Below are 56366 nucleotides of genomic sequence, written 5' to 3'. Positions count from 1 at the left end.
ACGCCATCATGGCCACCGCCGTGATCGCCTCCATCCCGGCCACCATCCTGCTCGTCGTCGCCCAGCGCTACGTCGCGGCAGGCGTCACCGCCGGTGCCGTAAAAGACTGAAGGGACCCTCACTTCATGACCGTCGCCGCTTCGGGCCCGGTGTTCTCCCTGCGGGAAATCCCGTTCAGCTACCGCGGATCCTGGTTCGGGTTCTCGCCCGTGGTGGCGGAGCAGACCTATGCCGAGGACGTGCATCTGGTCTCGCACCAGACCGGCATGCACGCGGTTCTGCGGCTGATCCCCGCCGTCGAGACCACCATCACCGCTACCCCGCACCAGCTCACCTGGAGCCGCGACGACGGCCGGATCGACCTGGTCTACGACAACGCCGACACCGTACGCGTCAAAGGCCGCGGCCTCGGGCTCCGCCTGCTGGCCGCCGACCCCGTACTGACGCCGTTCAGCGGCCCGTACTTCTACCAGGACCCCCGCGACGACTCCTACGTCTTCACCGTCTACCAGACCGGCCGCCGCTACCGGATCACCCTCGTCAGCGGGCGCGCCGACCACCTCGGCGCCCAGGCGCTCGGCACCGCCGAGCGCGGCGTCGTCCTGCCGGCCGACGAGACGTGGGAGATCGCCATCGAGGAGTACGAGACCGCGCGCGCCCCCTACGCGAGCACGGATGCCTTCGAACAGGTGGCCAAGGCGGCGCGGGCCGAGTTCGAGGCGTTCGTCGCGGCGGTCGCGCCCTGGCGCGGCGACCGCACTCCCGCCGCCGAACTGGCCGCCTACGTGCTGTGGTCGGCCACCGTGCGCCCCGCCGGGTTCGTCACCCGGCCGGCCGTGCTCATGTCCAAGCACTGGATGGACAAGGTGTGGAGCTGGGACCACTGCTTCAACGCCCTCGCCCTCGCCGACGGCCTGCCCGAGCTGGCCTGGGACCAGTTCCGGCTGCCCTTCGACCACCAGGACGCCGCGGGCGCGCTGCCCGACTCCATCACCCACTCCGAGATCCTCTACAACTTCGTCAAGCCGCCCATCCACGGCTGGGCCCTGCGCCACCTCCCGCCCGCGCCCGATCCGGCCGAGACCTATCGGCTGCTCGAACGCTGGACCACGTTCTGGCTCGACGCCCGCCGCGCCCCCGGGCGGGAGCTGCCGCACTACCAGCACGGCAACGACAGCGGCTGGGACAACGCCACCACCTTCGACCACGAGCGGGTCGTCGAGACCGCCGACCTGGCCTGTTTTCTCGTGCTGCAACTGCGCCAGCTGGCCCGCCTGGCCACCGACCCGGACACGTCCGCCCGATGGAGCGAGCAGGCCGACCGGATGCGCGACGCCCTCCTCGCCGAGCTGTGGGACGGCGAACGATTCCGCGCACGGGGCGTGCGCTCCGGACGTACCTGGTCCAGCTCCAGCCTGCTCGACCTCATGCCGATCGCGCTGGGGGAGGAGCTGCCGAGACCCGTCCGTACGGCGCTGGCCGCCCGGATCGAGCAGCACCTGACCGCGTTCGGTCCCGCCACCGAGCTGCCTGCCTCCGAGCACTACCAGGACGACGGCTACTGGCGCGGCCCCATCTGGGCGCCCTCGACCGTACTGATCGAAGACGGCTTGCGTCGCGCCGGATACCCGGACCTGGCCGACGAGATCAGCGCCCGCTTCCGCGCGCTGTGCGAGAAGTCAGGCTTCGCCGAGAACTTCGACGCCCGCACCGGCGAGGGCCTGCGCGACCGCGCCTACACCTGGACGGCCAGCGCCTACCTCATCCTCGCCGCCGCCCACGAAAGGCGAACCAGACCGTGATCCGGCTGTGACAGGTCAGGGTCGAATGCGGGGCTGCGCCTGGGCGAGACGATCTGTGTGCCCGGCCTGGAGAATCGCACGGCCGCGCTCGATGCCCTCCTGGCCGCGGAAACCGCCCTCCTGGCGGGAGGCAACCGCATGCGCGGGTCAGCGCGTCGTGGCCGAACGCAGCATGCCGACTACTCCGCGCTCGCGAGTTCGCTCTCAAAGCGCTTGCGCAGCCCGTCCTTCTCGGGCTCGGGCAGCCAGCACGCCTCCACCCCGGCCAGCGCCATCGCGCGCAACCGCTCATCCGGTACGGCGAGCTGATCGGACAGGATCCGATACTCGTTCGCCAGCGACGTCGGGAACATCCCGGGATCATCGGAAGCGGGGATGACGTTCAGCCCGGCCTCGAGCATCGCCGCGATCGACGCCCGCCGCCACGGCCGCCACGAGCGCCGCGAGGTGGTCGAGATGACGGTGAACGGGATCTGCTCGTCCCTGACCCTGGCGACGACCTCGTCGTCCTCGAGTACGAAGTAGCCGTGGTCGATCCGGTCGCACCCGAGCACGTCGAGACAGGTGACCGTGTTGACGGCGACGGGCGCGTGCTCGGAGGAGTGAGCGGTACGGCGGAGCCCGGCCTCACCGGCCAGCCGGAAGGCGGCCTCGAACCGCTCGGGAGGCCCGGCGGTCTCCAGGTTGTCCAGCCCGATCCCCGCCACGTAGTCGTGCGGGTTGTCCACGACCGTGCGGATCCAGGAGAGCGCTTCTTCACCCGACGTGCTCCGGTCGACGGCCGCGATGAGCCGGCCCGACATGCCGAAGTCGCGTTCCGCCATCTTGATGCCCTCGGCGTACGCCTCGATCACCGTGGCGTAGCCGAGCTTCTCCTGATGCCCGGTCAGCGCGTCGAAGGAGAGCTCGAGATGCCTGGTCGCACTGGTCCGGTGGGCGTTCTCGAACGCCTCGTAGGTGATCCTGGTGAGATCGTCCGCCTCGCGCAGGACCTGCAGAACCCACGAGGACACCTGGAACAGCGAGTAGGAGACCTCGGGCTCGTCCGCGCTCCTGCCCTGCGGCACCGGGATCCGGGTGTTCAGGTAGAGCGCCGGGTCCGGCGGAAGCGAGTTCACATCCGCGTAGATCCGCTCGGGCGTGTCGGAGAGATCGAGCCCCTCCCGCCTGGCCAGCTCGGCGAAGGTGGCGGCGCGTACGGTGCCGATGAGGTGGCAGTGCAGATCGACCTTGGGCATCAGGTCAAGGTTCACTTGCCGGCCACCTCGCGGGTGAAGCGGTCGACCCAGGTGGTGCGGGTGTCGACGAGCTGGGCGGGATCGAGGGTCTTGAACCCGGCGGCCACGGGGTCCTTCGCCGCCTCGCCCGTCACCTTGGCGATGTCGGCCGGGATCTCGGCCTTCAGGTTCGTGGGCAGGTCACCGACGGCCTTCGCCATGGCGCTCTGCGTCTCGGCCGACAGCATGTAGTCGATGAACTTCGCCGCTCCCTGCTGGTTGCGCGCGCCCTTGGGGATCATCGCCCGGTTGGTGGCCATGTAGCGGCCCTTGGCGGGAGCCGTCCAGGCGATCGGCTCGCCCGAGGTGGCGAGCTTGGTGGCGAAGCCGCTCAGCGCGTCGGCGGCGACGATCTCGCCTTGGTTCAGCAGGTTCGTGACCTCGGTCGAGGAGGTGTAGAACTGCAGGACGTTCGGCGCCCAACCGGCCAGGGTCTTCAACGACGTGTCGATGTCGTAGGGGCCCTTGCCGTACGACTCACCCACCCCCGAGATCATGAGTTGCCCGGCGGTCACTGAAATATCGGGAAGCGCGACCTTTCCCTTGTTCGCCGGGTTCGCGAACAACGCCCAGTCGGCGGCCTGCTTCTGACTGAGCTTGCCGGTGTTGTAGATGATCCCGTTGAGCTGGTGGGTGTAGGCGGGCCCCTCGTACGCGCCCTCGGTCGCGAACGGCGCGAGCTCCTTGATGTTGGGCACATCGACCTTCTGGAAGAGGCCGTCCTTCTGCCCGAGCGCGGCGAAGTAGTCGGAGATCAGCACCACGTCCGCCTCCGGCTTGCCCTTGGTGAGCTTCAGCTTCGACAGCCGGTCGGAGTTGGACCCGGTGTCCAGCTCGACCTTGATCCCCGTCTGCTTGGTGAACGGAGTGACGACCGCCTGCTCGAACTCCTTCACCCCGAAGGGGAAGGTGCTGACGACGATGGTGTTCTGATCGGCCTGCTTCTCACCGGACCCGGAGCCGGAGCATCCGGCTGCGGCGAGCACTGTCAGGGCAGCGGCCAGTACGGCACGGCGCGTGGGCATGGGGTTCCTTCTTTCAGCGGAAATCGGCGGAGTTCAGCGGCGTTCAGCGGCGTTCAGCGGGGGAGGGGGACCAGATGGTCGTCCGGCGCGAGCACCGTGACGCTCGATCCGGGTGTCAGGGTCGTGCCGCTGCGTACGTCGGCGAGCAGCCTGACGGTCGCGCCCGACGGGTCGACCACGTCGAGGGAGACCAGCAGGTCGACGCCGCGGAAGGCCACGTCGACCACCGTGGCGTCCAGGCCGTGACCTTCCTCGGCGAGGCGCAGATGCTCGGGCCGGATGGTCAGCGGGGTGCCGTCGGCCGCGGTGAGGAAGTTCTCGTAGCCGAGGAACTCGGCGACGAAGCGGTCAGCCGGACGGGGGAAGACCTGCTGGGGAGAGCCCTGCTGCACGATCCTGCCCTCGTTCATGATGACCATCTCGTCGGACATCTCCAGCGCCTCGTCCTGGTCATGGGTGACGAGGATGACGGTCAGCTTGGTCTCCGCCTGGATGCGCCTGATCTCGGCCCGCATCTGGACGCGCAGGCGGGCGTCGAGGTTGGACAGCGGCTCGTCGAGCAGCAGGAGCTTGGGCCTGATCGCGATCGCCCTGGCCAGTGCCACCCGCTGCTGCTGCCCGCCGGAGAGCTTTTTCGGCTTGCGGTCGGCCAGGTGCGCGAGCCCGACGAGCTCGAGCGTCTCCATGACCCGTGACCGTCTCTCCGCGGCCGGCACCTTGCGCAGCTTGAGCCCGTAGCCGACGTTGTCGGCCACCGTCATGTGCGGGAACAGCGCGTACGACTGGAAGACCATCCCCAGATCCCGCTTCTCCGGCGGCGTGCGCGTGCTGTCGACCCCGTCGATGCGGATCGTCCCCGACGTCGGTGCCGAGTAGCCCGCGATCATCCTGAGCGTGGTGGTCTTACCGCAGCCGCTCGGCCCCAGCAGCGTCGTCAGCTTCCCCGATGGCACGGCGAGGTCGATCTCATCGACGGCGGTGAAGGAGCCGAACCTCTGGGTGACTCCGATCAGCTCGGCGGCGGCGGTCATTGGTTGATCCCTCCGAAGATCTTGGCGAATCCGACCGTGCGCTCGGCGATCACCGCGATGACCACGGTGGCGGCCAGGATGAGGGTGGAAGCGGCGGCGACCATCGGGTCATAGGACTGCTGCACGTAGTCGAGCATCGTCACCGGCAGCGTCCGGAAGTCGCGTCCCTGCAGCAGGAGCGACAGCGGCACGTTGTTGACGGACGTGACCATGCTGAGCAGCCCGGCGGAGAAGATCCCCGGCCGCAGGACCGGCAGCGTCACGTTGAAGAACGCCCGCAGCGGCGAGGCGCCGAGTCCCCGGGCGGCCTCCTCCAGCACGGGGTCGGCCAGCGCGAGCGAGGCGCCGGTCACGCGTACCGCATAAGGCAGCATCAGCGCCGTGTGCCCGACCAGCAGGGTGCTGAAGTTGTCCAGGTCCAGGCCGACCATCAGCTGCTGGAACAGCGCGAGGCCGACGACCAGCTCAGGGACGATGAGCGGCGACAGGAACAACCCCTCGACCAGGCCCTTACCGGGCAGCTTGCCACGGTGGACGGCGAGCGTGACCGGCACGCCGAGCAGCAGCGCGAGCACCGTGGCGAGGACGGCGAGCTCCAAGCTGGAGATCGCGGCCTCGATGAACGGCTCGTAGCCGAGCGCCTCGTCGAACCAGCGCAGCGAGATCCCGTCGGGCGGGAACCTCAGGGTGTTTCCCGCCGTGAAGGCGGTGGCGACCACGAAGATGATCGGCACGATCATGATGACGTAGCCGATGACCGCGAGCGCCGCCGTGATCGGCCGCTTCATGAGGTGGCCCCCTTCCGCCCGATCAGCGAGGACAGCCCGGAGACCAGGAAGACCAGGACCGTCATGATGAGCGCCGTCGCCGAGGCGGAGGCCCAGTCGACCGTGGTGCTGGCGTAGTTGAACAGCTGCGTGGAGAGCATCCGCTGGCTGGAGCCGCCGAGCAGATAGGGCGTGGTGTAAGCGGTGACGGAGCCCGCGAAGACCAGGGTGGCGGCCACCACGATGCCCGGCATGGTCAGCGGGATGACGATGTTCCACATCGTGCGGATCCTGCTCCCGCCGAGCCCGCGCGAGGCGTCGTCCAGGCCGGGATCGACCTGGGCGACGGCCGAGTAGCAGGAGATGATCGCCAGCGGCAGGAACAGCTGGGTGAGACCGAGGACGATCGCCAGCTTGGTGTAGAGCAGCTGCGGCGCCACGTCGACTATGCCGAGCTGGACGAGCAACTGGCCGAGCGCCCCCTTGGAGCCGAGGATCACCAGCCAGCCGAACGTCCGCACCACGTTGCTCAGCATCAGTGGGAAGATCGCCACTGCCAGGAAGACCCCGCTCCAGCGGGACGGCGAGCGGGCGAGCCAGTAGGCGATGGGAAAGCCGAGGACGACGCAGATGATCGTGACAGCCAGGGCCAGCCCGACCGTGCGCCCGATCACCTCAAGATCGTAGGGATCCGTGAGCATCTCGCCCAGGCGTGCGAAGATCTGGCTGGTCGGCACGTCCGGCGGCGCGAAGAGCATCGCGGCGGAGGGGATGAGGAAACCTGCCACGAGAAGGACGAGACCAGGCACCAGTAGAAAGGCCGATGTGCGGGAGATGTCGGCGTCCTTTCTCAGTGGCGTACGCTTGTCTGGAACCGGTTGCGGAACCGGTTCCATGAAGCCTGACCATAGATTATGAGCGGCCCCGCGCACAAACCCCGCCGTGAATTCCGTGTAACGACGACTAAGGAGCATCAGTGCCGACACTCGCGGACGTCGCCGCGCTGGCCGGGGTCTCCAAGGCGACGGCCTCCCGCGCCCTGGGCCGGCCGGACCTGGCCGCCCCGGAAACGGTGGCCCGCGTCCGCGCAGCCGCTGAGCAGCTCGGATTCGTCCCCAACCGGGCGGCCACCCAGCTGGCCCGGGGGAGGACCGGCGTGGTCGCCATCGTCGTGCCCACGCTCGACAACACCTTCTTCACCCCGATCATCGGTGGTGCCCAGGCGCGCGCGGCCGACTCGGGCATGCAGCTGACCATCGCGGTGCACTCTCTGGAGCACGCGGCCCAGCTCGCCTCGGTCGAGCAACTCGCGCACCAGGTCGACGGCTTCCTGCTGACCGCGCCCCGAGGTTCGGACGAGATCGTCCGCGCCGCCGCGTCGTACAAGCCGACCGTGCTCATCGACCGCGAGATCGACGGCATGACCTCGGCGGTCGCCGACACGGCCACCGCCTTCGGCGCGCTCGTCACCTGGTTCGCCGAGAAGGGCCACGAACGCATCATCTACATCGGCGGCCCGGCGGGCTCCTGGCAGGATCGCCAGCGCCAGGCGGTCATCCGCGCCGCGGCCGAGTCGAGCGGCGCGACGCTGACCATGCTCGGCCCCTACCCCTCGACGTTCGCCGCCGGAGTGGAGACGGCGGAGGCCGTGGTGGCCGCCGGCGCCACCGCCGTGGTCCCCTACGCGACCTCGATCGGCCTTGGTGTCATGTTCTCCCTGCTCAACCGCGGGATCCGCGATGTCGTGGTCAGCTCGGAGCGCATGATCGTCGAGAGCCTCGGCCTGGGCGACGTCCCCTCGATCGACGTGGACGGCGAAAAGCTCGGCGAGGTGGCCATGGACCAGCTCATGACCCTGCTCGGCGAGCGCAAGGAGCAACCACCCAGCAGACGCCGCCTCACCGTCCCGATCAGCTAGCCGGGCCAGGTCTCGGTGCCGCACGGACGTGCGCGCGCTCGCCTTGTTTCCCGATGAGGCTCAGGAACTCGACGGGGCCGGCGCTGGTGGCCCCGAACCAGTGCGGGGTGCGCGTGTCGAACTCCGCGGCCTCCCCCGGCTTGAGGATGAGGTCGTGTTCGCCGAGCACGAGGCGGAGCGTTCCGTTGAGGACGTAGGCCCAGTCGTAGCCCTCGTGGGTGCGCAGGTCGGGCTCGGCGTCGTCGCTTCCGGTCGGGAGGACGAACTTGTACGCCTGGATTCCTCCGGGCCTGCGGGTCAGCGGCAGGATGACCGAGCCGTCGCCGCAGGGGATGGGACGCAGGTTGACGCGGGGGTCGCCGGTCGGCGGCGCGTCGACGAGGTCGTCGAGCGTGACCCCGTAGGCGCGAGCGAGCGGAAGCAGCTGCTCGAGCGTGGGACGTCGCAGGCCCGCCTCGAGCCGGGACAGGGTGCTGATGGAGATGCCGGTCTCCGCCGCGAGGCCGGCGAGCGTGACCTCGCGATGCAGCCTCAGTCGTTTCAACCTCGGTCCGACAGCGTCAAGAGTGCGGTCTATGGTTTCGTCCACCCTTCCATTTTGCCATTCGGCAACGACGTTTGCACATCTGCTTCCTCGATCAGCACCATGAAGCACGAACCGCGAACGAAGGGGACGACCTATGACGCACGGATTCGACAAGGACTTCTGGGAGCGGCACTGGCAACAGGGTCCAGGATCCATGGGCGGCAACCCGCCGAACCCGTACCTCGCCCGTGAGACCAGCGGCCTGACACCGGGCACGGCTCTGGACGCGGGGTGCGGCGGCGGCGCCGAGGCGATCTGGCTCGCCTCCCACGGCTGGCACGTCACCGCGGCCGACATCTCCTCCGAGGCCCTCGCTCGCGCTGCCGAGCGCGCGGCGACGAGCGGGGCGCCCGAGCGCTTGCGGTGGGTCGAGGCGGATCTGAGCGCCTGGAGCCCGGGCGAGCGGTTCGACCTGGTCATGACGCACTACGCCCACCCGGTGATGCCCCAACTGGAGTTCTACGACCGCATCGCCGGATGGGTGGCTCCCGGCGGCACGCTGCTCATCGTGGGGCACCTGCACACCCCGGGCTCAACCGGCCACGGACACCACCCGCCTGCCGAGGCGTCGGTCACCTCCGCGGCCATCACCGCGCGCATGGACGGCGCGGAGTGGGAGATCGTCACAGCGGAAGAGCACCTCCGTACGGTCACCGGCCGAGCGGTCCCTCTCCACGATGTCGTCGTGCGCGCCACCCGCCGCCGGTAAAGGAATCTCATGCGTACGAACCCGTCCGCAGACGCGGAAGCCCCCGATCCGACCATCCACGACCCACGACGACGACGTACGATCTTGGTCGCGGTCTGCATCGCGCTCATGGCGGTCATCGCTTCGGTGTCCGGGCTGAACGTCGCCCAGCCGGAGCTCACCGTCGCGTTCGACGCCTCGCAAAGTGAGGTCTTGTGGTTCATCAACATCTACACCATCACTCTGGCCGCGGCGCTCCTGCCGCTCGGCGCGATGAGCGACCGGTGGGGCCGCAGGCCGGTGCTGCTGGCCGGCCTGCTCGTCTTCGGAACAGCGAGTGCGGCGGCCGGCCTTGCCACGTCATCCGAGCTCATGCTCGCCGCGCGTTTCCTGAGCGGCGTCGGCGCAGCGATGATCATGCCGGTCACCCTCGCCGTCATCACCTCGACCTTCCCGGACGAGGAACGCTCCAAGGCGATCGGCGTGTGGACCGGCGTCGCCGGCGGTGGGGGCATCTTGGGGATGTACCTGTCGGCCGTCCTGGTCGACGTGGCGAGCTGGCGGTGGCTCTTCGTCCTGCCGGTCGTGCTCGTCGTCGTCGCCGTCGTCATGGCGCTGCGATCCATCCCGAACTCACGCGAGGAGTCAGGGCACGGGTTCGACGTCGTCGGTTCGCTGTCGTCCGTGGTCGCGGTGGTCGGGCTCGTCCTCTTCCTCCACGAGGGCCCCGAACGAGGCTGGACCGCGCCCGCGACGCTCCTGAGCCTCATGGCCGGCGTCATCGCCGCTGCCGGGTTCGTGGCCTGGGAGCTGCGCCGGCAGGCTCCGCTCCTCGACGTCCGCCTGTTCCGCGAGCGAGGTCTCGCGAGCGGCTCCGTGTCGCTCCTGGCGGTCTTCGGCGTGCAGGCAGGGATCTTCGTGGTCCTCTTCCCGTACTTCCAGGCGGTCCTCGGCTGGTCCGGCCTTCGCTCCACCCTGGCGCTCATGCCGATGGCGCTGCTGATGATGTTCGCCTCCGGCCTCGCCCCGCGGGTGGCCGCGCGCATCGGCAGCCGCTCGACGATGGCCTCAGGGATCTTCCTGGGCGGCGCCGGGCTGGCCCTCATGGCCACCTCCGTCTCCGTCGACGGCGGCTATCTCTCGATCCTGCCCGGCATGCTCGCCATGGGACTCGGCATGGGTGTGACGATGACACCCTCCACCGAGGCCATCACCACCGCCTTGCCACGCGCGCGTCAAGGTGTCGCGTCCGCGCTCAACGACGTCACCCGGGAGTTCGGCAGCGCGCTCGGTGTCGCCCTGCTCGGGGCGGTCCTGACCGCCGGCTATCGCGGCGCCATCGACTCCCGGCTCGACGGAGTGCCGTACGACGCCGCCGCCACCGCCCGCGAGGGCGTCGCCAACGCCCTCGCGGCCGCCGACAGGGTCGGCCCTCAGGCGCGGGCGCTGACCCGAGGCGCCCAAGAATCCTTCGTCGACGGCTGGCAGCAGGCCATGTGGGCAGGCGCGGTGGTGATGGCGGTCCTGTTCGTCTACGTCCTGGCGCGGGGTCCGCGATAACGGACCCCGGGTCACGCTATCGAGGGGGCAACACACAGAACTCATTACCGTCGGGATCGGCCATCATCACGTGACCGGACCCGTGCCGGCCGAGGTCGATCCGAGTCGCTCCGAGGGAGATGAGCCGGTCGACCTCCGCTTGCTGATCGCCGTCCGCAGGTGGAGCGAGGTCGAAGTGCAGCCGGTTCTTGCCGGTCTTCGGCCTCACCGGCGGGCCGCCCCACGTGATCTTCGGACCGCCGTGCGGTGAACGGATCGCGGTCTCCTGATCCTGGTCCCAGACCAACGGCCAGCCCAGCGCTTCGCTCCAGAAGTAGCCGACCTCCTGCGAACCGTCGGACGCGAGCGCCCCGATGAATCCGCAGTCGGCGAGGAAGTTGTTGCCCGGCGGGATGACGCAGAACTCGTTGCCCTCGGGGTCGGCGAGCACCACATGACCCTCCTCCGGCAGTTGCCCGACGTCGATGTGCTGGGCGCCGAGTGCGAGCGCCCTCGCCACCGTCTGCTCCTGGGCCTCGTAGTTGCTCGTCAGATCGAAGTGGATCTGGTTCGGTTCGGTCTTCTTCTCCTCGGTCGGAAGACAACGGATCCGGAACCCGGTGTCATCGTTCGGCAGGAGCGTGATGCCCTCGTGGGGGTCGTCGGCCATCTCCCAGCCCAGGACTCCGGCCCAGAAGCGCGCGAGACCGAGGGGGTCGTTCGCATCGAAGCAGAGCGCGACAAGCTGCGAAGTCATAGAGCATCTCCAATCCGCTGACCCACCCGCGCAGACAGGACACGTCCTCCTGGCGCATAACGCGGCAACGCTAGCCCGCTCATTGACGGCGACGCCAACGATTTTGCGGCAGACGGCGATGCTTCCGGCCGTAAACCGCAGGCAGGCCCGGACTACGACGACGGGCCGGGCGACTGAAGCTTGCGGCGCAGGTCGCCCGTCTGGGGGTGGCCGAGCTCGCGGAGGATCTCGTACGCCTCCAGCCAGCGTTCGCGGGCGGTCTGCCAGTCGCCGATGGCCTCGCTCACGTCGCCGAGATGCCCGAGCAACTGGGCGCGCAACCCCGGGCTCTCCATCGTGCCGATCCGGCGCAGACCGCTCTCGTAGTGCCTGATCGCCGACTCCGCATCGCCCAGCCGCTGGTGGAGCACGCCCAGCGTGTCCCAGGTGACCACTTCGTTGGCCAGGTCGCCCGCCCGTTGTTGCAGTTCGAGCGCTCGTTCGTGGTAGGACAGGGCCTCCTGGCAGGCGCCGATCTCGGAGAGGTACCAACCCACGGCGAGACTGGCCTTGCCCGCCCAGAGCGGGTCGTCGAGCTCGGTGAAGAGCGACAACGCCTGCTCGGCCTGGTCGAGCGCCTGCTCACGGTCCCCCTGCAGCCAATAGACGTAGGACAGCACGAAACGGCTCTCCGCCTCGCCTGCCCGGTGTCCGGCGGCGAGGCTCAGGTCGAGCGCCTGCCGCATGTGGTCGTGCGCGTCGTCGAACCGGTCGAGGCGGCCGTGCACCGCACTCAGGAAGCGGTGCGCGTGCGCCGCCGCGGGCCGGTCGGTCAGAGCGGTCGCCGCGCGCAGCGCCACCGCCCACGCCGCGCCCTCGTCCTGCCAGCGCCGCTGGTCGTTCAGGAACGTGTCCAGCGCCCAGCTCAACTGCCAGGCGTGCCGATGCATACCCTCCTCCTCGGCCTGCCGCAGCGCGGTGAGCAGGACCGCCTGCTCGGTTCTCAGCCAGTCCAGAGCGGCGGGCAGGTCGAACGCGCGTTTCGGCTCGACGCCGTCCGTAGGCTCGGCGAGGGTCATCGGGATGGGCGCGCGCACCGGGTTCAGCACCAGCTCGGCGTGGTACGCGGTGTGCGTGTAGTGGTCGAGCAGCCGGGTCAGCGCCGCCTGCCGCGCGGCCTCGGACTCCTCGGCCATGGCACGTTCACGGGCGTAGGCGTGCAGCAGGTCGTGCGTCCGGTAGCGGCCGGGCGCGTGCTCGATGACCAGGCTGGCGTGGGTCAGTTCGGCCAGCGTCAGCCGGACCTCGGACAGCGCCCGTCCGTCCAGCGCGGCCACCGCCGCCACCGCGATGTCGGCGCTGGTGGCGAGCCCGAGCAGCCGGAACAGCCGGGCGGCGGCCGGGCTCAGCGCGTCGTAGGACCAGGAGAACACGGCGTCGATCTCCAGGGCCGCGAGCCGGCCGCCCGGGTGGCGCAGCTCGGCGGCGATCGCCGAGGGCGGGAAGCCGGTCAGCCGTGCCCGCGCGCCGACCAGCGCCAGCGCCAGCGGGAGCCGTCCGCACGCGGCCACGATCGCCGTCACGCCCGCGGGATCGGTGCCCGTGCCCAGCCGGCGGCTGAGCAGTTCGACCGCCTCTTCGACCTCCGGTACGTCCAGGCGCAGCGCGGTGGCGCCGGTCTCGGCGACCAGGGCGGTGAGCTGATGGCGGCTGGTGACGACCGTACGGGCGGCGGGGCCCCCGGGCAGCAGCGGCCGGACCTGGTCGGCGTCGCGGGCGTTGTCGAGCACGACCAGCAGGCGGCGGCCGACGGACCGGCTGCGGTAGAGCGCCGCCTGCGCGTCGAAGCCGGACGGGATGCGGTCGGGCGGCACCCCGAGCGCGTCCAGGAATCCGCGGATCACCTCGGCGGGATCGACCGTCGTGTGGTGGGAGAAGCCGCGCAGGTCCACGTAGAGCTGGCCGTCGGGATAACGCGGCGCCGCCAGGCGGGACCAGTGCACGGCGAGCGAGGTCTTGCCCACGCCCGCCGGCCCGGAGACGGTGACCACCGCCGCCGTGGCGGCGTCGAGGGCACGCAGCGCCGCGGCACGGCCGGTGAAACCGTCGACGTCGCCGGGTAACTGCGCGGGCGCCGGCGGATGACCGGCGTCCGGTTGCGCGGCGAGCTGGAAGGCGGCGCGGTCCGCCGGGGACAGTTTCAGGGTGTCGGCCAGCACCCGGACAGTGCTGGCCCGGGGAACCGTGACGCGGCCGGACTCGATCTCACGAATCTGCCGCTCGCTGACGCCGGACAGCGCGGCCAGTTCCTCCTGTGTGAGCAGCGCCTGAACCCGGAACTCGCGCAGCGCGTCGCCGAACATCGATCCCCTTCCGGCCGGTTCACAGTACGCGATCATGTCCGCGCGCCCGCAGCCTAACCGCCGGTCAACCGCCGGTCGAGCGCCTGCCGTCCGGACTGCCGCGGCTGGTTCCCTGAGGGGGTCTCACCCACCGGCCTGACGGGATGCCATGGGCACTATTCGGATGAGAACCATCACGCTTCTGCTCCTGTTCATGTGCGCGTTGCTCGCGGCACCGGGCGCCGACGCGTACGCCACCACCCCGACGAAGACGGACAACGGCTGCGACCGCATCAGGCACCGATTACCGTCACTCGCCCGCCAGGGCAAGAAGAAGGCCCTGTGCGTCGCACCGGTGACCCAACCGCCCTCCACGTCGGCCCTGACCACGGCGAGCGTCGCCGCCACCCCGCCACCCCTGCCCGCCTGGTGCATCGACCCCCCTGACGACCAGACGAAGAGCGCGTGGAAGACCAGGCGATTCGCCTCCTGCCTGATCAACTACGCGACGGTCAGCCTCTACGACACCGCGACAGGGGCCCTGCTCGGCCGCACCACCTTGAACTACATCCATTACATCGCCATGTTCTACGACAGCCTCGAACTCACCGACGTCTTCGCGATCGTGCGCTTCAACTCCCAAGGCGCGCTGACCTCGGATGACGCCATCGGTTTCCGTCTGGCGGTCAGTTGCTCCTACGGCTGCACGGCGGGCGACTTCGGCCCGGCGATCACGCTGCCGGAGAACTCCCCGCAATACCTGACCCCGCCCGTACCTCATCTGGTGAACGTGCCCGGGAATGGGGAACGCACCATTCACACCACCTACGATCCGCAGGTGACGCATCCGGGCGGCGACACGGAAGTCGTCAACGTCTTCCCGCCCGAGAAGGGCCCCTACCCTTCGCCGGACATTCGCTGCGACAGGATTCTCAGCGGCGCCGGCTGCGTCATACCGACCTTCCTCCCCACGCTCAGCGGGCTGACTGACTACCCGCAGGTCAGGGCGCACATCAGGACGGCGCAGGCCGGCGGGCTCCCCGGAGCCCCGGGGACCACCCCGCTCCACCGGCTGGCCAACGAGGACAAGGCCGACGAGAACCGGCGAATCGCCTGCCCCGACTGGCGGCCCCGTCCCACGGGATACACCTGCGACGAATACCCCATGGCGCGTACGTGGGAGGGCGCCTCGACGAGCGGCGGCGCGTTCAGCTGGGCCATGGTCCCCAGGGACGAGAACGAGGGCGCCGGAGGGAAGTACGGATCCCTCGTCCGCTATCAGCGACTGCTGGACCACGACGGCTTCTGGGTCGATCCCAACTGATCACGCACATTTCGCCAATGAAAGGACAGTCATGAGTGCTGGAAAGTCAACGACCTCCAACCGGTTCGTGAAGATCCTCCTCGCCGTGATCATCGGCGCGGCGGCCGGGGCCGTCGTTCCGGTCTCCGCCGCGAGCGCCACCCCGTCCGAGTGCGACCAGTCCGGGATCCCCGACTACTACCAGGTCGTCGTCGGCTCAAGCCCCGATCTGGGCGACCGCAGACTCCAACTGTGGAACGGCGGCGCCTTCAACTACAGCTACGCCAGGCTCTCACCCCGCTATTCGGGCGAGCAGGTCTGGGCGGACCGCAGTCTGCAGGGAATGCCCAGCAGCCTGCCCATGCATCCCACCACCGAACAGGTCAACGCGAACGGCGGCTGGAAGCAGTGCGGCCCCTTCTCCAGTTCGGAGAGCAGCCTCGTCCTGAACTGGAACACCAGCCAGCAACGGCACTACGCGGTCCGGGCCTGCGCGCGCACCGCGATACTCGGTAGCTTCTGCGGCAACTGGTACATCGACCGGAGCTGACCGGCCGGCCCCGGTCACCTGACTCGTCTTGCTCCACGGCCCCGTTCCCGCTCTGGGAACGGGGCCCTCCCGTTAGTGGCCGGGCGCCTGCCGCGGCGCTCAGCCGACGGCAGCGCCGAACCACTTGGGCAACTGGCCGAGCAGCCCCTGCTGATCGTCACCGACCCAGGCCACGTGACCGTCCGGCCGCAGCAGCACCGCGGGCACATCCAGTTCGTCGCTGACGTCGACGACGTGGTCGACCCGGTCCGCCCAGCCCGTCACCGAGAGCCGGCCGGTCTGGTCGAGCAGCAGCCCGCGGCCGCCGTGCATCAACGCGTAGAGGCGCCCTCGCTTCAGCTCCACGTCCCGCATCCGCCGGCCGAGCAGTTCGTGCCCCTCGCCGAAGTCGTAGCGCACCCCGATCCCAGTGATCTTCTCGACCAGGTACCGGTTCACCTCCTCGAAGTCCATCAGTTCCGACAACAGCCGGCGCACCGACTGGGGGCCCGGCTCCAGGGACAGCAGCTCCATCCCCGCGCGGGTGTTGTTCAGCACGTCGGCGGCCACCGGGTGCCGTTCGGTGTGGTAGCTGTCCAGCAGCCCCTCCGGTGCCCACCCGCCGACCTCGGCGGCCAGTTTCCAGCCGAGGTTGAACGCGTCCTGGATGCCGAGGTTGAGCCCCTGCCCGCCGACCGGCGGGTGGGTGTGCGCCGCGTCGCCGGCCAGCAGCACCCGACCGGTCCGGTAGCGCTCGGCCAGCCGGGTGGCGTCGCCGAAGCGGGAGAGCCAGCGCGGTGAGTGCGCGCCGAAGTCGGTGCCCGCGGTGGCCCGCAACTGCTGCTTGAACTCCTCGAGGGTCGGCGGAACCGCGCGGTCCTCGGCCACCCCATCGGCGGGCACGACGACGCGGTACACCCCGTCCCCGAGAGGTCCGGCGCCGAACCGCAGCTGGGTCTTGCGGACCTCCGCGACGATGGCGGCGACCGTCGCCGGATTCTCGGTCAGCTCCATCTTGCCCAGCAGCGTCTCGACCTTGGTGGGCTCGCCGGGGAAGCCGACGCCGAGCAGCTTGCGCACCGTGCTGCGGCCGCCGTCGCAACCGACGAGGTAACGCGCGCGCAACCGCGTGCCGTCGGCCGGCTCGACGGTCACCCCGTGCTCGTCCTGGCTCAGCCCGACCAGCTCGCAGCCGCGCCGGATCTCGACACCGACCTCGGTGGCGTGCTCGGTCAGCAGGCGCTCGGTGGTGGTCTGCGGGATGCCGAGGGTGTACGGATGCGCGGTGTTCAACCGGTCGGGCCACGGCTTGGCGATGCCGGCGAAACCACCGCCCGTGAACTGCTTACCGAGGGCGAGGAACCGCTCCAGCAGACCGCGCTGGTCCATTACCTCGATGCTGCGTATGTGCAGACCGAGCGCGCGGACGTACCCGGTCGGCTCCGTGTCCTTCTCCAGCACGAGCGCGTGTACGCCGTGCAGCCGCAACTCGCTGGCCAGCATCAGGCCGGTCGGTCCGCCGCCGGCGACGATCACGTCAATCATGAACCCCCCACTCCACGAGGTCGCATTCCGGCCGGCTGCTCCGCGCGGTCCGGATTTCCGCAGGTTCTGGCCTCGGCCGCCGATTCTGCAGCACGACCCGGGCCTTGCCGCAAGCCCCCCGGTGCGCTATAGGTTGAGAGTGGCAGGGAGTTGCGTAGCTCCTTTTTCCAGGAGGAATGTCACCAGGTGACGGGCAACTCGTAGGCCCCGTAGACGAATCCGTCGTGCTTGAAGGGGATCTGCTCCACCTCGGTGGCGAGCGCCAGGGTGGGGAGCCGCCGTAGGAGCGCGGGGTAGGCGACTTGCAGTTCCATCCGCGCCAGGGGTTGTCCCAGGCACTGGTGCACCCCGTACCCGAAACTCACGTGGCGCCGGGCGTTGCGCTGGAGGTCCAGCAGGTCCGGGTCGGGGAAGACGGACGGGTCTCGGTTGGCGGTCTCGTTGACGATGATGATCCCCTCGCCGGCCCGGATGACCTGGCCGGCGATCTCGATGTCCTCCAGCGCCACCCGCCGTGGGTGATCGGCCGGGACAGCTCACCGGCCTTGACCCGCTCGACCAGCACGGAGAGCAGGTCGTCGCCGGGCTTGGCGAGCTTCTCGCCGATCAGCTCGTCCGCGATCCGCTGGGTGGCCGGCCGCATCGCCTCCACCCGCTTGATGGTGAACGCGGAGGTGACCATGCGGCGCAGCCGGGCATGATCGGCATCGGCTCCATCATGATGAAGCCGATGCCGCCCGAGCCCTCCTTCGCCATGCTCTCCGCCAGCAGGGTGAGGCTGATCAGCAGCATGCGCCGCTTGCCGTACATGTCGCCCAGTCGCCCCACCACGGGGGTGGCGATGGCGGCGGCGAGCAGAGTGGCGGTCACCGCCCAGGAGGCGGAGGCGCCCAGGAGCGAGGGGAGCCTGGGGACCAGCGGGATCACCAAGGTCTGCATCGGCGCCGTCACGATCCCGGCGCAGGCCAGGACCGCCACGATCGCGCCCGACCGCGGCGGGGCGGCTGTCCTGGGATCAGCGGGTCCGGCAAGGACTTGGGACACGGGGGAAGCCTCCAGTTAGGTGAGAGCGGCCGACATCAAAAGTAAACCGCACGATTGATTTAATTAAACCGTATGATTGATTTGGGTGGGTGCGACGGTTCCCTACGATGCGGTGACGGTCGAGATCGAGGAGACGGTGATGGCGGGTAGGACGGTACGGCCCGAGCGGGGCGGGGCGACCCGGGAGTTGATCCTGGCCACGGCGGAGCGGTTGTTCGCCGAACACGGTGTGCACGCGGTGTCGAACCGCCAGATCAGTGAGGCGGCGGGTCAGGGCAACAGTGCCGCGGTGGGTTACCACTTCGGCACGAAGGCGGATCTGGTCCGTGCGATCGCCCGCAAACACGCCGACCAGATGGAGGAGCTGCGGGTGTGGATGGTGGCCGACGCCGCCGGCTCCACGGATGTCCGCGATTGGGTGGACTGTCTGGTGCGCCCGTTCATCCGGCATCTGGCGGCCCAGGGCAGTCCCACCTGGTACGCGCGGTTCCGTGCCCAGGTGATGGCCGATCCGGCGCTCTATCAGATCACGGTCGAGGAGTCGCTCCCGTCGCCCTCGCTACGGCTGCTCGTGGACGGCCTGAACCGGTGTATTTCCGATCTGCCGCCCGCCGTGCGCGAGGCACGCTGGGCCATGGCGCGTCATGTGATCGTGCACATGTGCGTCGAGCGGGAACGTGCCCTCGGCGAGGGCACATCCACCCTCCAGCCGAGCTGGGACGACCTCGCCGCCAGTCTGATCGACGCGATCGTCGGACTGTTGCAGGCTCCGGTGACGCGTCACTCGTGATCGGGGGAGGGGAGAAGGGGCCTCTCTGAGCTTGTGATTCAACCCGGCGCGACGGACTCGCGGTTGCGGACGGGCATCGGAACCCGGTGCACCTGGCCCGCCTCGGTGTCCGCGGGGTCGCGCTCGATCTGGGTGAACAGCACGTCCACCGCCTTGCGGCCCAGCTCGTAATGGGGCAGCGCCACGGTGGTCAGCTGCGGCCGCACCCACGAGGCGAGGGGATGGTCGTCGAAGGAGACGACGGAGACATCGGCGGGCACCTTGAGCCCGAAGTCGTCGAGCGCCTGGTAAGCACCCATCGCGATCCGGTCATTGAAGCAGATCAGCGCATGCGGCTGGGCGGTCCGCAGGAGGTCCCGCGTCGCGGCGAGGCCGTACTCCGGCTGCCAATCGGGGCAGGTGCGAGCGCCCGCCACCTTGACGCCCGCCTCGCCGAGCGCCTCACGGATGCCGACGAGCCGTTCCACCGCCGCGAGGCTTTCGGCGGGCACATCGCGCAGGCCCGGACCGGCGCCGATCAGGTAGATGCCGTCACGGTGGCCGGCGTCGAGCAGAACGCGGGCCGCACGGCGGCCGGCCTCGACCTCGTCGGGCAGGACGGCGGGCAAATGGGTGGGCTGCTTGGGCAGCGCGTTGAGCAACACGGCGGGCACGGCCGTCACGGCCTTGGGTATCTTGATGGTGCGGGTGAACATCGAGGCCAGGATGAGCCCGTCGACCTGGCGGTCGTGCATGGCCTGGAGCAGGAGGCGTTCAAGCTCGGCGTCGCCTTCGGTCTCACCGATGAACAACATGAAACCGCGTTCACGGGCGGCCTCGAGCGCTCCCTTGATCATGTCACCGGCCAGCCGCGAGGTGGCGACGGTGTCCGAGACGAAGCCGATCGTCCGGGAACTGCCCGTACGCAGCCCGACGGAGACGATGTTGGGCCGGTACTGCAACTCCTCGGCGGCCCGCAGCACACGCTCCTCGACATCCTGAGAGATGCGCAGTTCACGGCCGCGGCCTGACAGCACGAGCGAGGCTGTCGGGCGGGAGACACCGGCGGCCTTGGCCACATCGGCCAGCGTGACCCGTCGTGGGCTCACCCAAAATCTCCGATCGTCAAGAGTGTGTTACGGGGGGTTGACATCGTACGACGCGCATGGTGAGACTATCGGGCGCTAACCCGATTTAGCAACGGAGTCGGGACATCAGCCAGGTGCCGATTGTCCCAAGCAGCAGAGGAGATGCACATGGCTCGTCGAGTCCGCCCCGGCAGGTCCGGTGCCGCGCTTGTGATCGCCATGGGGACGCTGACCGCCGCCTGCGCGGCTCCCGGCAGCAACAGCCCGCAGCCCAAGGCCACCAGCACGTCGTCGATGTCCGCGGCGCCCACCTGCGGCTCGGCGCCGATCAAGCTCAACGGCTACTTCGAGACCGGCTTCCCGCTGCCCAAGACGCTGACCACCGAGTTCACCAAACAGCACCCGAACGTCACCTGGGATATCCGCGAGGACCAGTTCGCGGTCATCACGCAGAATGCCCCGCGGGTGCTGGCGGACAACCCGCCCGACCTGATGCGCCTGCCCCAGGTGTCCGAGCTGGTCAAGGACAACCTGCTGAAGAACCTGGACGGTTATGCGACGGCGTTCGGCTGGGACAAGTGGCCGGCCTCGCAGCTTCAGCAGCTGCGCCTGGGTCCGGGCGGGCGGCCGCGGGGTGAGGGCTCGTTGTACGCCCTGGGGCTCAACTTCAGCATGACCGGCGTCTTCTACAACAAGAAGCTCGCCGCCCAGATCGGGATGTCCACGCCGCCCACCACGCTGGCGGAGCTCGACCAAGTGCTGGACAAGGCCAAGGGCGCGGGCATCACGCCCATCCTGCAGTTCAACGGCGGCGCCACCGGCGGCCTGGCATTCCCGCTGCAAAACCTCATGGCCTCTTACGGCCCTGCCGGGCCCGTCAACGACTGGATCTTCCAGAAGCCCGGCGCCACCATCGATACCCCGTCGAACCTGCGGGCCGCCCAGCACCTGGACAAATGGGTCAAGGCAGGCTACTTCCCGAAGGACGTCAACGCGCTCGACTACGCGACCATGATGAGCCGCTTCATCGACGGCCAGGGCCTGTTCATGTTCAACGGCGACTGGGAGTCGGGCAACCTCGACAAGCAGATGCCGGGCAACGTGGGTTTCCTGCTGATGCCGCCGGCGCAGCAGGGCGGCAAGCTCGCCGCCATGTCAGCGCCTCTCACCTTCGGGATCGCCGCGAACGCCAAGAACGCCGACTGTGCCGCCTTCTTCCTCAACTGGGTCGCCACCGACAAGCGGGCTCGCGAGATCGGCGTCGAGGTCGGCGGATCGCGTCCGATGGGACCGGCTGAGGCGTACATGCCGGCCGTGGCAGCGGACAAGGTCACGGCGAGCACTCTGGCGGCCGGGGCGGACATCGCCAAGGACAACGGCGCGATGGACTTCATCGCCAACGCCACCGGCGCCATCTACGCCAAGAGCTGGACGCCGCAGCTGCAGAAGCTGGTGGCCGGGCAGCAGAGTCCGCAGGAGCTGCTGAAGACGGTCCAGGCCGACTACGCCGGCCAGCTCGAAGGGAACTGAGGCAGTTGATGACCCGCTCCGCCGGCTCCCGATCCGCGCACCGGCGGCCGGTCGCGACCAGGCTGCGCGACGCGCGCGGCTTGGTCGGCTGGCTGTTCGTCGCCCCGGCGCTCGTGTTCTACGCGGTGTTCGTCCTTCGCCCGATCACCCTGACCTTCCAGTACTCGCTGTACGAGTGGAACGGCATCGGCGCCTCCACCTGGGTGGGGCTGGCCAACTACGGCAAGGTCTTCACCGATCCGGACCTGTCCGACTCGCTGGTGAATGCTTTCCAGCTGATCGTGTTCTTCAGCGTGATCCCGGTCGTGCTGGGCCTGGCCATCGCCGCGACGATCCGGCGGATCGCCGCAAGCAGGCTTGCCCTCGTGGCCCGGACCGTGCTCTTCCTGCCGCAGGTCATCCCGCTGGTGGCGGCCGGCATCGCGTGGAGCTGGCTGCTGGCCTCCACCGGAGTGATCAACCAGTTGCTCTCGCTCATCGGCCTCGGCGGGGTGACCCGGGCCTGGCTGGGCGACTTCGCCACCGCTCTGCCGGCGGTCGGCATGATCGGCGCATGGGTGCTGCTCGGCCTGTGCACGCTCCTGCTGCTGGCCGGCATGAGCAAGATCGACCCGGCCCTCTATGAGGCCGCCCGGCTGGACGGCGCCGGAGCATGGCGGGAGTTCGTCTCCATCACGGTGCCCAGCCTGCGCCAGGAGATCGCGGTCTGCGTCACTGTGACCGTGATCGCGGCTCTGGCCAGCTTCGACATCATCTACATCTCCACCCAGGGCGGCCCCGGCAACACGACCATGGTTCCCGGCTTGCAGATCTTCTACCTGGCCTTCTCCGAACGCGAGGTGGGCCTGGCCTCGGCCCTGGCCGTGGTGCTCATGGTCCTCGTGATCGCCTGCGCCCTTCCCATCCAGTGGTTCGCAAAGGACGGCAACCGATGATCATCGCAGGGCGGGAGGCCTGGACCGGCCGGCTGCTGCTCATCCTCATGATGGCGGTCACGCTCCTGCCGTTCCTCAGCCTGTTCGTCACCGCCCTGCACCCCTCGGGCACCTACCCGGCCGGGCTGGCCTGGCCCGACGACCCGCAGTGGGGCAACTTCCTGCGGGCCTTCGAGGTCGCGAACATGGGCGAACTGCTGAAGTCGAGCGTCCTCATCGTGCTGGGCGTGGTACCGATCTCGATCCTGCTGGGCACCATGGCCGGCTTCGCCATCGGCCACCTGCGCGTGATCGGCAGCCGCGTCATCTTCCTGCTGTTCGTGCTCGGTCTGACCCTCCCCTTCGAGGGCATCATCACGCCGCTGTACTACCAGGTCCGCGACATGGGGCTGTTGAACACGCGCTGGGCCATCATTCTGCCGCTCATCGGCCTGTTCATGCCGTTCTCCGTCTTCTGGATGCGCGCCCATTTCGTCAACATGCCCGGCGAGCTGTCCGAGAGCGCACGGATGGACGGCGCCAACGTGTGGCAGCTGTTCCGGCGCATCCACGTCCCCCTGGCCATGCCGGCGATCTCGTCCCTGGGCATCCTGCTGTTCCTGTGGACCTGGAACCAGTTCCTGCTGGCCATCGTCCTGGTGGACGACCCCACCAAGCGCACCATGTCCGGCGCCTTGGGCGCCTTCCAGGGCCAGTGGGGCACCGACATCCCGCTGCTGTGCGCCGGATCGCTGCTGATCCTGACGCCCACGCTCGTGATCTTCCTCATCTTTCAGCGCCACTTCGTCAAGGCCCTGCTCCAGGGCTCCCTGAAGGGCTGACGACCGGTAGGCCCCAGCTGGCTCAATCACCTCCCACGAGTGAAAGAAGAGGTCATCCATGGTTCAACGAGGACGGCCAGGAGCGGCGACCGGATCCCGCGTGCTTCAGAGACCGGCCGGTGGTCACCGCCGCCGGCAGGGTGCCACGTGAGCGGTGGCCGACCGGCGCGCTGGACCCGCCGGCACCTCGATCTGCTTGCCGAGAGCGGCGTGACCACGGCGCCCGTCATCGACCCGGCGGCCGTACCGCGGATCCTGCCTGACCACGACCTCTGGGACCTGTGGCCGGTCCAGGAGGAGGACGGCTCGACGAGCGTGACCGGCGGCTACGAGCTGTGGATGGCCCTGTCGGCGCCCGCCCTCGGGCACCCCGAGAAGCGCCACGATCAGGCCCGGATCCGCCTGCTCGGCAAGAACGGTGGGCAGTGGAAAGACCTGGGCGACGCCTTCGCCGACGGTGCCTCGCCCGGCAGCCGCGAATGGTCAGGATCGGCGGTCCGCCGGTCCGACGGCACCGTGTCGGTGTTCTACACGGCCGCCGGACGGCGCGGCGAAGCACGCCCGACGTATCAGCAGAGCGTCATCGAGACCCAACCCGTCCTGATCGCCGACGACCGCGGCCGGATCCTGCTGCGACAAGACGCCGGGCATCGAGAGGTCCTGCGCTCCGACGGCCGGATGTACCTGCCGGCCGACGAGGCCGACGGGGCGCCGGGCCGTATCAGGGCCTTCCGCGATCCCGGCTGGTTCCGGGACCCGGCTGACGGGCGCGACTATCTGCTCGTCGCCGCATCCACCGCCTGGAAGGATGGCTTCACCGGTGCGATCGCCCTCGCCGAGTCACGGGGCGACGCCTGGTCGCTGCTCCCGCCCCTCCTCATCGCCGAAGGCGTCAACCACGAGCTCGAACGACCGCACGTCATCGTCCACGACTCCTGGTACTACCTCTTCTTCTGTGCCCAGCGCCACACCTTCCACCCGGCCGGTCGTGCGCCCACCGGGCTGTACGGCTTCGCCGCGCCCAGCCTGACCGGACCGTACGAACCGCTCAACGGATCCGGGCTCGTGCTTCAGAATCCCTCTGTCGAACCCGACCAGGCCTACGCCTGGCTGGTGCTGCCGGACCGCCACGTGGTCAGCTTCGCCAACTACCGCTCCCACCAGGGCATGGACCTCCGATACGCGGGTGCAGCGCAGGCACGGGCCGGCTTCGGCGGCACCATCGCCCCGATGCTCAGACTCACCCTGGACGGCATGAGCGCCTCTGTCGTCCCAGCCGCGACGGATTCGCGGAACGGTTCTTGACGTAGGCACCCCGAGGGCGCCGTCGCAGGGCGGCGGGCGATCCGGCCCTCGGAGCGTGGCGGAACGGAAACGTACTGAAGGTGCGCGATGTGCGGGCGGCCGGATCGACGGTGCGACGGCGGTGATTCCGCAACGGCCGCGGCGTGGTTCGAGGCAGGTGGGACCTACGGACGACTGACCCGGTCCACCCATACGCGAGCCCACCTGGGATCAGCATGGCGACACGCGGGAACCTCCGTCCGTCCAGCTATCTGAGTAAATCATGTGATTTATATATAGGGGAGTACGGGCCCGCTGAGGAGGGGACCTGAGACGGAGTCCTGATGAGGTGATGGCGATGGTCGGCAAGACGATCCGGTCGGAACGGGGCAGCGCGACGCGAGACGTGATCCTGGCCACGGTGGAGCGGCGTCCACCAACTCCCTGTCACCTGGTGACCCGTCAACCATCGCGGAGCAACTGCGCGGGCCCCGGTCCGGCGCTCGCGTGGTACGCGGCAGCACCCGCGAACGCCGCCGCGATCAACAACATCACCAAGAACGCCGGCCCGGTCGGCACCAGCGCGAAGTTGTGGATCAAGCCCGCGATCGCCATGAACTGGACGCCGGCCAGCAGTTCCAGCCGGTCGTGCGTCACCTGGGACTCAACGACGAGCAACACCAGCAGCACCGGTAGATAGGCGGGTACCCACGAACTTCCAGGACCGCTGCCGTTCTGGAGGTTGAGGACGCCGATGGTGACCAGAACCGTGGCCGTCATACCGAGCACGATCGGCCGCCAGGCTATCTGTCTCCCCGGGTCCAGGCCCACGCGGAAAATGAGCGCGCCGATGAGGACCAAGACTGTCATCAACACGATTGTCGGGCCGTCCACCTCAGCCACCGGGATGGGAATCGCCAGGTCGATGACCATCGCTGTCACTGCCAGCAGGCCGGTGACGGCCGCGACGACCCTGGCCGGGCCCTCCAGGGCCAGGGCCATCTCCGCGAGCACCACCAGCAGGATGAGCACGATGCCGGTGAGGATCAGCAGCGCCTCGAACGGGGCATGGAGGCGATTGACCGCGATGATGTGGGCGAACAGGCCCACGTGGAGCGCGGCCAGACCGGCCGCGGCGCCCAGTACCGCCATGCGTGCTCGGCCTTCTCTGAGCAGGCCGACCACCATCGCGGCGCCCACGAGCAGGATGAACCACGTGGGATGGGCGCCGTCCTGCAACCAGAGGTATTCGATACCGGACCTGCGCTCCATCGGGCCGACCAGCAGGAGGAGCGCGGACAGGAAGGCGAGGGCGCGCAGGGCCGGAGTCCACGAGCGACGCCGGACCGCGAAGGTATCTCGGGAAACGATCTCGTCTTCGTAGGATCGCCGGTTGATCGCCGGCTCGGTTGGGGGAGCGGGTACCACGGACTCCCCTGCGCCCTTCGCGGATGATGACGGTCTTACGGGTGCTACTGCTGGCGGAACAGCGACAGGAGCGAAGGACCCGGCAGGGGAGTGGACCCGTACGTCGGTGCCGAGGGCCTGGGCCGCGGCGGCCGAGACCATCCGGCTGTCGTCGTCGGCCAGCCTTTCCAGCGTCAGCCGGGCCGCCAAGGCCAGACCCGCGTGGCGACTGCGCCGCAGCCGGGCCAGCGCATCGATCGTCCCGGCCCTGATATCCGCGATCGGATGGTCGACGGCCTCCTGGAGCTCGGGCGGCAACGGCGCCCTGGCGGACGCCAACCGCGTGTCTCGGTGAACCGACCTGGCCGCCTAGCATGGAGGCATGGGCGCTGACCTGGTGACCCTGTTCCTCGGCGGCGACGTCATGCTCGGCCGCGGTGTGGACCAGGTGCTCCCGCATCCCGGTGATCCCGCCCTGCGTGAGCCGCACATCGACGACGCGCGCACCTACGTCGAGCTCGCCGAGGCGGTCAACGGGCCGATTCCGCGTCCGGTCGACTTCTCCTGGCCCTGGGGCGACGCGCTGTCGGTCCTGGACGCGTACGCGCGGGACGTCCGGGTGGTGAACCTGGAGACGAGCGTGACCAAGAGCGATGCGTTCGCTCCGGGCAAGGCGGTCCACTACCGCATGAACCCCGACAACCTTCCGTGCCTGGCCATGGTGCGGCCCGACGCCTGCGCACTGGCGAACAATCACCTGCTGGACTTCGGGCGCGCCGGGCTCACCGAGACGCTCGACGCGCTGGCCTCGGCCGGGCTCGCGGCGGCCGGGGCGGGGCGGGACCTGGACGAGGCGCGCCGCCCGGCGACCGTGCCCCTGCCAGGAGGCGGGCGCGTGCTGGTGTTCTCGTTCGGCATGCCCTCCAGCGGCGTGCCACCGGACTGGGCGGCGGCCGCGGACCGCTCCGGCGTCGACTTCGTCCCGGAGCCGTCGCCGGCCGCCGCGGCCGCGATCGTCGAGCGGGTACGGGAGGCGAAGCGACCGGGGGACATCGTGGTGGCCTCCATCCACTGGGGCTCCAACTGGGGGTATTGGGTCGCCCGGGAACAGGTCCTCTTCGCGCACGCGCTCATCGACGGGGGCGTCGATGCGGTGCACGGGCACTCCTCGCACCATCCGCGCCCGATCGAGGTGTACCGCGGCCGGCTGGTCCTCTACGGCTGCGGCGACCTGGTCGACGACTACGAGGGGATCAGCGGGTACGAGGAGTACCGCGACGACCTGCGGCTGCTCTACCTCGCCTCACTCGATCCGGACACCGGACGGCTCGCCGCCCTGCGCATGGCGCCCGTGCGGGCCCGGCGCATGCGGCTCTGCCACGCCGACCCCGGCGACGCCGAGTGGCTGCGCGCGACCCTCGACGAGGCCGGACGCGGTTTCGGGCGGCGGATCCGCGGCGAGCCCGGCGGCATGCTCGTCCTGGCGGAGGCCTGATTGTGGCGGGCTCCCCGCGGACCCTGGCGCGCGACCTCCAGGCAGCGGGCGTCCGCGACGAGCGCCTGCTTGAGGCGGTGCGGACGACACCGAGGGCGGACTTCGTGCCCGCCGACGCGATCGGCACGGCCTACCAGGACGCCCCGCTGCCGATCGGGCATGACCAGGTGACCACCCAGCCCTCGCTCACGGCCAGGATGATCGAGGGGCTGGCTCTGTCCGGCGACGAGCACGTGCTGGAGGTCGGCACGGGGCTCGGCTTCCAGACGGCGCTGCTCGCGCGCCTGGCCGCCGACGTCGTGTCCGTTGAGCTGTGGCCCTGCTTCTCCGAGCAGGCTCGGCATAATCTCGCCCGCCACGGCATCGGCAACGTGGAGCTGCTCGTCGGGGACGGCAGTGGCGGCGTGCCACAGCGTGCCCCGTACGACGCCGTCCTCGTGTCGGCCGCCTTCCCGCGGGTCCCGGCGCCGCTGGTCGAGCAGCTCGGGGTCGGTGGGCGCCTGGTGCAGCCGATCGGCCCAGGGGGACGGGAGGAGGTCGTGCTGTTCGAGCGGGTGGCCGCCGGGCTGGAGCGCCGCGAGATCCTCACCCTGGCCCACTTCGTCCGCCTCCGCGGCTCGTACGGCTATCCGCTCTCCTCCGCCCCGCGCTATTAATCTACAACGTAAAGGCGAGCTCAACTGCCGGGCCGGTGTCCCTCGGCATGCCCAGCCGGGTCGATGGCGTCGAGTAGCAGGTCGAGGCCGGTGTCGAAGGTGGCGGCCGGGCTGGGGTGGGTGGCGTCGTCGACGACCCAGGCCAGGGTGGGATAGCGGCCGGTGGCGAACATGCGGGTGAGATACGGGCGGGTGGCGTGCTGCCACTCGCGCTCGGTCATGCCGTCGGCGCGTTCGACACGCCGCTCGGCGATCTCCATGCGGATCGCGCCTACCAGGTAGGCGCGGACGGCGCCGACCGCGTCGCGGACGGTGTCGGGGTTGTCGAACCCGGGGGAGCCATGCAGTGCGGCCAGAGATGCCTCCAGGTGGGCGAGCGCGTACGGGCCGAGGTGCGGGCGGCCGCCGAGCAGGTCGGCGAACCACTCGTGACGCAGCGCGGCCTGCCGGGTGCGGCGCGCCAGGGTCCGCAGCGCGGCCCGCCAGTCGTCGCCAGGACCGGGCGGGTGGATCTCCGCGTACACGGCGTCGACCATGAGGTCGAGCAGTTCCTCCTTGGTGGCCACATAGCGGTACAGGCGCATCGGGCCCGCGTCGAGCTTGGCGGCGACCTTGCGCACTGACACCGCGGCCAGCCCGTCGGCGTCCGCGAGCGCGATCGCCGCGCGCACGATCCGGTCCCGGTCGAGCCAGATCGGCACCGCCCGATCGGTCGGCTCCGGTCGCTCCCACACCAGCAGCGGCTCACCCGCATCCCGTACGTCATCGGCCTCGTGCTGGTCCGCTTCCCGTGCGGCGTCCTCCGCAGGGTGGCGGCCTGCCGCCCCGTCTCGTTCGACCATTGCGTTCTCCATCTATCGGTTAATACAGTATCTTTGCTCGATACAGTGTATCGAGCCATACGATGTATCACGAAGGGTTGGTTGACCATGAGTACGGAAATCTCCGGGCGTCCCCCGCGGATCGCGATCGTCGGAGCCGGGCCCGGCGGGCTGGTGCTGGCGCGCGTGCTGCACGTGCACGGCATCGCGGCGACCGTGTACGAGCGGGAAGCGTCGCGAGCCGCGCGTGGTCAGGGCGGCATGCTCGACCTGCGCGCCGACACCGGGCAGTGGGCGCTGCAGGAGGCCGGCCTGACCGAGGGCTTCCGCGCGATCGCCCGTTCCGAGGGTCAGGATCTGCGACTGCTGGACGAGAACGGCACGCTGCTGCTGCGCTTCGACACCCCGGACGACGCGCCGCTCGCCAAGCCCGAGGTCGACCGCGCCGACCTGCGCGACCTGCTGCTCGGCTCGCTGCCCGGCGACGCCGTCGCGTGGGGGCGCGCGTACCGGTCCGCGGAAGCGCTGCCCGAGGGCGGGTGGCGGTTGCGCTTCGCCGACGGGACGAGCGCCGACTGCGACCTGCTGGTCGGCGCGGACGGCGCGAACTCCCGCGTCCGCCCGCTGCTCACCGACGCCCGGCCCGCGCACATCGGCCTCAACACGTTGGAGGGCGTCATAGCCGACGTGGACCGCACCCATCCCGAGATCGCGGCCCGCCTCGGGCGCGGGAACTACTGGGCCCTCGGCCCGGACCGGGGGGTATCCGCGCAACGCAACGGCGACGGCCGGGTCCGCGTCTACCTGAGCCTGCACACCGCCGAAGACTGGTTCGCCACCTGCGGTATCCCGTACGACGATCCCGCCCGTGCCGGTACGGAGCTCGCGAAGCTGTTCACCGAATGGGCGCCGGAGATCACCGCGCTGATCGCCGCCTGCGACGGGCCGTTCACGCCCCGCGCGATCACCTCGCTGCCGGTCGGCCTGAGCTGGGCAGGCGTCCCCGGGGTGACGCTGCTCGGCGATGCCGCGCACCTGATGCCGCCGGTCGGGATCGGCGCCAACCTGGCCATGGTCGACGGCGCGGAACTGGCGCTCGCGCTGGCCGCGTGTCCGGACGACCTGGACGCGGCGGTGCGCGCGTACGAGGAGACGATGTTCGTCCGCGGCGCCGAGGCGGCTCGGCACTCCGAGGCGGTCCAGAAGACGGTCATGTCGGGTGCGCGCGGGGTGCTGGAGTTCTTCCAGAGCCGTGGGGCGTCCGCGTGAGCTGGACAGCTACGGCTGTGCCTTCCACCGAAGCCTGATCTAGCCGATGAGGGCCTCGGTGATCTGACGGGTGGTCTGCGCGGCGACCCTCGGGTTGACGGCGGCATAGGCGGTGTAGGCGTTCAGGCCGGTGGCGAGGGCCCAGCCGCGACCGCGGGTCCAGGTGGCGTCGTCCACGCCGAGCGTGGCCCGGAAGACGGCCCGGCTCTCGGCCGACATCAGGGTGAAGGCGATGGTCAGGTCACAGGCCGGATCGCCGATGCCGAGCTCGCCGAAGTCGATGACCGCGCCGAGACGGCCGTCGACGGTCAGCAGGTTGCCGGTGTGGAAGTCGCCGTGGAACCAGACCGGAGGGCGATCCCATCCGGGGGCGTTCATGGCCGCGTTCCACAGTTCGGTCATGGCGGTGGTGTCGAACACGCCGCCGACCTCTGCGATCGCGGCCCGCGTCGCGCGATCCCGGGCGGCCAACGGCCGGCCGGTGAGGTCCTCGCGAGCCTCCGGCGACTGAACGTCCTCGGGCCTGAACCGCTGAAGGGCGGCCAGGAACTCCGCCAATGCGACGGCGGCCGCGGACGAGCCGGCCAGTGCCTCGACGGTCGCCACCTCGCCCTCCAGCCAGCGGGACACCGCCCATCGCCACGGATAGCCGAAGTCGGGCTCACCCACTCCCACTGGTACCGGGATGGCCAGGGGCAGTCGCGGGCCGAGCCGGGGGAGCCACTCGAGTTCCTTCGCGGCCTGTCCGACGGCGCCGGCGTGGCGGGGCAGCCGGACGGACAACTGCTCGCCGAGCCGGTAGATCACATGGTCCGAGCCGGCCGGATCGAGCAGTTCCAGAGGCAACGCGGCCCACTGCGGGAACTGCGTATCGACCAGCCTCCTGACCAGTGGGGCATTGATCGTGGGGCGGATGGAGGTCGCCAAGAGCAACTCCTGCGATAGGCCCGCTCCGTGCGGCGGGCGGCCGGACCATCACAGTGCACCGTGGGTTCGCCTGTCGACCGGATTTCCGGCCAGTCGTCAGGGCCACGCGCTGGTGCAATCTTCAGCGCCACGGCTCTTCGGGGGTGCCGGTTCGTCGGTTGTGGTGGTCCAGCAACTTGGACAGCAGCTCGGTCAGCCGCTGTCGTTCCTCGGGTGACAGCGGAGCCAGTAGTTCGTCCTGGCTTTCGGCCAGCCGCTTCTCCAGTCGCCGCAGTTGCCGCTGGCCCGCTGAGGTCAGCGAGATGATGTTGCGCCGTCGATCGGCGGGGTCCGGGGCGCGCTCGACCAGTTGGTGATCGGCGAGCTCGTTGATCGTCGCGACCATGTCGCTGAGGTGGATGCCACTACGGCGGCCCAGCGCGGCCTGGCTGGCCGGGCCGAGCTCCTCCAGCGTCGCCAGCAGGCGGTAGTGGTAGCCACGGGCGCCGACGGACGAGAACCCGTCGCCCACCAGGCGGTGCGCGTGGTTGGCGGTCTGGTTGAGCAGCCAGCTGGGCAGGCTCTCCCACCTGGTGGGCGTCTTTTCGGCTGGGTTCTCCATGGGGCAAGTCTAACGAATCGTTTGGAGCGCTAATGAATGTGCTATCGTTTGGCGAGTAAACGTTAGCCATACGAACGTTTGGACATCGAATGAGTTCCTCCGAGACCATGATCAAGCCGTTCCGCATCGACATCCCCCAGGCCGATCTCGACGATCTGACCGACCGGCTCTCCCGCACTCGCTGGCCCAACGAGGTCGCCGACGCCGGGTGGGACTACGGGTTCCCGCTGGCGCGGCTCAAGGAACTGGCCGAATACTGGCGTACCGGCTACGACTGGCGTGCGCACGAGGCCAAGCTCAACGAGCTTCCGCACTTCACCACCGAGATCGAGGGCCAGAACATCCACTTCGTCCACGTCCGCTCTTCGAAGCCGGACGCGCTCGCGCTGATCCTCACCCACGGCTGGCCCGGTTCGTTCCTGGAGTTCCTCGACGTGATCGAGCCGTTGTCGCGCGATTTCCACCTGGTGATCCCGTCCATTCCGGGCTACGGCTTCTCCGGGCCGACCCACGAGCGCGGCTGGGACGCCGTCCGGATCGCGCGGGCGTGGGCCGAGTTGATGCGGCGTCTCGGATACGAGCGCTACGGCGCGCAGGGCGGCGACTTCGGCGCGGGCATCTCCTTGGCGCTCGGCGCGGTGGCGCCGGAGCAGGTCGTCGGGGTGCACATCAACTACCTGCCGACCCGGCCGGACCCGGACGCCGGCATCGAGCTGTCCGAAACGGATGAAGCCCGGCTGGACAAGGTCCGGCACCTGATGGCCAACCGTCCGCCGTTCCAGGCTCTGCTGGCCCTCACCCCGCAGACCATCGGATACGCGCTGACCGACTCGCCGGTCGGGCAGCTGGTCTGGATCGCCGAGCGCTTCGCACAGTGGACCGACCCGCGCACGCCGGTCAGCGACGATCGGATGCTCACCGACATCTCGCTGTACTGGCTGACCGCGACCGCGGCTTCCTCGGGGCGGCTGCACCACGATGTTCCCCGCGGGCAGGGCGTGCCCTGCGCGGTGCCGGTTGGCGTGGCGGTGTTCCCGCGCGACATCACGCAGTCGGTGCGACCGCTGGCCGAGCGGCTGTACGACATCAGGCACTGGTCGGAGTTCGAACGCGGCGGCCACTTCGCCGCGATGGAGGTGCCGGAGCTGCTCGCCGAGGACGTCCGGGACTTCTTCACCACCCACATCGCCACCCGCTAGAAGACGCTGTTGGCCGCGGACTTCCGGGCACCCCGGAGTTCCGCGGCCAACAGGCCGTTCACCTTCGCCGAGTCCAGCCGCACCGCGGAATGTCAGATGATCTCGAGGTTGGCCATCATGCCCATGTCCTCGTGCTCGGCGTTGTGACAGTGGAAGAGGTAACGGCCGCGGTAACCGTCGAACCGGGTGATGATCTCCACCGACTCGCCCGGCCGCAAGGAGACGGTGTCCTTGAGACCCGCGTCGTGCGGCAGCGGCGGCCGGCCGCTGCGCGAGAGCACCCGGAAGCCGACCAGGTGCAGGTGGACGGGGTGATGGACGTCGGCGACCAGCCGCCACACCTCGACATTGCCCAACCCGACGGTGACATCGGAGCGGCCGGGGTCGAACGGCAGCCCGCCGATCAGCCACCCGTGACCACCGTGCATCCGCCCGGTGCGGAAGGAGAACTCGCGCACCTTGACGGCATCCGACCTGCGCCAGTCCGGCAGATCGTCTGAGAGCGTGCGCGGGATACGGCTGCCGTCGGTGGCGTCGCGCGCGATGCGGAAGGCCATCACGTCGCGGGTACGGCCGGAGCCGAGCCGGTTGACGACCCGGACGCGGCTGCCGATCGCGACACCGGAGAAGTCGATGATCACGTCGTAGCGTTCGGCCGGCGCGATCGGCAGGACGCGGTGGGTGACCGGCGCCGCGAGCAGTCCCTGGTCGGCGCCGATCTGGACGAGGTCGAGCCGGTGGCCGTCGTCGGTGACCGCTTCGAGTTCGTAGTGGCGGGCGTTGGAGGCGTTCAGGATGCGCAGCCGGTAGCGGGCGGCGTCGGCCTCGTACACGGGCCAGGGGGCGCCGTTGACCAGGATCACGTCGCCGAGGACGCCGGCGAGGTACGGGTCGGTCACGCCCGGCCGCTCCCGCAGGGTGGGGTCGAGGGCGGGGTAGGCGAGGCCGCCGTCGGCGGCGAACGCCCGGTCGGCGATCATCAGGGGCAGTTCGCGCCGCCCAGCGGGCAGGCCGAGCGCGTCCTCGGCGTCGTCGCGGACGATGTGCAGTCCGGCCAGGCCGCGCCAGATCGCGGGTGCGGTGAAGTCCATCCGGTGGTCGTGGTACCACAGCAGCGTCGGCCGCTGGTCCAGCGGGAAGGTGTAGTCCCGTGTCAGCCTGGTGACCACCGCACGCGGATCGTGCATGCCGTGCCCCATGTGCATGGCGGCCTCCTGCCAGCCCTCGGGCAGGAGGAGGTCGGTCGGGTAGCCGTCGGAAGCCGCCGGGGTCCGTCCGCCGTGCAGGTGCACGACGGTCGGCACAGGCAGCTCATTGCGGTGCGTCACGGTGACCGGCCGACCGCGGCGCGACTCGATCGTCGGCCCTGGGAAGGTGCCGTCATAGGTCCACAGCGGCGTCCTGACACCGGGCAGGATCTCCACGCTCGCTTCGCGCTGAGTCATCGCGTAACGGTCGGCGCCGCCCGAGGTGCTGACCGGCGCCAGCACGGAAGGAATCGGCAGCGGCACCTGGAAAGGCGGCGGCAGCGGTACGGCGCTGCGCAACTCGGCGCCGGTGATCGACGGCCTGCGCGCCAGCGCCGCCGAGGCCGACAGTCCGGTGGCCGTCATCAGCCCGAGCGCCCCGCCGATGCCCAGCACCTGCCGCCTGGTCATGTCACGCTCACGCATCGCGGGCCTCTCGCGGCCGCCGGAGCATGGGTTGGCGCCAGACCGCGATGAACAGCACGACGAGCGCGACGACGGTCATCACCCCCAACGGGATGTGCAACCACAGCGCGCCGTCCAATCCGGCGAAGTACTGCACGGTCTCGGCCGCCACCACCGCCATCGTGGCAAGCGACGGCCAGACCTGACGCAGCCGGACCCACACCACGATCGCCACGATCACTTGCAGGTAGCCGATGGAGGTGACCACGTCGGCGCCGACCGCGTGCCGGCGCAGGCTGTCGAAGTCACCGGTCAGGTACGCCCCGGCGAACACCGGCTGGCCGACGATCGCCACCACGTGCGCGCTGACGACGGCCCGAAGTGTCCACCCCGCAGGTGTCGTCCGATACGCGGCAACGGTAAGCATGCAGGATCCTCCTCACTCTGTCTCCTTCGCAAACGCCTCGACACTATGGCCTATTAGCTATCTTGCCTAAGATCAATATTGCTATGGTGTTATGTACTGAGAGGCATGATGGACCTGCACACGCTCAGGCAGTTCTTGGTGGTGGCGCGGCGTTTGATCGGAGCGCCTGGATCGCCGTCGACAGCCCCGACTGCCGTCGCGCGCTCACCCTGTTGTGGGGCGCCGACAGCAACCTGTCAACCGCCGCTCGCCTGATGCGTACCACGATCACCGGCTGGAACTGGATCACCGGCGAACCGCAGTGATCGTCCCGGTGGCGCCGCCTCACAATCCAGGGGGCTGTCTGGTCGTAACTACCGGGACGCTGCTTTCACCACGATCTAAGGAGAGACGTCATGTCAGCAGGCCAGGAAGTACGCAACAAGGAGACGTACCACCGCTTCCACGACGCGGTCAACAGCGGCGATCTGGAGATCATCTCGAAGGCGATCGACGAGTTCATTCACCCGGACGGGCGCTTCCACACAGCGGAGCCGACCGACACGACCGCGGTGCAGGCGCAGAAGCGCATTTGGGCGGTGCTCCTGCGCGCGTTCCCCGACATTCACGTGACGATGGAGGACCTGCTCGCCGACGGAGACAAGATCGTCGCTCGGCAGACGGTCACCGGGACCAACTCCGGTGAATACCGCGGCATGCCCCCGACCGGCAGATCCGTCACCTACCAGGAGATCTTCATCGCCCGCTTCGCCGACGGCCAGATCATCGACATCTGGGGAGTGGTCGACATCTACTCACAGCTGCGGCAACTGGGCCTCATCCCGGCGTAGCACCTCGCCGGGCCACCGGTGTGGATGCTGCTGTCGCCCGTGCGCCACCTGCGCACCGCTATGGACGCCCGTCCGCGCGAGGCCGAAGTCAGCGCCTGAACGCATCGTCCGGACCAGGTCGCGGTGCGCGGCATCGACCGCCTCGTGCGACGGGCGTCCACCTGAACCGTCAGCCCAGGGAGATGCGATCGAGGTCAGGCCCCGGGGTCGTGTCGTTGTGGAATTTGATGGTGTTGGGGCCGGCCTTGAGGGCGACGGGGATGCTGACGGTGTACGGGGTGTTGTTGCCCACGCCGTTCACCTTCACCTCGATCGGCGTCCCGCCGTTGACGGTCACGAAGAAGGACCGGTTGCCGTTGACCGTGAAGTCGATGTCCAGCGTGTACGTCCGCGCCTCCGGGACAGTGACATCCTCGAACAGCACGTACGCGTCCGGCACGCTGCCCTGGTCCGGTCCGCCGCCGATGTTGCGTACCTTCTGCCCGCCCGAGCAGGCCGCGCAGGCGGTGATACCCGCCTCGCCGATCTTGTTGCGTGAGTCCTCGGCCTCCCGCATGAACACCCGGCCGGCGGGACGCGGTCGCACCCCCAGGGGGCTCGTGACCGTGTTCTGGCGGCCGAGCGACCGGAAGGCGGCCGTGATCGGGATGTCGGTCGCGGTCACCTCCTTTCCGGGCGGTGACGTGAGCGTCCAGGAGCCGGCCAGCGTCTGACCGAGCCGCATCGTGGCCGACGTGGCCGCCTCGCCCTCGATCGTCCAACCCTCGGGCGCGACCGGGGCCAGGGTGACCTGGTCGAGCGCGTCGTCGTCGTCCAGGCGCAGCGTGGCCGACACCTTCAGAGACTGCCGGCCGGAGCCGACCCACTGCAGGCCCGACGGGTCGACGGTCATGGTGGTCTTGGGCACGGAGGAGGCGGGCGGCATGGGAGCGATCGCGAGGCGGTCCACTCCCGCGCCTCCGGACAGGGTGATCGTGTTGGCGCCCGCGCGCAGGGTGACCGGCAGGGCGGTGGACAGGGGCACGGCCTTGTTGTCGCCGGGCACCTGGACCGTGACCGGGGCCGCCCCGTTGACGGCGACCGACAGGGACGTGGGTGCGGCGGCGGTGTGGTCGATCCGCAGGCGGTACTCGCCCGCCGCCGGGACCGTCACGTCGCGGTAGGTGAGGGTGCCCTCCCGCAGCCCGGTGACCTGGGCCGAGCCCGAGCAGGCGGCGCATCTCTCGACGCGGGCCTTGCCCGTCCGCTGCTGCGCCTCGGCCTCGAGCGGCAAGGCGTCATGGGAGGTCGGGTACGAGCTCGCCACCTGGATCTCGTCGATCCGGAGCCGGTGGTAGAAGCGCGGCGCCTGCGGCCCCGACCAGGTGCTCCGCACCTCCAGTTTCACGTAGCGGGCGCGCTGCTCGCCCAGATCGATCACCTGCGTGCCGCGCGCGCTGGGCATGGCGGCGGCACGTACGGGCTTGCCCCAGTGCTTGCCGTCGTCGCTGACGTAGACGCGGTAGTCCTTGATCCGGGCGGAGTCCTCCGGCCGGCCGAAGGTCGACCTGGCATAGGTGGGAGACCATTCGCGCTGATTGATCGCCAGGTACGAGATCTTGTCCGGCTTGCCGAGATCCAACGTCATCGACACCGGCACCCGGCCGTCCGAGTCCCAGTAGTTCTCGAACCCGCCGTCCACCAGCGCGGCGGCCGGATGGCCGGCCCCTTCGGCGGACGCCGTGGCCTTGAGCGAGCCGTAGAAGCCCTGACGGCCGGCCGTCTCGACCTTGAACACCGTGTCGTAGTCGTCCCACCGCGTGATCCCGAGGACGGTCAGGTAGCCGCCGGACTGGCTGAAGCGCAGCCGCTCGCCGGTGCGCAGGTCGCTCACCTTCGTGACGCGGTAGCCGTTGTCGCGCAGCCGCACGTGATCGGTGCTGGGCTTGGTGATCACGTGGAGGTACTGGACGTTCCCGGTGCGCGGCAGGGTGATCACACCGTGGGCGCCGTCGTTCCAGTGTCCGGGCCGCATGCCGCCGTACAGGTAGCCGCCGCCCTCGGTGGCCTGCAGCGACTCCTTGATCGGCGGGACCCAGGCGGACATGAAGGTGTTGAAGGCCTCCTGTTGCGGCGGGAACCTGCCGTTCACCATCGCGGTCTCGGCCATGAGAGACTTCATCGACGAGCCGGCGTTGGTGATGTAGCGGCCGGTGGACAGGCGGGCGTCGACGGGGTGGTCGGCGCCGTCGTACCACCAGTCGCCGGTGGTGGGCAGCTTGTAGTCGGCCTCGGTCAGGCGCGGCATCGGGGTGAAGGCGGCCTGTGGGTAGTCGTAGGCCGGGATCATGCCGGTCTTCTGCTCGTTGCTGACCGTGTCCATGATCGGGGTGTCGGTGTTGTTGTTGCTCAGCAGCCAGGACGGCCGCTTCTCCCGGACCTTCTCGTACAGGCCGTTCTGCTGCCAGTACTCGTTCTCGTTGTCGATCCAGAACCCAGCCAGGTCCGGATATTTCTCCATAACCTCAAGGAACAGGTCGTAGCTGAACTGGCCGAATCCGGGCCGGGTGGTCAGGTCGACCTGCTTGCCCTTGTAGGCGGAGTAGGCGGCCGAGTCGAGCATCTCGACGCCGGTGTTGTTGTGCCACTGTGGGTCGTCGGTCATGTAGAGCATGATCCGTACGTTCTTCGCCCGCCCGGCCTTCACCAGCTCGCCGAGGAAGTCACGGCTGGTGGAGCAGCTTCCCGGGATCGCGGACGGCCAGGGGCGGGCGTAGCCCAGGGCGCTGTGGAAGGTGGCCAGGACGATGTACGAGGCGCCGAGGTCACGGGCCTGGTCGATCCAGTAGTCGGGACTCCACCCGCCTTCGGTGACGTCCTTCTCCCATTGCGCGCAGTCCAGATGCCTGGGGGCGGTGAACATGCCCCAGTGCAGGAACAGGCCCGCCGTGGAGTCTCTTAACCATTGCTGGCGCGGGTGAACGACTTCGGCGCGGGCCGGCACCGCCGTGAGCAGGCCGGTCAGCAGCACGAGGACGAGGGCAAGGATGGGGGTGGCACGCAGGCGCATGCGGTTTTCTCCCTCGGAGAGTGATGTGCTACTTGGCGGCGCGCTGGACGGCGGCCACCGCGGTGGTGGCGGCGTCCTTGGGGGAGGACTGTCCCGCGATCACGGCGCTCCACGCCTCGGCCACCGGCTTGCGCATCTGCGTCAGCTCGGTGCCGAACCCCGGCAGCAGGTACGGCACGCCGTTCTGCAGGGCCTTGCGGAACTGGCTGTAGATCGGGTCCTGCATGCCCTTGGTGTCGGCCAGGTCCTTGCGTATCGGCATGCTGCCCGCCTCCAGGGCGGCGAGTTCGCCGTCCTTGCCGAGGAACAGGGTGGCGATGGCGTTGAAGGCGGCGTCCTTGTCCTTGGTGAAGGCGCTGATGTGGACGTTGTCGCCGAACTGGTAGACCTTGGCCGGGGCGCTCCCGTTGGGCACGGGCACGACACCGTACTTGAACGAGGCGGTCTTCTTGGCGTTGCCGTACTGCCAGTTGCCGCCGAGCACGAACGCCATGCCGCCGGCGGCGAACTTCTGGAAGGCGACGTCGGGGGTCCAGGTGGCGGCGTCCCGGGGCACGTACCCCTTGTCGGCCCAGCCGCCGACCAGCTTGAAGGCGTTCTCCAGGGCGGCGGCGTCGGGCTTGGCGTAGTCGAAGCCGTAGGCGGTGATGAAGGAGAAGGCGTTGACGTCCTGATCGCCCTGGCCGGGAAGGCCGATGCCGACGTACTTCTTTCCGATCTTGGCGAGGTCGACGCTCAGCTCGTCCATCGTGGTCGGCGGCGTGATGCCGAACTCGTCAAGGATCGCCTGGTTGTACCAGAGGGCGGTCGTGTTGCTGAAGCCCTGCACCCCGTACACCTTGCCGTCCTGCTTGATGACGGCCGTGTCGGGGATCTGGTCCTTGTCCTTGAACGCCTCGTACTGCGCGGTGAAGTCGGTGATCGCGCCGGCCTTGACGAGCTGGAGCAGGTCGGCGCCGCCCTGGACGAAGACGTCGGGGCCCTGTTTGCTGGCCGCCGCGGCGATCACCTTCTGGGTGAGCTGCTCGCCGGGCACGTACACGCTGTTCAGTGGCTTGGGCAGCTTGGCCTTGGCGTAGACGTCGTTCAGGTCCTTGGTGAACTTCGCGGTGGCGGGGACGCCCTGGGCGTAGTAGTGCCAGAACGTGACCTGGTTGACGTTGCCCGAACCGCCGGAACCGGAGGTCCCGCAGGCGGCCAGGGCGCACAGAGCCGCCGCGGCGGCGAGGCCGCGGAGTTTCGCAGAAATCAACGGACGCTTCCCATCGTGATGCCGCCGACCAGCAGACGCTGCCCGAACAGATAGATCAGTACGGTCGGGACCGAGACCAGGACGGAGACCGCCATGAGGCCCGGCCAGTTCACCCCGTAGGAGGACATTTGCTGCGCGAGCAGCGCGCTGACCGGGTAGAGGCCCGGGTCGTTGAGAAAGGTGATCGCGTACAGGAACTCGCCCCACGCGCCGATGAAGGTGAGGGTCGCCACGGTGGCGATCCCGTTGCGGGTGATCGGCAGCACGATCTTCACGAACCGCTGCCATCTGTTCGCGCCGTCGCTGGCGGCGGCCTCCTCGATGGCGATCGGCACCCCGGTGAAGAACGGCCGCAGCAGCAGGATGCTGAACGGCAGGTTGGTCGCCGCGATCGCGATCGCCACGCCGTACAGGTTGCCGGTGAGGCCCCACTGGGCCAGCAGCCTGTTCAGCGGGATGAGGGTCGAAGTCGCCGGGACCATCTGCAGGATGATCAGTACGGCCAGCGCGCCCGTCACCACGGCCCCGTTGAGCCGGGCCAGGCCGTAGGAGGTGGGCACGGCGATGGCGAGCACGATGACCGTGGTCGACACGGCGATGATCACCGAGTTGACCGCCGAGGTGGCGAAGCCGCCGTTCCACACCTCCACGTACGCCTGCACGGTGGGGGTGAAGATCACCGCCGCCGATTCGGCGAACACGTCCTTGAGGCTCTTGAACGACGTGGCGACCAGCCAGTACAGCGGCAGGGCGTAGATCGCCAGCAGGCCGGCGCAGCCGAGCACGCTGAGCGCGGTGGTGCGTCTCACGGCTGCTCCCTCCGGTTCATCCTGAGGTAGAAGCCGCCCAGGAAGAGCACGATGACCAGCGACAACGTCGCGGTGAAGGAGCCCTGGCCGAACTCGTAGAACTTGAACGCCTGCTGGTAGCCGAGGTACGGCAGCGTGGTGGTGGAGGTGCCGGGCCCACCGCTGGTCATCACGAAGATGAGGTCGAACGAGCGGAAGGCGTTGATCACGACGAGCACCCCGAGGATGGAGATGACGGGACGCAGCAGCGGCAGCACGATGTGCCTGGTCGCCTTCCAGCCGTCCGCGCCGTCGAGCGCGGCGGCCTCCAGCAGCTCCTGGGAGACGTCGAGCAGCGCCGCGCGCAGGACCAGCGCGCAGAACGGCACCACCATCCAGGCGTTGACCAGCCCCAGCACCACGATCGCCAGCGTGCCGTTGGCGAGCCAGGGGATCGGCTGCTGGACCACGTGCAGCCAGAGCAGTACGGAATTGGCCGGCCCGCCCGACTCCAGCAGAAATTTCCACAGATTCCCGGCGACCACGGCGGGCAGCGTCCACACGAACACCATCACGCCGAGCGTCAGGCTGCTCAGGCGGGTACGCGGGCGCAGCACCAGCGCGGCGGCGAACCCGCCGGCCAGCCCGACGACGAGCACGATCGCGACGATGGCCAGCGTATGCAGCACCACGTCACCGAAGGCCGGGTCCTCGATGACCCGCCACATGTTGTCGAGCCCGGTGAAGGGCCGCTCGCCCAGCAGGTTCGCCGCGGTCACGTCGGAGAAGGCCGTACGGAACAGGTCGATGAGCGGGTAGACCGACAGCACCGCGAGGTAGACCGCTCCCGGCAGCAGGAACAGCATCGTCTTGCGGCCGAACAGCGTGCTGCCCCCACCGCTTTGCCGCCGTGTGCTCCGTCGCCGTGTGCTCTGTCGCTGTTCGCGCGCCGCGGCCCGGTCGGCCACGGCCGTCACCACCGCTCGACCCTCGTGCGCTCCCCGGTGCGGGCCGAGGTCAGCGCGGCCTCCAGCATCGCGACGCTGTGCGCGTTGTCGGCGGCGGGCGAGGTCGGCACGCCCGTGCCCTCGACCGCGTCGATGAACGCCCGCAGCACCCCGGCCCGCTCGAACAGCGGCAGCTCGGGCACCTCGACCGGGGTCACGTTCCCGTCCCCGTCGGTGATCGACACGGCCCGGTGGTCGTCCGGCGCGGCCCCCCACCTGAGCAGCCCGTCGTCACCGGAGATCCGCCACACCCCGGGCCACGGCGTCTGCGCGTCGACTCCCTGACTCGACAGCACGTAGTCGATCGTGATCCCGCCGTCCAGTTCGACGATGAGGCTCGCTCCCGGCGTACGGTCCTGGGCCGAACGCACCGGCGTCACCGGCACGCAGGTGATCGCCACTCCGTCGCGCCCGAACAGGTGGCGCATCAGGTCGAAATGGTGGATGGCCAGCTCGATCAGCGCGTTGGAGTCCCTGACGCCCTGGTGGATGCGGTGCCATTCGAGCGAGACCCGCCGGATGGTTCCGACGGCCCGCCGTTCGAGCAGGTCACGGACGATCGGGACGCCGGGGAAGATCCGGTAGTTCTGGTCGATGCCGAAGACCAGGCCGCGCTCGGCCGCGAGGCCGGCCAGCTCGCGGGCGGTGGCCGTGTCCAGCGCGAACGGCTTCTCCAGCAGTAGATGGGCGCCGGCCTCCAGCACCTGCCTGGCGACGGCCACGTGCGCGCCGATCGCGACCGGCGCGATCGCGGCCACGGCCCCGGTCGCCTCCAGCGCCTCCTCAACGGTGGCGAACACGGTGCCCGGGTCGGCGCCGGTCGCGGCGACGAACGCCGTACGCGCGTCGGGGGAGGCGTCCACCCAGCCGGTCACGTTGGCGTCGGCGAGCCGCGGGAGGATCTTGGTGGCCCAATCGGTCCCCCACGGGCCCAGGCCGATCTGGATCAGGTCCGTCATGCCTGGACCCACCAGTTCTTCGGGTACTCGCCCTGCCTGGCGGCCTTCGGCTGGGGCTGGGTGGGCGGGGCCGCCCACCGTACGGCGTTGGCCAGGATGCGCCTGATCTCGGGCTGGAAGTAGATCGGGGACTCCTCGTGCCCCGGGGCGAAGAAGAAGATCCGGCCCCTGCCCCGGTGGAAGCCGCAGCCGCTGCGCAGCACCTCGCCGCCCTGGTAGGAGCTGATGAAGACGAGCTCGTCCGGCGCGGGGATGTCGAGCGGTTCGCCGTACATCTCGCCCGCGGGGATGACGACGGGGTTGGGGACGCCGCTGACGATCTCGTGGCCCGGCAGGATCGTCCAGAGCAGCTCGCTGTCGCCGTGACGCCAGCCGGTCATCTGGCCGGACGTGCCGAGCAGGGCCTTGGCGATCTTCGACCCGATGGCGGAGTGGAGGATGAGCAGGCCCATGCCGTCGAGTACGCGCCGCTTGACCCGTTCGACCACCTCGTCGCCGACCTCGTCGTCCTTGAGATGGCTCCACCACAGCAGCACGTCGGTGGCGTCCAGCACCGCCTCGCTGAGACCGTGCTCGGGCTGCTCCTGAAGCGCGACGCGTACGTCGGCCTCGGGGCCGAGGTGTTCGACCAGCGCCTGTTCGAGCACCACGTGCAGGCCGTCGGGATACACCGACGAGACGCTGGGAAACTTCTTCTCCTCGTAGAACTCGTTCCACACGGTCACGTTCATCGTTCTCGCACCCATCGGATGTATTGCAGGGGGTTGCGCTCACTTATGTAAGCTCTATCCACAATAGGAGGCGATCTCACAGAAGACAATGGGTGGCTGTCAGCAGGGAAATGCGTCCCAGATGGTGAGATTCTGAGGGCACTGCGAGAGTCTCCGGCTGCGATACTCTTCACTTGAGACATCCGATGACAGCTCGAGGAGGTTCAGGATGACGAAGTCCTCCGACGTCGCGCGGCGCGTCGTTCGGCTGCGAGTCGCCGGTGTTCGGTCCAAGCTGTAGGTAACGAAGCAGAAAGCGAAACGGATGACCTCGTTCATGGTTCGGTCGGCGACGCAGCTCAGCGGCGACACATCCGTGGTCCGCCTGCTCAACCTGCGGTCCGTCCTGCGCGAGCTCTACGGGGGCGGCAGCCACACGATCACCGCGCTCGCGGCCGCGGCCAAGATCTCCCGCCCGACCGCCAGTCAGGCGATCTCCGACCTGCTCGAGGCGGGCTGGATCCAGAGCTCCGACCGGACCGTCGACAAGAAGGACCGGGTGGGGAGGCCGGCGCAGCGCTTCGAGTTCCGCCCCGCCGCCGGCCACGTGCTCGGTGTCGACATCGGCGGCCACAAGGTGCTCGTACTGGTCAGCGACCTGTCCGGGGAGATCGTCGCCGAACGCCGCGAGACCCTCCGCCCGACCTCCTCCAGGGCCAGACGCCTGACGATCATGAACCAGGCGATCGCCGCCGCCCTGAACGCGGCCGGCCTGTCCGCCGCCGACATCATGTGCGCGGCCGTCGCCACCCCTGGCGTCGTCGGCCCTGACGGCAAGGTCGCCCACGCCCCGGCCATCCCCGAGTGGGACGGCGTCGACCTGGGCAACCACCTCCACCGCCACTTCCGCATCCCGACCCAGGTGTTCAACGACATGCGGATGGCCGCCCTGGCCGAACACTGGAAGGGCGTGGCCCGCGACGCCTCCGACGTGGTGTACGTCCACGTCGGCCGCCGCATGGGCACCGGCCTGCTGGTCGCGGGCAGGCCGCACGCCGGCGGGCACGGCGCCGCGGCGGAGATCGGCCTCTGGCGCGGGCTGCCGTGGGCGCACGCGTACGAACGACTGCTGGAACTGGCGCCCAGAGCCCTGGCCGGACGGAGCGCCGACCAGGGCGACGCGATCCAGGCCATCTTCGACGCGGCCAAGGCGGGCGACACGGCCGCCCAGGCGGGCATCGACGGGTTCGCCGACCTGCTCGTCCAGGGCCTCGCGCCGGTCATGGTGACGATCGACCCCGAACTGATCATCATCGGGGGCGGCATCTCGGCCGCCGGCGAGGCCATCCGTGAGCCGGTGCGCGTCCGCGTCGAACGCGAGACGGCCTTCCCGCCAACGGTCGTCTGCTCGGTCATGGGCGACCACTCGTCCGCGATCGGCGCCGTACGCAGCGCCCTCGACGTCGCCGAGGAACGCCTTTTCACCAACCTCTCCCCGACTCCCAAACCGGCCACGGTCTGACTGCCTGGCTTCGCCGGTTTCGATCGCGTCGGTCTCGGTGATGGAGCCGACGGCTTCTGTCGGGGACGATCTCTATGGTCTGCGTCATGACCACTGCCGTGCCGGCGCCTGGCGGCGCCCGCCTCCTCATCCCGCATCCCCGCGCCCCTCGGCGCGACGGCCTCGCGGGGGTGGGCGCGTGAGCGGGTGGGAGCACGTGGCGCAGGCCATCGCCGCAGGTGACGCGTCCAGGACGGCTGACGAGGTGTTACGCCTGGATACGGCCGGATGCCACGAGACGGCCCGCCGGCTGCCCCGCCACATAGGCCCTGCCCGGCAGGCCACGCAGGAGCACTTCGACCGGCTGCGGGCACAGATCACAACCGAGAACGAACACCATCGCAAGACGTTCATCGACGCCGAGGTGGCCCGCGGCCTGTCCGAGGACGAGGCGTTTCACCGGTGGTGGTCGACCGGCTCCTATCGGGCCCACCACCACGACGTCGACTGGACGATGCGCGACGACTGGATCGCCCCCATGCTGGTCGCGGGCGCGGGCACCCTGGGTGGCGCGGCCGCGGTCGCCACCTGGATCTTCCGGCGCGACTTCGCCGGCCGGAACGGAAACCTCCCTCTGGAGCCGCTGCTGCGGGTCATCGCCGCGCGCCCACCCGAATGGCAGGCCGACCTTGCCGTACGCGTGGCAGGACGCCTGCGCGGCACCAGCCGGCAGCGGGCGGACGGCACCGTCGCGCTGGCGCTGGAACTGCTGCGCCGTACCGGAGCCCCGCTTCCCGACCATGAGCCGCTGGTGGCCGCCTGGGCGTCCACACCGCCCGACCTCGACGACGATCCGCTGGCCGAGCACCTGATTCCGCGCCTGTTCGAAGCCGAAGGCGTGGGCCGGTTGCTGCGCGACGACCGAGGCGCGGAGGGGCAGGACGGCCGCCGGTCCTGGCTGCACGCGCTGCGCGACCTGGCCGAGGCCGGGCGTATCGAGCGGGAGGCGCTGGTCGACGGGTGCGTACGCCGGTTCCTGCGTGGCGGCAGCACGACGGACCTGCGGTTCTTCGTCCGCCTGCACGATTTGCTGGAGCCCCGGCACAGCCCGGAACGTATGCGCGACTACCTGCGGCTGCTGCCCGCCGCTCCGGGTCCGGTCGCCGAGCTGGCTCTGCGGCAACTGCGCGGCGGGGACGGGCTGAGCGGCGAGGACGTCAACGATGCCGTGGCGGCGCTCCTGTTCCGCCCCGAAGGCAAGCTCGTACGTGCCGGGCTCACCCTGCTCGACCAGGCCGCCCGTGCGGCCGGCGATGACCTCGACCATTTGGCGCCCGCGCTGGTCTCGGCGTTCCTGTGCGAGTCCTACGAGGTCAGGCAGCGGTCGGTCCGGCTGGCGGTCAAGCACGCGCGACGGTTCACGCCGGCCGGAGCCGAGGCGGTGCGGGAGGCGGCGGACGCGCTGCCCCCGGACCTGGCGGCCCTCCTGGCCGAGGCCTACGGCGCCACCACGACGCCGCCCGGCTCCTCCGATCCCGGCGGCTTCGAGGCCGCCGAGCTGCCGGCGTTCAGCGCGCCGGGCCGCCGGCCCTTCCCCGGCCCGATCAAAGACCTCGCCGACACCTTCGACCAGCTCCACCACGAATACTCACTCGATCGGTGGCTCGACGGCTTCGTCCGTAATCCGCACAACAGGAAGCATCCACAAGCCCTACAACGTCACCCTCGACTTCACCGACATGAACCTCTACATCGCCCGCGGCAAGGCCACCTGATCACCGCGACCGCACGGCCGTCATAGGAGTTGCCGGCTCCTACGGGCGGCGGGGTAAGGGCGAACCAGACGCCCTTACCCCGCCGCCCGTTGCCGTACCAGGTAGGCTTCCGGGCGCCGCAGTAGCCATGCGCGGCCGGAGCCCAGCGGGTCGCGTCCCAGCTCAGGCGCGGTTTGGCGGCTCATCGCACGGTTCTTGACGGCACCCCGACTCCCACAAGACGATTCCGTCCTCGTGGCATCGGACGCGGGAGCGGACGGCGGAAGTAGGTGCCGATCGCAGCGCTCCGAACAAGGGCGGCGCACCCCGATCGCGGTGACAGCCTTGGCGCCGTTCAGGTGCGGCTCGGTGTCTGCTCCGGGTCGGGGAGAAGGGCGGCCGGGCGGTGGGGGAGCAGCAGCGGGGTCGCCAGCAGGAGCACGCCGGCCAGGCCGATGGCCGTACGCGGGCCGAGCAGGCCGCCCAGCACGCCCCAGACGGCTGTCAGGAGCGCGGCCGAGGCCTTGGTCGTCACCGCCCAGGCGGACAGCGTTCGGGCGACCCGGTCGGTCGCGGTGCGCTCGAGGCGGTAAGTGGCGCTGACAGGGTTGAAGACCCCGCAGCAGAAGATGAGCCCGAGCTCGACGCCCATCACCAGGAACAGCCCTCCGGTGCCCGGCCCCAGGAAGGCCAGACCGATGGGCCAGAGCGCGCGCAGCGCCCCGGCCACGACCAGGACCCGGTGCTGCCCGAACCACGTGACGAGCGGCCGGGCCAGTCGCGAACCGAGCAGCCCACCGATCGAGGGCGCGGCGAAGGCGAGGCCGTACTCCCACGGTGTGAACCCGAGCTGACCGAACATCAGGACGGCCAGCAGCGGCTGGGTGGCCATCACCAGGCCGTTGAACAGGGCGGTGTTGAACAACAGCCGACGCAGCGCCGCGTCGGCGAGGATGTACCGCCAACCGTCGACCAGGTCCCCGGCCCGCAGGCGCGCGGCCGCCCGGCGCTCGGGCCGCGGCTCGTGCCCGCCCATCGCGCCGATGCCCAAGGCCGAGAGCAGGTAGCTGACCGCATCGGCCACCACCGTCGCCACCGGACCGAGGAGCCCGATCGCCGCGCCACCCAGCGGCGGTCCGATGATCGTGGTCGTCCAGGTCGTGGACTCGAATCGGGCGTTGGCGGCCAGCAGGTCCTCGGCCCGCAGCAGCGTCTTCAGGTACGCGCCGGAGGCGGCGCGGAAGGTGATGTCGGCCGCCGCGACGACGACCGAGACCAGCAGGAGCTGGAGGAAGGTGAGCACGCCGAGCGCGAACGCGGTGGGGATCGTCAGCAGCGCCGCGAACCGTACCAGGTCCATCGCGATCAGCACCGGCCGCTTGCGGCGGAACTCCACCCACGGCCCGAGCGGCACCGCCACCGCCGCACCCACCAAAGCCCCCACGCAGGAGAGCGCGGCGACCTCGGCCGGTCCGGCGTGCAACACCTGGACGGCGATCAACGGGAACGCCCCGAAGGCGAGCCACGTACCGAGCGCGCTGGTCCCATACGCTCCCCAGAGCCACCCGAACCGCCGTCCCAGCCGGTGCCTGTTCCTCATGCCCGATGCTCCTCGTCACTCATCCGTACAACCGATCCGCGATCGAAGGCATCAAAGCGCGCGCCATACCAGGAGATCAAACAACTGCAGGGCTGTCGGCCACAACCAACGGTTGTTCCCGTAGGGTGTCGGCATGGACCTCGACACCGTCCGGACCTTCGTCGCCGCCGCCGACGCGGGGCAGTTTCAGGAGGCCGCCGCCGAGCTGGCGGTCACCCAGCAGGCTGTCTCCAAGCGCATCGCCGCGCTGGAGCGCAACCTCGGCGTGCGGCTGTTCGCCCGCACCGCGCGTGGCGCCGAGCTCAGCATCGATGGGCAGGCGTTCCTGCCCCACGCGCGCGAGCTGCTGCGCGTCGCCGAGCGCGCGGTCGCGTCCGTACGCACCGGCCGCCGTCCGCTGCGCGTCGACATGATCGCCTCGCGCAGCGCGGCGTCGGGCCTGATGCGCGGCTTCCACCGTGCGCACCCCGAGATCGAGCTCGACGTGGTGATGCTGTTCGAGGTCGAGACGGCCCTGGCCGCCATTCGGTCCGGGACGATCGACGCGTCCTTCCGCGCCGTCGGCGTGCCCGGCCGGCCCCTTCCCGAGGACATCGAATCCGTCCGGGTGCTCGACGAGGCGCTCCAGCTCCTCACCGGACCCGCCCACGCGCTGGCCGGCGCCCGGTCGGTGACCGTCGCTCAGCTGGCCGGGCACCGGATCTGGATGCCCGGCATCGTCCCCGGTACCGAGTGGGCCGCCTACTACGACGATCTCGTCGCCGAGTTCGGCCTCACCATCGAGGCGACCGGCCCCAACTTCGGCTCCGACGCGCTCCTCGACACCATCGCCGACACCCCGGCCTTGGCCACGTTCATGGGCGAGCAGACCCGCCTGGTCTGGCCCGCCGACCACGGCCTGCGCCGCATCCCGGTGACCGGCCCGACGCCCGTCTACCCGCACTCGCTCCTATGGCACCGCGACAGCCCCCATCCAGCGCTGGCCACCCTCCGCGCGCACCTCGCCGCCACAACGGCCGGCCACGACGCCGCCGGGACCTGGGTACCGGAGTGGGTGCTGCCGCGCTGAACGCCGCCGCGTCCGCGGTCATCGTGGCCGGATCGACCGACGGTGACTCAAGGCAGGCATGGGCATCGACACACTCCGCACACCTCATTCGTCCGCTGTATCCGAAGCTTCCGTGGAGGCGGTTACCGGCCGGTCGGAGTGGGTGGGACACCACACCCGACCGCGCCGCTCATCGTGCTCAGCCACCGGCCGCTTCCGGCGGCGCACGACCGCCAGACGCTGGTCACCACCGGGATCGAGGATCGCACGGCGGGCCGCCGACAGGAAGGATGCCGCGCTCATGGGAGCGCCCGGCGTCACCCGCCTGCACAACGAAGTGACGATCCTCGTGACTTAGGCCGTCCTGCCCGCCATGCTCGAACAGGGCTGGGGACGCATCATCTATCTCGGTACCGGCCTCAGCCGCGCGCCCCGGGAGGGCATGATCGCCCTGGGCACGGCCAAGGCCGCATTGGCGCAGTTCGCCCGATACCTCGCCCAGGAACTGGGCCCGCGGGGCATCACGGTCAACATCGTCGAGCCCGGCCCGGTGGAGGACACCCGCATGGCGAGTGTGATCGACGAGGAGCACAAGCGGCGGCAGGTGGCCGTCACCCCTCTGGGCCGCCTGGCATACCCGGGCGACGTCGCCCAAGTGGTCGCCTTCTACGCCAGCGAGGACAACGCCTTCATGACCGGCACCTCAGCCGCGGTCAATGGCGGGATGTCCATGTACTGACGCATACGCGCGCGGGCGCGCGGCGGTGACACGATCAAGGAAAACGTTCATGTACACGATCGATCTCGCCTACGTGGGACGGGGCCTGCACGAGGAACTGGCCGCCTACATCGCCGACCAGCAGGACTTCTACGCCGAGGAGGGCGTCCACGTCACGCTGCGCGACGGCTGCGTCTGGGACGAGGAGCGGCTGCGCCGCGGCGCCACCATCGGGCTCGGCCGGGCGCTGCTGTCCCGGCTGACCGATGGCGCCCCCTGGGTCGCGCTCAATGTCAACACCGACCGCCCGCTGTTCTGGTTCCTCGCCCGTTCCGGCCTGACCTCCCTGGCCGACCTGGCGGGCCGGCGGCTGGCGGTGCACGCCCCCCACACCGCACCCGGGTGCTTCACCCGGCGTCCCCGCCACCTTCACCGCAGCCGAGTACTACCGCATCCCGGCTTCCTCGTGATCTTGTAGGACGCACCCGAGCCTGTCAGGAGCAGACATGATCATGAACTTAGCCGCCGCTCTGGCCATGACCGCCACGCTCGGCACCGCCCCCGCCCAGCCGCCGGTCGGCAAGCTGCCGGGCACCTCGGCCAAGGTCGTGGCCAAGATGGCCGGTCGGCCGATCCAGCTCACCTCCTACTCGACGCCGTCGACCAGGCCGCCCTTCAGCAAGCGGGTCTGGGATCCGGCCAAGCGCGCGTTCGTAGAGACCGAGGGGGAGGTCGCCGTGTCGCCCGACGAGCGCTGGACGGCGACCCTCGCCGAGACCAGGCCCCCCGGCAAGCCGACGATGACGTTCGTGGACCGCCAGTCCGGCGACAGGACGAACGTGGAGCTGCCCGTCCCGGCCGACCCCGAGCAGGAGGGCCAGTATCTGCACACGCTCTGGCCCACATGGTCCCCGGACGGCCGCCACCTGCTGCTCAACGTGTTCGAGGCGGGGTTCGAGCCCCGTTCCGAGGGCATCGTCCTGATCGACGTGCCCACGCTGAAAGCCCGCTTCGTCCGCATCGAGAAGGCCCTCATCACCGTCGGCGGCTTCCAGTGGACCCGCGACGGCAAGGATGTCGTGGTGCGCTGGGGCAAGAACGGAAAATCCTCCATCCGCCAGTACGACCTCACCGGCGCCGTCAAGCGGACCTGGCACGTACGCGGACGCCCGGCGGCCCAGGGACAGGGGACGTTCACCCCGTCGGGCCGCCGCTTCGTCACCGCCTGCATGTCGCTGGAGAAGTCCGCCTGCGTGTGGGACACGGCCACCGGCAAGGCCGTCACCAGGATCAAGCTGGCCTTCAGCCCCGTCTGGAGTCCCGTGCTGGGCTGGTACGACGAGAGCCATCTGCTCGCGCCGACCCCCGAGGGCGTGGGCGTCGTGGACCTCAAGGGCAAGGTCGTCGAGACCCTGCTCAAGGTGCCGAAGAAGCAGGGCCTCTACCTCCGGTTCGAGGCGCGCGGTAAGGGCTGACGACCCTCGCGTCCGGGCTCAGGTGTTGATCTGGAGGACCCAGATGGAGACGTGATCCGCGTTGTGGGTGTAGATCACGCGGAAAGTGTCGGTACGTAACTCCAACGCGCTGGGAATGCCGCCATACGGTACGGCCGCGAGCGGCTCAGGATCCTCGGCGAGGTCGAACAAGGTGTCCGCGATGATGGAACGCAGGCCGGGCGCGGCACGGCTCAGGATCTCGCGGACCGGGACATCAACGTGGAGGAGTCGTTTCAAGACCGCTCGCCGGGGGCTGGTAGGTCAAGGTCGGCGTACAGGGCGGCCTTGCTGTCGTACGTGATCATCTCGCGCTCGCCTCGCTCATTGGCGGCGATCGCCTCCGCCACGCGCCCGGCCTCCAGTTCGCGGTGGGCGCGTAGTAGTTCCTGGTAATCCTGCTCGGAGACGAGGACGGCGCGCTCGCTGCTGGAACGGCGGATGGTGGTGGGCTGGTGGCCGTGTACGGCGCGTGATACCAGGGTGCCGAGTTGGGAGCGGGCTTCGGCGATGCCCAGCGCCTCGATGGTCATGTGGATCCTCTCCCGCTTCGCTCTGCCCGAACGGTTCTACGATACGCGGCTGGCACTGAAAAGTTGTACAACCTGAGCAACTTGTACAACTTTACCCGATTCGCAGCTGACTGCTTTTGAGCCGTAGCCGATCCGAAGGAATCCATAAGTCCGTCGCACGAGTGTGAGGGGCAACCGTTCACCGCGCCGCGGTGTTCTTGCCGACGTTCTTGCCCCCACCTTCCTCGGTCTTCGGAGCCCTCATGACCACCCGCCGCTGGACGGCTCTACCCGTGTTGCTGGTCGCGGTGTTCGTGACCACACTGGACTTCTTCGTCGCGAACCTGGCCCTCCCGTCCATCCGCGCCGACCTGCGGGCGGGCGACGCCTCGGTGCAGTTCGTGATCGCCGGGTACGGGCTGGCGTACGCGGCCGGGCTGATCGCCTCCGGGCGGCTCGGCGACCTGTACGGGCATCGACGGGTGTTCCGTACCGGGCTGGCGCTGTTCACACTGGCGTCGGCGGAGTGCGGGCTCGCGGGCGGGGCGGCTTGGCTGGTGGCCGGCAGGATCGCGCAGGGCGTCGCGGCGGCGCTGCTCGCACCGCAGGTCCTCACGCTGCTCGGGGAGCTCTACCGGGGCACCGACCGGGCCACGGCCTTCCGCTGGTACGGCACGGTCGTCGGCCTGGCCGGGGTGAGCGGTCAGGTGATCGGCGGTGCGCTGGTGGCCGCCGAGCACCTGGGGCTGGGCTGGCGGGCCTGCTTCCTGGTGAACGTGCCCATCGGCGTCGCGGCGCTGGCCATGACCGGACGCGTGCTCCCTGCGCCCGTGCCGTCACCGTTACGGCGGGCCGGGCTCGACGTGGGCGGAGCCGGGCTCGTGGCCGCCGGGCTGGTGGCGGTGGTGCTGCCGCTGGTCGAGGGCCGTGAACAGGGCTGGCCGCCGTGGGCCTGGTGGTGCCTGGCCGCCTCTGGTCCGATCCTGGTCACGTTCGTCCGCCGGCAGCGGCGGCTGGTGCACGCGAGGCGGACCCCGCTGCTCGACCTCGACGTGTTCACCGACAGGACGTTCGCCTGGGGCCTGGTCGCCGTGGCGCTGCTCTTCGGCACCTCGGCCGGGTTGTCGTTCGTGCTCGCCCTCTACTTGCAGGACGGCCTCGGCCTCGGCCCGCTCGCTGCCGGAGCCGTGTGCACCGCGCTCAACGCGGGCTTCTTCGCCGCCTCGCTCCGCCCGGGACGCTTCGGCGCACCCGTGCTGCTGCTCGGGCTGTGCCTCCTGTACGAGGTCGTGGCGCGTGCGGCGCAGCCGTACCAGGTGGCCATGGCCCTTGTCGTGGTCGGCGCCGGGATGGGGCTGCTCATGTCGCCGCTGCTCTCCTCGGTGCTGTCAGCCGTACGCCCCGAGCGGGCGGGAGCCGCGGCCGGGGTGCTCGGGACCGTTCAGGAGACCGGGGGAGTGCTCGGCGCAACGATCACCGGCACCGTCTTCTTCGGCACGCTGGACGGCGGCGACTGGCGGGCCGCGATGCTGGCCGGGCTGTCCGTGCTGGTCGCGGGCGCGTTGGGCGTGCTGGCCCATGCCATGATGCGTCCGCCCGCACGTACCCCGGTGGCGGCGAGAGCATGTGTGCAGCAGGATGGCGGGACATGCTGATGCTGTGACCGGCTTCGTCATTGTCGAGTCCCTCGGGTCGAGCGCGGACTGACGATCAGGGCGTCGCGTTGTGCGGAGCTCAGGCGGTCAGGCCTCGGGGTGATGCCGTACGCGCCGCGCCCGACCTGCTCCACGGTGAGCGGGTCGGAGAGGATCGGACGACGGCTGATCGTGTCCAGGGCGCCGGCCGCCCGCTGGATGGGCCAGTTCAGTGCCGTGGCGAGTTCGTCCACGGTGAGTGGCCGAGCGGCGTACACCAGCGCGGCCAGCACCGTCAGCGCGTCGCGCACGACGGCGTCGGTGAGGCCGCTGCCGTTCATCTGCTCGCTGATCCAGGTGAAGAACTGAGCCATCTGGCCCAGCCGGGTGCCGGCGGGCGTGCCGGCGCCGAAGATCTCGATCCCGTGCCGCGCGGCCGCCGCGACCTCGGCGTGTGCCCCGGTGTCGGCTTTGAACGCGCGGAGCCAGACGTCGTCGTCGATGACGTACCGCTCGCGGCGGCCGGCCTCCTGCATGCGCCTGACCAGCTCGATCGCCTCGAGGTAGCCGATGGCCTTGGACACCGACGCCGGGCTGACCTGCAGCCGGCGTACGAGCTCGGCGGACGTCAGGCCCCCGGAGTCGGAGGTGAGCAGGCAGACGAACACGCGAGCGGGCATCCGGGGAAGGCCGGTCTCGACCAGCAGCGTCGCGAACCGCTCCACGAAACCGCGTACGGACGCGTCCGGCCGCCCGTCGGCCGGTGGCTCCGGGACCTGAACCGGTCTGCGGCGGCGGGCGCGCTGCCCGGCGGCCTGCTGGGCGCGGTCGGCCAGATATCCGTCGCGCGCGCTGTTGCGTGCCACTTCGCGGCTGATCGTGGACGTAGGCCTGCCCAGCCGCCGGGCGATCTCGGCATATCCCAGCCCGTCGGCCAGCCAGATCGCGATCTGCCGGCGATTCTCGTGGGTCAGCCTGCCTCCGGGCATGGGCCCGCCCTCCTGTCAGTTGTGCGTTCACCAACAGTACATTGCAACGGCTGGTCGGCGTGGGTTGCATTTATCGACAATGCTGTTGCAACGATCTGCGCGAATGACCAGTATGAAGGCGCATCATGGGGAATTTCTCGTTGACTGCATTTGAAATGCAACGTAGCCTTTTCTCGCTTGGAAAGAAACGAGGAGCACCTATGACAAGAGCGTTGGATGTGCCCCGGATGCGAGCTCGCGTGTCCGAGCTGCTCGCGGAATACCGGATCCCGAGCGCCGTGATCGGCGTCCTCCGCGACGGAGAGATCACCGACTTCGCCGTCGGCGTCAAGAACATCTCCACGCGGGAGCCCGCGACGACCGACACCATCTACCAGTGCGGCTCCGTATCCAAGACGTGGACCGCCCTCGCCTTCATGCAGCTCGTCGACGAGGGGAAAGTCGCCCTGGACGAGCCGGTGCGGACCTATCTCCCTGATTTCCGGGTCGCCGACCCCGATGTCAGCGCCAAGGTCACACCCCGCCATCTCCTCAACCACACCAACGGCATCGAGGAGAGCTACGGAGATCCGGGGGAGGACGACGACGTGTACGAGCGCATGGTGGCGAACATCGCCGGCGCAAGCCAGGTCCACCCCTTGGGCCACACGCACGGCTACAGCGCGGCCCTGGGCTACGCGATCCTCGCCCGCATCATGGAGGTGATCGACGGCAAGCGGTGGGACGACATCATGAAGGACCGCCTGTTCGACCCCTTGGGACTGACCTCGACGAGCAGCCGGCATGAGCACGCGGACCAGAACCGGGCCGCGACCGGATACCTGATCCGATCCCTCGAAGAGGGCCCCATCCTCTCGCCGCTGGATCACCTGCCGCGCTCCTTCGGCCCCGGAGGCAACGTCAACACGACAGCCCGCGAACTGCTCACAATGGCGTACGTCTTCCTCAACGAAGGAAAGGCGCCGAACGGGACCAGAATCGTCTCACCCGGCATCATCCGCGAGATGACGGAATCGCGGGTCCCCATACCTGACCCGTACATGTTCGGGCCGGAATGGGCACTCGGCCTCATCGTGTGCGACTGGCACGGCCAAACCGTCTACGCCCACGACGGCAGCGCGGTCAGCCAGTGCGCCCGCCTGCGGATCCTGCCGGAATCGAACATCGCCATCTCGATGCTGGCGAACGCCGGGCCGCGCGACAGCTTCTACCGGAAGGTGTTCAACGAAATCCTGGCCGACCTCGGCGCGGTCACGATCCCCGACCTGCCGGAGCCCGATTCGACCCTGGCCCTCGATCTGTCCAGGTACGAAGGCTCCTACGAGCGTCCCGGCACCCGCTACGAAGTGGCGGCCGAACACGGAAAACTCCACCTCAGGTTCACCCTGAACCCCATGGAGGCGCAACTCCTCGATAAACCAGAACAGCTCGACTACGAACTTCTCCCGATCAGCGAGACCCACTTCTTGATGCCTTCGAACGATCCGCTCGAAGACCCGCAGACCGTCG

The 56366-nt window shown here is 69.6% G+C and carries 53 protein-coding genes and 1 pseudogene (2 of these 54 only partly in view); 26 read left to right on the top strand and 28 right to left on the bottom strand.

What is annotated here, in order from left to right:
* Both AB0B91_RS33045 and AB0B91_RS33040 read left to right on the top strand, forming a co-directional pair.
* Positions 1-110, top strand: the 3' end of a protein-coding gene (locus AB0B91_RS33045) for a carbohydrate ABC transporter permease (protein ID WP_358327782.1). 697 nt of this gene lie to the left of the window's left edge; only the last 110 of its 807 coding nucleotides appear in the window; its start codon lies beyond the left edge, outside the window; it ends in the stop codon at positions 108-110.
* A gap of 15 nt (positions 111-125) precedes the next feature.
* Entirely contained in the window at positions 126-1802 is a 1677-nt protein-coding gene (locus tag AB0B91_RS33040) for a hypothetical protein (protein WP_358327780.1), read from the top strand.
* Between the two features lie 179 nt (positions 1803-1981).
* Here the strand turns inward: AB0B91_RS33040 and AB0B91_RS33035 are convergent, their stop codons facing one another.
* Genes AB0B91_RS33035 through AB0B91_RS33015 form a run of 5 tightly spaced genes read right to left on the bottom strand, consistent with a single transcriptional unit; the run spans position 1982 to position 6690 of the window.
* On the bottom strand, positions 1982-3055 hold the full coding sequence (locus AB0B91_RS33035; protein WP_358327778.1) for a hypothetical protein: 1074 nt from the start codon (positions 3053-3055) through the stop codon (positions 1982-1984).
* Entirely contained in the window at positions 3052-4104 is a 1053-nt protein-coding gene (locus AB0B91_RS33030) for a polyamine ABC transporter substrate-binding protein (RefSeq protein ID WP_358327776.1), read from the bottom strand. The genes AB0B91_RS33035 and AB0B91_RS33030 overlap by 4 nt, the downstream gene beginning before the upstream one ends.
* 53 nt (positions 4105-4157) lie before the next feature.
* The gene (locus AB0B91_RS33025) at positions 4158-5135 is read right to left on the bottom strand and encodes an ABC transporter ATP-binding protein (protein WP_358327774.1); all 978 of its coding nucleotides are present in this window, start codon (positions 5133-5135) and stop codon (positions 4158-4160) included.
* Positions 5132-5923, bottom strand: coding sequence for an ABC transporter permease (locus AB0B91_RS33020; protein WP_358327772.1), 792 nt, complete (start codon positions 5921-5923; stop codon positions 5132-5134). Before AB0B91_RS33020 ends, AB0B91_RS33025 begins: the two co-directional genes overlap by 4 nt.
* Positions 5920-6690, bottom strand: coding sequence for an ABC transporter permease (locus tag AB0B91_RS33015; protein ID WP_358327770.1), 771 nt, complete (start codon positions 6688-6690; stop codon positions 5920-5922). The genes AB0B91_RS33020 and AB0B91_RS33015 overlap by 4 nt, the downstream gene beginning before the upstream one ends.
* Before the next feature lie 188 nt (positions 6691-6878).
* Between AB0B91_RS33015 and AB0B91_RS33010 the strand changes: the two genes are divergently transcribed.
* Positions 6879-7820, top strand: coding sequence for a LacI family DNA-binding transcriptional regulator (locus AB0B91_RS33010; RefSeq protein ID WP_358327768.1), 942 nt, complete (start codon positions 6879-6881; stop codon positions 7818-7820).
* On the opposite strand, the gene AB0B91_RS33005 is transcribed toward AB0B91_RS33010, so the two are convergent.
* Positions 7813-8409: an XRE family transcriptional regulator gene (locus AB0B91_RS33005; protein WP_358327766.1), complete on the bottom strand. Its 597-nt coding sequence runs from the start codon at positions 8407-8409 to the stop codon at positions 7813-7815. The genes AB0B91_RS33010 and AB0B91_RS33005 overlap by 8 nt on opposite strands.
* 91 nt (positions 8410-8500) lie before the next feature.
* Between AB0B91_RS33005 and AB0B91_RS33000 the strand changes: the two genes are divergently transcribed.
* Both AB0B91_RS33000 and AB0B91_RS32995 read left to right on the top strand, forming a co-directional pair.
* A complete protein-coding gene (locus AB0B91_RS33000; RefSeq protein ID WP_358327764.1) occupies positions 8501-9115 on the top strand; it encodes a class I SAM-dependent methyltransferase in 615 nt (204 codons plus the stop codon).
* 9 nt (positions 9116-9124) lie between these two features.
* Entirely contained in the window at positions 9125-10654 is a 1530-nt protein-coding gene (locus tag AB0B91_RS32995) for an MFS transporter (RefSeq protein ID WP_358327762.1), read from the top strand.
* A 16-nt stretch (positions 10655-10670) separates the two neighbouring features.
* Here AB0B91_RS32995 and AB0B91_RS32990 read toward each other — a convergent pair whose 3' ends face one another.
* Together AB0B91_RS32990 and AB0B91_RS32985 are read right to left on the bottom strand one after the other, a co-directional pair.
* Positions 10671-11390, bottom strand: coding sequence for a VOC family protein (locus AB0B91_RS32990; protein ID WP_358327760.1), 720 nt, complete (start codon positions 11388-11390; stop codon positions 10671-10673).
* A 152-nt stretch (positions 11391-11542) separates the two neighbouring features.
* Positions 11543-13732 carry a tetratricopeptide repeat protein gene (locus AB0B91_RS32985; protein WP_358327758.1) on the bottom strand — a complete coding sequence of 730 codons (2190 nt, stop codon included), beginning with the start codon at positions 13730-13732 and terminating at the stop codon, positions 11543-11545.
* Between the two features lie 163 nt (positions 13733-13895).
* On the opposite strand from AB0B91_RS32985, the gene AB0B91_RS32980 reads away from it, so the two are divergent.
* Entirely contained in the window at positions 13896-15035 is a 1140-nt protein-coding gene (locus AB0B91_RS32980) for a hypothetical protein (protein WP_358327756.1), read from the top strand.
* Positions 15036-15066: 31 nt separating this feature from the next.
* Positions 15067-15564 carry a hypothetical protein gene (locus AB0B91_RS32975; RefSeq protein WP_358327754.1) on the top strand — a complete coding sequence of 166 codons (498 nt, stop codon included), beginning with the start codon at positions 15067-15069 and terminating at the stop codon, positions 15562-15564.
* A gap of 99 nt (positions 15565-15663) precedes the next feature.
* On the opposite strand, the gene rox is transcribed toward AB0B91_RS32975, so the two are convergent.
* From rox to AB0B91_RS32960, 3 genes and pseudogenes are all read right to left on the bottom strand, one after another.
* A complete protein-coding gene (gene rox / locus AB0B91_RS32970; protein ID WP_358327752.1) occupies positions 15664-17088 on the bottom strand; it encodes a rifampin monooxygenase in 1425 nt (474 codons plus the stop codon).
* A 179-nt stretch (positions 17089-17267) separates the two neighbouring features.
* The gene (locus tag AB0B91_RS32965) at positions 17268-17597 is read right to left on the bottom strand and encodes a cytochrome P450 (RefSeq protein ID WP_358327750.1); all 330 of its coding nucleotides are present in this window, start codon (positions 17595-17597) and stop codon (positions 17268-17270) included.
* Positions 17598-17853: 256 nt separating this feature from the next.
* Positions 17854-18069: pseudogene (locus AB0B91_RS32960) on the bottom strand (MFS transporter); the annotation flags it as partial.
* A gap of 202 nt (positions 18070-18271) precedes the next feature.
* Between AB0B91_RS32960 and AB0B91_RS32955 the strand changes: the two are divergent.
* On the top strand, positions 18272-18922 hold the full coding sequence (locus AB0B91_RS32955; protein ID WP_358327905.1) for a TetR family transcriptional regulator: 651 nt from the start codon (positions 18272-18274) through the stop codon (positions 18920-18922).
* 38 nt (positions 18923-18960) lie between these two features.
* On the opposite strand, the gene AB0B91_RS32950 is transcribed toward AB0B91_RS32955, so the two are convergent.
* On the bottom strand, positions 18961-20010 hold the full coding sequence (locus tag AB0B91_RS32950) for a LacI family DNA-binding transcriptional regulator (protein WP_358327748.1): 1050 nt from the start codon (positions 20008-20010) through the stop codon (positions 18961-18963).
* 147 nt (positions 20011-20157) lie between these two features.
* Here AB0B91_RS32950 and AB0B91_RS32945 point away from each other — a divergent pair, with 147 nt between their 5' ends.
* The 4 genes from AB0B91_RS32945 (at position 20158) to AB0B91_RS32930 (ending at position 24580) form a co-directional block, all read left to right on the top strand.
* Positions 20158-21519 carry a hypothetical protein gene (locus AB0B91_RS32945; RefSeq protein WP_358327746.1) on the top strand — a complete coding sequence of 454 codons (1362 nt, stop codon included), beginning with the start codon at positions 20158-20160 and terminating at the stop codon, positions 21517-21519.
* A gap of 8 nt (positions 21520-21527) precedes the next feature.
* Entirely contained in the window at positions 21528-22454 is a 927-nt protein-coding gene (locus AB0B91_RS32940; RefSeq protein ID WP_358327744.1) for a sugar ABC transporter permease, read from the top strand.
* Complete coding sequence (locus AB0B91_RS32935; protein WP_358327742.1) at positions 22451-23275, top strand: carbohydrate ABC transporter permease; 825 nt, start codon at positions 22451-22453, stop codon at positions 23273-23275. The genes AB0B91_RS32940 and AB0B91_RS32935 overlap by 4 nt, the downstream gene beginning before the upstream one ends.
* Before the next feature lie 147 nt (positions 23276-23422).
* Positions 23423-24580: a glycoside hydrolase family 68 protein gene (locus AB0B91_RS32930; protein WP_358327740.1), complete on the top strand. Its 1158-nt coding sequence runs from the start codon at positions 23423-23425 to the stop codon at positions 24578-24580.
* A 441-nt stretch (positions 24581-25021) separates the two neighbouring features.
* On the opposite strand, the gene AB0B91_RS32925 is transcribed toward AB0B91_RS32930, so the two are convergent.
* Positions 25022-26305: a hypothetical protein gene (locus AB0B91_RS32925; protein WP_358327738.1), complete on the bottom strand. Its 1284-nt coding sequence runs from the start codon at positions 26303-26305 to the stop codon at positions 25022-25024.
* 43 nt (positions 26306-26348) lie between these two features.
* Here AB0B91_RS32925 and AB0B91_RS32920 point away from each other — a divergent pair, with 43 nt between their 5' ends.
* Both AB0B91_RS32920 and AB0B91_RS32915 read left to right on the top strand, forming a co-directional pair.
* Positions 26349-27461 (top strand): CapA family protein, encoded by a 1113-nt coding sequence (locus AB0B91_RS32920; protein WP_358327736.1) that lies wholly within the window; start codon positions 26349-26351, stop codon positions 27459-27461.
* Between the two features lie 2 nt (positions 27462-27463).
* Positions 27464-28117 (top strand): protein-L-isoaspartate O-methyltransferase, encoded by a 654-nt coding sequence (locus AB0B91_RS32915; protein WP_358327734.1) that lies wholly within the window; start codon positions 27464-27466, stop codon positions 28115-28117.
* Positions 28118-28137: 20 nt separating this feature from the next.
* Here AB0B91_RS32915 and AB0B91_RS32910 read toward each other — a convergent pair whose 3' ends face one another.
* Positions 28138-28959 (bottom strand): TetR/AcrR family transcriptional regulator C-terminal domain-containing protein, encoded by an 822-nt coding sequence (locus AB0B91_RS32910; protein WP_358327732.1) that lies wholly within the window; start codon positions 28957-28959, stop codon positions 28138-28140.
* A gap of 87 nt (positions 28960-29046) precedes the next feature.
* On the opposite strand from AB0B91_RS32910, the gene AB0B91_RS32905 reads away from it, so the two are divergent.
* Positions 29047-30207 carry an NAD(P)/FAD-dependent oxidoreductase gene (locus tag AB0B91_RS32905; RefSeq protein WP_358327731.1) on the top strand — a complete coding sequence of 387 codons (1161 nt, stop codon included), beginning with the start codon at positions 29047-29049 and terminating at the stop codon, positions 30205-30207.
* Between the two features lie 39 nt (positions 30208-30246).
* On the opposite strand, the gene AB0B91_RS32900 is transcribed toward AB0B91_RS32905, so the two are convergent.
* Positions 30247-31134: an aminoglycoside phosphotransferase family protein gene (locus AB0B91_RS32900; protein WP_358327729.1), complete on the bottom strand. Its 888-nt coding sequence runs from the start codon at positions 31132-31134 to the stop codon at positions 30247-30249.
* A 121-nt stretch (positions 31135-31255) separates the two neighbouring features.
* Positions 31256-31735: a MarR family transcriptional regulator gene (locus tag AB0B91_RS32895; protein ID WP_358327727.1), complete on the bottom strand. Its 480-nt coding sequence runs from the start codon at positions 31733-31735 to the stop codon at positions 31256-31258.
* A 107-nt stretch (positions 31736-31842) separates the two neighbouring features.
* Here AB0B91_RS32895 and AB0B91_RS32890 point away from each other — a divergent pair, with 107 nt between their 5' ends.
* Positions 31843-32934: an epoxide hydrolase family protein gene (locus AB0B91_RS32890; protein WP_358327903.1), complete on the top strand. Its 1092-nt coding sequence runs from the start codon at positions 31843-31845 to the stop codon at positions 32932-32934.
* A gap of 92 nt (positions 32935-33026) precedes the next feature.
* Here AB0B91_RS32890 and AB0B91_RS32885 read toward each other — a convergent pair whose 3' ends face one another.
* Both AB0B91_RS32885 and AB0B91_RS32880 read right to left on the bottom strand, forming a co-directional pair.
* Positions 33027-34607, bottom strand: coding sequence for a multicopper oxidase domain-containing protein (locus tag AB0B91_RS32885; RefSeq protein WP_358327725.1), 1581 nt, complete (start codon positions 34605-34607; stop codon positions 33027-33029).
* Positions 34600-35013, bottom strand: a complete 414-nt coding sequence (locus tag AB0B91_RS32880; protein WP_358327723.1) for a hypothetical protein — start codon at positions 35011-35013, stop codon at positions 34600-34602. The genes AB0B91_RS32885 and AB0B91_RS32880 overlap by 8 nt, the downstream gene beginning before the upstream one ends.
* Positions 35014-35075: 62 nt before the next feature.
* Between AB0B91_RS32880 and AB0B91_RS32875 the strand changes: the two genes are divergently transcribed.
* Together AB0B91_RS32875 and AB0B91_RS32870 are read left to right on the top strand one after the other, a co-directional pair.
* Complete coding sequence (locus tag AB0B91_RS32875; protein WP_358327721.1) at positions 35076-35318, top strand: hypothetical protein; 243 nt, start codon at positions 35076-35078, stop codon at positions 35316-35318.
* A 90-nt stretch (positions 35319-35408) separates the two neighbouring features.
* A complete protein-coding gene (locus AB0B91_RS32870) occupies positions 35409-35843 on the top strand; it encodes an ester cyclase (protein ID WP_358327719.1) in 435 nt (144 codons plus the stop codon).
* A gap of 169 nt (positions 35844-36012) precedes the next feature.
* On the opposite strand, the gene AB0B91_RS32865 is transcribed toward AB0B91_RS32870, so the two are convergent.
* From AB0B91_RS32865 to AB0B91_RS32840, 6 genes are read right to left on the bottom strand one after another with little or no spacing between them, the layout of a single operon-like run.
* A complete protein-coding gene (locus AB0B91_RS32865; protein ID WP_358327717.1) occupies positions 36013-38892 on the bottom strand; it encodes a CBM35 domain-containing protein in 2880 nt (959 codons plus the stop codon).
* 28 nt (positions 38893-38920) lie between these two features.
* Positions 38921-40144, bottom strand: a complete 1224-nt coding sequence (locus AB0B91_RS32860; RefSeq protein ID WP_358327716.1) for an extracellular solute-binding protein — start codon at positions 40142-40144, stop codon at positions 38921-38923.
* Positions 40141-40953, bottom strand: coding sequence for a carbohydrate ABC transporter permease (locus tag AB0B91_RS32855; protein ID WP_358327715.1), 813 nt, complete (start codon positions 40951-40953; stop codon positions 40141-40143). The genes AB0B91_RS32860 and AB0B91_RS32855 overlap by 4 nt, the downstream gene beginning before the upstream one ends.
* Positions 40950-41912 carry a sugar ABC transporter permease gene (locus AB0B91_RS32850; protein ID WP_358327714.1) on the bottom strand — a complete coding sequence of 321 codons (963 nt, stop codon included), beginning with the start codon at positions 41910-41912 and terminating at the stop codon, positions 40950-40952. Before AB0B91_RS32850 ends, AB0B91_RS32855 begins: the two co-directional genes overlap by 4 nt.
* Positions 41906-42898 (bottom strand): Gfo/Idh/MocA family oxidoreductase, encoded by a 993-nt coding sequence (locus AB0B91_RS32845; protein WP_358327713.1) that lies wholly within the window; start codon positions 42896-42898, stop codon positions 41906-41908. Before AB0B91_RS32845 ends, AB0B91_RS32850 begins: the two co-directional genes overlap by 7 nt.
* On the bottom strand, positions 42895-43644 hold the full coding sequence (locus AB0B91_RS32840) for a ThuA domain-containing protein (protein ID WP_358327712.1): 750 nt from the start codon (positions 43642-43644) through the stop codon (positions 42895-42897). Before AB0B91_RS32840 ends, AB0B91_RS32845 begins: the two co-directional genes overlap by 4 nt.
* Positions 43645-43933: 289 nt before the next feature.
* Between AB0B91_RS32840 and AB0B91_RS32835 the strand changes: the two genes are divergently transcribed.
* Both AB0B91_RS32835 and AB0B91_RS32830 read left to right on the top strand, forming a co-directional pair.
* A complete protein-coding gene (locus tag AB0B91_RS32835) occupies positions 43934-45130 on the top strand; it encodes an ROK family transcriptional regulator (protein ID WP_358327711.1) in 1197 nt (398 codons plus the stop codon).
* 178 nt (positions 45131-45308) lie between these two features.
* Entirely contained in the window at positions 45309-46910 is a 1602-nt protein-coding gene (locus AB0B91_RS32830; protein ID WP_358327710.1) for a hypothetical protein, read from the top strand.
* 308 nt (positions 46911-47218) lie between these two features.
* Here the strand turns inward: AB0B91_RS32830 and AB0B91_RS32825 are convergent, their stop codons facing one another.
* Positions 47219-48463, bottom strand: a complete 1245-nt coding sequence (locus AB0B91_RS32825) for an MFS transporter (protein ID WP_358327708.1) — start codon at positions 48461-48463, stop codon at positions 47219-47221.
* 133 nt (positions 48464-48596) lie between these two features.
* On the opposite strand from AB0B91_RS32825, the gene AB0B91_RS32820 reads away from it, so the two are divergent.
* The 4 genes from AB0B91_RS32820 to AB0B91_RS32805 all read left to right on the top strand — a co-directional run bounded on the left by AB0B91_RS32820 (position 48597) and on the right by AB0B91_RS32805 (position 51704).
* Entirely contained in the window at positions 48597-49532 is a 936-nt protein-coding gene (locus tag AB0B91_RS32820) for a LysR family transcriptional regulator (protein ID WP_358327706.1), read from the top strand.
* Positions 49533-49875: 343 nt separating this feature from the next.
* Positions 49876-50250: an SDR family oxidoreductase gene (locus AB0B91_RS32815; RefSeq protein ID WP_358327901.1), complete on the top strand. Its 375-nt coding sequence runs from the start codon at positions 49876-49878 to the stop codon at positions 50248-50250.
* A 49-nt stretch (positions 50251-50299) separates the two neighbouring features.
* Positions 50300-50707, top strand: coding sequence for an ABC transporter substrate-binding protein (locus AB0B91_RS32810; RefSeq protein ID WP_358327705.1), 408 nt, complete (start codon positions 50300-50302; stop codon positions 50705-50707).
* Between the two features lie 28 nt (positions 50708-50735).
* On the top strand, positions 50736-51704 hold the full coding sequence (locus tag AB0B91_RS32805; protein WP_358327703.1) for a hypothetical protein: 969 nt from the start codon (positions 50736-50738) through the stop codon (positions 51702-51704).
* A gap of 18 nt (positions 51705-51722) precedes the next feature.
* Here AB0B91_RS32805 and AB0B91_RS32800 read toward each other — a convergent pair whose 3' ends face one another.
* Both AB0B91_RS32800 and AB0B91_RS32795 read right to left on the bottom strand, forming a co-directional pair.
* Positions 51723-51962, bottom strand: a complete 240-nt coding sequence (locus AB0B91_RS32800; protein ID WP_358327701.1) for a hypothetical protein — start codon at positions 51960-51962, stop codon at positions 51723-51725.
* Positions 51959-52255 carry a type II toxin-antitoxin system Phd/YefM family antitoxin gene (locus tag AB0B91_RS32795; RefSeq protein WP_358327699.1) on the bottom strand — a complete coding sequence of 99 codons (297 nt, stop codon included), beginning with the start codon at positions 52253-52255 and terminating at the stop codon, positions 51959-51961. The genes AB0B91_RS32800 and AB0B91_RS32795 overlap by 4 nt, the downstream gene beginning before the upstream one ends.
* A 242-nt stretch (positions 52256-52497) precedes the next feature.
* Between AB0B91_RS32795 and AB0B91_RS32790 the strand changes: the two genes are divergently transcribed.
* Positions 52498-53889: an MFS transporter gene (locus AB0B91_RS32790; RefSeq protein ID WP_358327697.1), complete on the top strand. Its 1392-nt coding sequence runs from the start codon at positions 52498-52500 to the stop codon at positions 53887-53889.
* 17 nt (positions 53890-53906) lie between these two features.
* On the opposite strand, the gene AB0B91_RS32785 is transcribed toward AB0B91_RS32790, so the two are convergent.
* On the bottom strand, positions 53907-54857 hold the full coding sequence (locus AB0B91_RS32785) for a helix-turn-helix domain-containing protein (protein WP_358327695.1): 951 nt from the start codon (positions 54855-54857) through the stop codon (positions 53907-53909).
* A 200-nt stretch (positions 54858-55057) separates the two neighbouring features.
* Between AB0B91_RS32785 and AB0B91_RS32780 the strand changes: the two genes are divergently transcribed.
* Positions 55058-56366: the 5' portion of a serine hydrolase gene (locus AB0B91_RS32780; RefSeq protein ID WP_358327693.1), read on the top strand. 347 nt of this gene lie beyond the right edge of the window; 1309 of the gene's 1656 nt are visible here — the first part of the coding sequence; it begins with the start codon at positions 55058-55060; its stop codon lies beyond the right edge, outside the window.

The organism is Nonomuraea sp. NPDC049141, assembly GCF_040648415.1.
Lineage (GTDB): Bacteria > Actinomycetota > Actinomycetes > Streptosporangiales > Streptosporangiaceae > Nonomuraea.
The sequence above is the reverse complement of the archived record's forward strand: the minus strand, read 5'-3'. Positions and strand labels throughout refer to the sequence as shown.

Bases quoted from the DNA above. Each gene is read 5' to 3' on its own strand.
- AB0B91_RS33040 (WP_358327780.1), top strand. From the start codon at position 126: ATGACCGTCGCCGCTTCGGGCCCGGTGTTCTCCCTGCGGGAAATCCCG.
- AB0B91_RS33030 (WP_358327776.1), bottom strand. From the start codon at position 4,104: ATGCCCACGCGCCGTGCCGTACTGGCCGCTGCCCTGACAGTGCTCGCC.
- AB0B91_RS33025 (WP_358327774.1), bottom strand. From the start codon at position 5,135: ATGACCGCCGCCGCCGAGCTGATCGGAGTCACCCAGAGGTTCGGCTCC.
- AB0B91_RS33020 (WP_358327772.1), bottom strand. From the start codon at position 5,923: ATGAAGCGGCCGATCACGGCGGCGCTCGCGGTCATCGGCTACGTCATC.
- AB0B91_RS33000 (WP_358327764.1), top strand. From the start codon at position 8,501: ATGACGCACGGATTCGACAAGGACTTCTGGGAGCGGCACTGGCAACAG.
- AB0B91_RS32995 (WP_358327762.1), top strand. From the start codon at position 9,125: ATGCGTACGAACCCGTCCGCAGACGCGGAAGCCCCCGATCCGACCATC.
- AB0B91_RS32990 (WP_358327760.1), bottom strand. From the start codon at position 11,390: ATGACTTCGCAGCTTGTCGCGCTCTGCTTCGATGCGAACGACCCCCTC.
- AB0B91_RS32985 (WP_358327758.1), bottom strand. From the start codon at position 13,732: ATGTTCGGCGACGCGCTGCGCGAGTTCCGGGTTCAGGCGCTGCTCACA.
- AB0B91_RS32980 (WP_358327756.1), top strand. From the start codon at position 13,896: ATGAGAACCATCACGCTTCTGCTCCTGTTCATGTGCGCGTTGCTCGCG.
- AB0B91_RS32975 (WP_358327754.1), top strand. From the start codon at position 15,067: ATGAGTGCTGGAAAGTCAACGACCTCCAACCGGTTCGTGAAGATCCTC.
- rox (WP_358327752.1), bottom strand. From the start codon at position 17,088: ATGATTGACGTGATCGTCGCCGGCGGCGGACCGACCGGCCTGATGCTG.
- AB0B91_RS32955 (WP_358327905.1), top strand. From the start codon at position 18,272: ATGGCGGGTAGGACGGTACGGCCCGAGCGGGGCGGGGCGACCCGGGAG.
- AB0B91_RS32945 (WP_358327746.1), top strand. From the start codon at position 20,158: ATGGCTCGTCGAGTCCGCCCCGGCAGGTCCGGTGCCGCGCTTGTGATC.
- AB0B91_RS32940 (WP_358327744.1), top strand. From the start codon at position 21,528: ATGACCCGCTCCGCCGGCTCCCGATCCGCGCACCGGCGGCCGGTCGCG.
- AB0B91_RS32935 (WP_358327742.1), top strand. From the start codon at position 22,451: ATGATCATCGCAGGGCGGGAGGCCTGGACCGGCCGGCTGCTGCTCATC.
- AB0B91_RS32920 (WP_358327736.1), top strand. From the start codon at position 26,349: ATGGGCGCTGACCTGGTGACCCTGTTCCTCGGCGGCGACGTCATGCTC.
- AB0B91_RS32910 (WP_358327732.1), bottom strand. From the start codon at position 28,959: ATGGTCGAACGAGACGGGGCGGCAGGCCGCCACCCTGCGGAGGACGCC.
- AB0B91_RS32905 (WP_358327731.1), top strand. From the start codon at position 29,047: ATGAGTACGGAAATCTCCGGGCGTCCCCCGCGGATCGCGATCGTCGGA.
- AB0B91_RS32895 (WP_358327727.1), bottom strand. From the start codon at position 31,735: ATGGAGAACCCAGCCGAAAAGACGCCCACCAGGTGGGAGAGCCTGCCC.
- AB0B91_RS32890 (WP_358327903.1), top strand. From the start codon at position 31,843: ATGATCAAGCCGTTCCGCATCGACATCCCCCAGGCCGATCTCGACGAT.
- AB0B91_RS32885 (WP_358327725.1), bottom strand. From the start codon at position 34,607: ATGCGTGAGCGTGACATGACCAGGCGGCAGGTGCTGGGCATCGGCGGG.
- AB0B91_RS32880 (WP_358327723.1), bottom strand. From the start codon at position 35,013: ATGCTTACCGTTGCCGCGTATCGGACGACACCTGCGGGGTGGACACTT.
- AB0B91_RS32870 (WP_358327719.1), top strand. From the start codon at position 35,409: ATGTCAGCAGGCCAGGAAGTACGCAACAAGGAGACGTACCACCGCTTC.
- AB0B91_RS32865 (WP_358327717.1), bottom strand. From the start codon at position 38,892: ATGCGCCTGCGTGCCACCCCCATCCTTGCCCTCGTCCTCGTGCTGCTG.
- AB0B91_RS32845 (WP_358327713.1), bottom strand. From the start codon at position 42,898: ATGACGGACCTGATCCAGATCGGCCTGGGCCCGTGGGGGACCGATTGG.
- AB0B91_RS32840 (WP_358327712.1), bottom strand. From the start codon at position 43,644: ATGGGTGCGAGAACGATGAACGTGACCGTGTGGAACGAGTTCTACGAG.
- AB0B91_RS32835 (WP_358327711.1), top strand. From the start codon at position 43,934: ATGACCTCGTTCATGGTTCGGTCGGCGACGCAGCTCAGCGGCGACACA.
- AB0B91_RS32825 (WP_358327708.1), bottom strand. From the start codon at position 48,463: ATGAGGAACAGGCACCGGCTGGGACGGCGGTTCGGGTGGCTCTGGGGA.
- AB0B91_RS32820 (WP_358327706.1), top strand. From the start codon at position 48,597: ATGGACCTCGACACCGTCCGGACCTTCGTCGCCGCCGCCGACGCGGGG.
- AB0B91_RS32810 (WP_358327705.1), top strand. From the start codon at position 50,300: ATGTACACGATCGATCTCGCCTACGTGGGACGGGGCCTGCACGAGGAA.
- AB0B91_RS32805 (WP_358327703.1), top strand. From the start codon at position 50,736: ATGATCATGAACTTAGCCGCCGCTCTGGCCATGACCGCCACGCTCGGC.
- AB0B91_RS32795 (WP_358327699.1), bottom strand. From the start codon at position 52,255: ATGACCATCGAGGCGCTGGGCATCGCCGAAGCCCGCTCCCAACTCGGC.
- AB0B91_RS32790 (WP_358327697.1), top strand. From the start codon at position 52,498: ATGACCACCCGCCGCTGGACGGCTCTACCCGTGTTGCTGGTCGCGGTG.
- AB0B91_RS32785 (WP_358327695.1), bottom strand. From the start codon at position 54,857: ATGCCCGGAGGCAGGCTGACCCACGAGAATCGCCGGCAGATCGCGATC.